The following is a 57,671-nucleotide window of genomic DNA, read 5'->3' on the forward strand; positions in this document are numbered from 1 at the left end:
TTCGTTGCAGCGTCCATCGTTCAATCCTCGCAATGTCAAATCCAGGGCCGTCACGGTCAGGCGTGCAGTGCCTTTTGATGTGCGTGGGCAAGGTCCGCGAGGCTGGCGTACTCACAACGCTTGCCGTCCATTGCCTGCGGTGAGTGATTCCAGGGCTGGCTGTGACCTCGACGCAACGTACATACCGGGAAATCCACCCGCAGGTTCCACGGGTCATCGGTTTCGGTACTGCGTACGGGTAACAGTTCCGATCGCTCCAGTCCCAGGCCGTTGAGTGCGATTTCCAGACTGGTGTGCCAATCCTGGCTGCTGGGTTCGATAATCGCGTCAAACGCAACGGGTAACCGGCTGGTCAATGAGTGCGCATCGGTGCCGTGGGGCGGGGCAATCAGTATCAAACGGTAAAACTTGCTCAGGTACTGCAAGGCACCTGGAGCATCTTCAAATATGGGCCATTGGGACGATGAGCTACTGAATGCCACACTTTCATCCCAGCCCGGGATGATATGCAATTGATGCGCCAGACGCTGATACAACTCCCCGTGAAATGCCCTGGGACTGACCTGTGATCCAGTGCTGGCAAGCTCATCGGCCATCTGTCGATAAGCACTCAATAATTGCTCGTCGCTGGTGACCGGTTTTTGTTGCACTGCCAGCGGTCGCAGGCCTTCAAGAATGCCCCGTTCCCGATCAACCAGGGTGCCGAAGGAAAATCCCAATGCCCTGTACTGGGTGACTTTCATCATTAGCTCCTGAGTGAAGCGTTTAGGCTCCGTCATGAATAAAGCCGATGCCCGACGCTGTACGCAGGTCGGGCTCGATATTGCGACGCAGAAGGGGCGTGCCGCATGCGATTTCAGCAGGCAGCCGTCAGCGCTTTTTCTAGCATCATCAGGGCTTCAGCGATCTGCTCCGGGGTGGTTACCAGCGGAGCGAGGAAGCGCAACACGTTGCGGTGTACGCCGCACTTGATCACCAGCAGCCCGGCGTTGCGCGCCTCATCGATGACCTTCTGCGCCAATGCCGCATCGGGTCGGTTTTTGCCATCTGCGGCGATCATCTCGATTGCCAGCATGAAGCCCAGGCCTCGCACTTCGCCGATCCGCGGGAAGCGTGCTTGCAACGCCAGAAGGCCCTCGCGCAACTGCGCCGCCAGTTTCTCACCCTGGCCCAGCAGATCCTGCTCCTCGAATACGTCCATCACCGCCAGCGCCGCAGCACAAGCCACCGCGTTGCCGCCATAAGTGCCGCCCAGACCGCCCGGTGTCGGTGCGTCCATGATCTCGGCGCGCCCGACGACGGCGGACAATGGCATGCCACCTGCCAGACTCTTGGCGACTGTCACCAAGTCCGGCTGGATGTCGGCGTGCTGAAAGCCGAACATCGTGCCGGTGCGACCAAAACCGGTCTGGATTTCATCGAGGATCAGCACAATCCCGTGCTGAGTGCAGCGTTCACGCAGGGCTTGCAGAAAAGCTTTCGGCGCCGGGAGGAAACCGCCATCACCCTGCACCGGTTCGATGATGATTGCGGCCACCCGATCGGGCGCAACGTCGGTGGCGAACAGTTCATCGAGCTCGGCCAGCGCGTCGTCGCTGCTGATCCCGCGATACGCGTTGGGGTAGGTCGCGTGGTAGATCTCGGCCGGGAACGGACCGAAGTTCTGCTTGTACGGCTGGCTCATGCCGGTCAGTGTCACGCCCAGCAGGGTGCGCCCGTGGAAGCCGCCGCGAAATGAAATCACGCCGGTGCGATTGGTGTGACCGCGCGCGATCTTGATTGCGTTTTCCACCGCTTCGGCGCCGGACGTGAACAGCACACTTTTATAGTGCTCATCGCCGCCGATCATTTTGTTGAGGCGCGCTGCGACCTCGATGTAGTTCTGGTAAGCCGCCACCTGAAAGCTGGCGTGGGAGATTTCGCCCACTTGCCGGCGCACCGCTTCCACCACACGCGGGTGACAGTGGCCAACGTTCAGTACGCCGATGCCACCGACGAAATCCAGGTAACGCTTGCCGTCCACATCCCACAACTGCGCGCCCTCGGCACGCGCGGCCACCACCGGATGGGCCGTGGCGATACCGCGCGGGACATGTTGGTCGCGCAGGGCGAGCAGGCGCTGGTTTTCAGTCAATGCAGAATTCATCTCGATCTCCGTAACGCCAGGCTGGCGGCTTATGTGATCAGGATAAGGATTGGCTGGAACCACAAGCGCTGAAGTTGCAGACGTCAGCGCTGTGATCGACTGTTTTGCGGGGGAGGGACGAAATAATCGACTGCGGCGGGTGTTTGCTCTGCGGGAGCCCGTGCAAGCTCTCGGTCATCAATCAAGAAGCATGACGTTGATTTCAATAGCTCCGCCAACCTGCTTCTGCCCGCAGGGCGTAGGAGTCCGGCTTGCCGACGATGGGGTGCGCAGCGGCCCCAAACCTACTCATCGGCATGGCAGACACACCGCGTACACAGTTGTTACTGCCGGTTCCCGGCAGATCGCCGACGAGTCAGGTTCCTACGGCCTGCGGCCAGAATCATCAGCGCCAGAGATATCCGCGTTTCTCCGCCAAGTTGCTTCTGCCCGCAGGGCGTAGGCGTCCGGCTTGCCGACGATGGGTTGCGCAGCGACCCCAAAACCTGACCCCTCGGCATGGCAGACACACCGCGTACACACCTGTTACTGCCGGTTCCCGGCAGATCGCCGACAAGTCAGGCTCCTACGGCCTGCGGCCAGAATCACCAGCGCCAGAGACATCCGCGTTTCTCCGCCAACCTGCTTCTGCCCGCAGGGCGTAGGAGTCCGGCTTGCCGACGATGGGTTGCGCAGCGACCCCAAACCTGACCCCTCGGCATGGCAGACACACCGCGTACACAGTTGTTACTGCCGGTTCCCGGCAGATCGCCGACAAGTCAGGCTCCTACGGCCTCCGGCCAGAATCATCAGCGCCGAAGATATCCGCTCAGGCTCCTACGGCCTGCTGCCAGAATCATCAGCGCCAGAGATATCCGCGTTTCTCCGCCAAGTTGCTTCTGCCCGCAGGGCGTAGGCGTCCGGCTTGCCGACGATGGGTTGCGCAGCGACCCCAAACCTGACCCCTCGGCATGGCAGACACACCGCGTACACAGTTGTTACTGCCGGTTCCCGGCAGATCGCCGACAAGTCAGGCTCCTACGGCCTCCGGCCAGAATCACCAGCGCCAGAGATATCCGAGTTTCTCCGCCAATCTGCTTTTGCCCGCAGGGCGTAGGCGTCCGGCTTGCCGACGATGGGGTGCGCAGCGGCCCCAAAACCTGACCCCTCTGTATGCCAGACACACCGCGTGCTCAGAATTTGCTGCCGGTTCCCGGCAGATCGCCGACAAGTCAGGCTCCTACGGCCTGCGGCCAGAATCACCAGCGCCAGAGATATCCGCGTTTCTCCGCCAAGTTGCTTCTGCCCGCAGGGCGTAGGCGTCCGGCTTGCCGACGATGGGTTGCGCAGCGACCCCAAACCTGACCCCTCGGCATGGCAGACACACCGCGTACACAGTTGTTACTGCCGGTTCCCGGCAGATCGCCGACAAGTCAGGCTCCTACGGCCTCCGGCCAGAATCATCAGCGCCGAAGATATCCGCTCAGGCTCCTACGGCCTGCGGCCAGAATCACCAGCGCCAGAGATATCCGAGTTTGAGGCGCGTAAGCGCAGTGTCTGGACGACGGGGATCTCTTACAAAACCGGTTGATCGTTGAGCTGCATGGGAGTGATCACAACAATCGCATCAAGCACTGGCTCGCGGCACGACGATGGTGTCTTCCGGGTGCAGGCGCATCATCATCGGCGAGCCGATCGGTGGCAGGCTCAGGTTGCCTTCATGGTGGCTGGGCTGGCGCAGGCTGACGGTCGGGCCACCTTCAAGATCGACGAACACTTTCAGGCTTTCACCCTGGAACACGATGTCCGACACCCGCCCGCGCAGGCGATTCCATTCAGGTCCGGAGGTCTCGTTATCGATCAGCAATTTCTCTGATTGCAGCGCCAGGAATACATCGCCCGACGGCGGCACCGGACGTGTAGTGCGCAGCGCGGTGCTGCCGAGGGTCAGGCCGCTTTCGCTGCGCTGCAAGGGCACCAGTGTGCTTTCGCCGATGAAGCTGGCGACGAAATCATCGGAGGGGTGATCGTGCAGCCGACGTGGCGTGTCCACTTGCACCAGCTGCCCGCCGCGCATGATCGCAATCCGGTCACTCATGGTCAGGGCTTCGCGCTGGTCGTGGGTCACGTAAATCATGGTGGCGCCCAGACGCTTGTGCAGCGCGCGCAACTCGATCTGCATGGTTTCACGCAGTTGCTTGTCCAGGGCGGACAAGGGCTCGTCCATCAGAATCAGCTTGGGTTCGAAGACAATCGCCCGGGCCAGCGCGACACGCTGGCGCTGGCCACCGGACAACGCGGCAATCGAGCGATTCTCGTAGCCGGTCAGTTCAACGGTGGCCAACGCCTGCTTGACCCGGTCGCGACTTTTGGCGGCATTTTCTCCGCGAGCGCGTAGCGGGAATGCCACGTTTTCACCGACCGTCATGTGCGGGAACAGCGCGTAATTCTGAAACACTACACCGATTTCACGCTTGTGCGGCGGCATCAGGGTGACGTCACGCTCGCCGAAATAAATGCTTCCCGAACTGACCCGGATGAAGCCGCCCAGAATGCTCAATAACGTGGTTTTGCCGGAGCCGGAGGGACCGAGCAGCGACATGAATTCCCCCGCTTCAACCTTCAGGCTCACATTGGTCAAGGCGTTCAGACTGCCGTACTGCTTGCACACCTGATTGACGCTGACTGATTCAAAACCTTCAGTGAAATTCATGAAGCGTCCTCCTTTGCAGAACGGGGGATTGCCCGAAGTGTCTGCATCCATCTGAACACAGCCGATGGCCGTGTTCGTGCCGTTTTGGGCCGCCAGGAAAACACGATGTGCTGCCCGGCGGTGGCGGTGCCACAGACTCTGCGCGTTCCTTGGTCGGGACTGTTCTTAGCCGAGACCGCCGATGTGCCATGCCTTGATTTCGAGGAATTCGTCCAGGCCGTATTTTGAGCCTTCGCGGCCAGTGCCCGATTGCTTCATGCCGCCGAACGGCGCCACTTCCATCGAGATGATGCCGGTGTTGAGGCCGACCATGCCGAACTCCAGACGCTCGCCGACACGCCAGGCGCGGCGCATGTCCTGGGTGAAGTAATAAGCGCCCAAGCCATAGGGCGTCGCGTTGGCCAGAGCCAGCGCCTGGGCTTCATCCTTGAACCGGAACAGTGGGGCAACCGGGCCGAAGGTTTCTTCGCTCGCCAGCAGCATGTCGGCGTTGGCATCGCGCAGCACCGTAGGCTGCACGTATAGACCGTTGCCTTCAGGCGCGCCGCCGATCACCACGCTGGCACCTTTTTCCAGGGCGTCGCCGATGTGTCGCGCGACTTTGTCCACCGCCGCTGCATTGATCAAGGGGCCGATGGTCACACCTTCTTGCAGGCCATCCCCGACCTTCAGTCCGGCAACCGCCGCGCTCAAGCGCTCGGCAAACCGCTCGTAAATACCGTCCTGCACCAGGATGCGGTTGGCGCACACGCAGGTCTGTCCGGCGTTGCGAAATTTGCTTTGCATGACGCCGGCAATCGCCAGGTCCAGATCGGCGTCGTCGAACACGATGAATGGGGCGTTGCCGCCCAGCTCAAGGCTCAGGCGTTTGATGGTCGAGGCGCACTGGCTCATCAGCAGTTGGCCGACGCGGGTGGAGCCGGTGAAGGACAGCTTGCGCACGGCCGGATTGCTGGTCATTTCGCCACCCACGCCAGCGGGCAGGCCCGTGAGGACGTTGAACACTCCTGCGGGAATACCGGCGCGTTCCGCGAGCACGGCCAGGGCCAGGGCTGACAGCGGGGTCATTTCCGAAGGCTTGACCAACACCGGGCAACCCGCCGCCAGCGCGGGGGCGCATTTGCGGGTGATCATGGCGTTGGGGAAATTCCACGGTGTGATGGCCGCTACCACGCCAATCGGTTGTTTGAGCACCAGAATGCGTCGGTCGGCTGCGGGGGAGGGGATGGTGTCGCCGTAGATACGACGGGCTTCTTCGGCGAACCATTTGACGAAGCTGGCGCCGTAGGCAATCTCGCCCCTTGATTCACTCAGCGGCTTGCCCTGTTCGGCGGTCATGATCAGCGCCAGGTCTTCCTGGTTTTCCATAATCAGGCCGAACCACACTTCCAGCAGTCGCGCGCGCTCGGCTGCCGGGACTTCCCGCCACGTGATGAAACACGCCTCGGCCGCTGCAATGGCGCGGCGTGTTTCGGCCGCCTGCAGCGCTGGCACCCGGGCAATCACGCTGCCGTCTGCCGGATTGGTGACGTCCAGGGTCGCGCCATCATCGGCGTCGATCCAGACGCCGTTGACATAGGCGCGCTCGACGAAAAGAGAGGGGTCACGCAGTGTGGTTTTCAACATGATCAGGGGGCCTTGAGAGTTCTGACGATGGATCAATTGTAAAAACCTGCGCCTTGCCATCGATGCCGAGATGAGCGGTTGGACGGGTGATAGATGCTGAATTGCAGCGGATGGCGGCAGGCTGTGCTGGGCTCGTGCAGGTGCAGGTGCAGGTGCAGGTGCAGGGATCAGGAGCGCGCCGGCCCATGAACAATCTGTCAGGCGACGGGATTGTGTTGGCAATACCCAAGCCTTCGCGGGCAAGCGCGCTCCTACAAAGATCGTGTTCCAGCGATCAACCCTGCTTGTTACGCCCGGCGATCACCACCAGCAGCAGGGACGCCAATATCAGGATCGAACTGATCGCAGCAATCGTCGGGTCGATTTCGTCGCGCAGTGCGGTGAACATGCGTTTGGTCAGGGTCTGGTTGTCGCCACCGGAAATGAACAGCGCCACCACCGTTTCATCCAGCGAGGTGATGAACGCGAACAACGTTGCCGACACCAGGCTTGGCTTGATTTGCGGCAGGGTCACGGCCATGAATGCCCTAAAGCGATTCATGCCCAGGCTGCGCGCGACCATTTCCTGAGACATGTCAAAGTTACGCAGCCCCGCCAGCAGGGCGATGATCACGTAGGGCAGCGCCAGCATGATGTGCGCCAGGATCAGGCCAGTCATGGTGCTGATCAGGCCGACACGGGCGTAGACGAAAAACACCCCCGCCGCGATGAGGATTATCGGCACCATCATTGGCAGCAGCAGAATGATTTGCAGCGTGCGCACGACCTTCAGGCTGGAGCTGTTGATCGCATAGGCCGCCGCCATGCCGATGGGCAGGCTGACCAGTGTGGTCACAAACGCTGTGATCAGGCTGACCCGCGCCGCCGACATCCATTCGGCGCTGTTAAAGAAGGCTTCGTACCAGCGCAAGGAAAACTCCTTGGGCGGGAACTGCAGGAAGCGCGCTTCGGAGAATGACATCGGGACCACGATCAGCACCGGCAAAATCAGGTACAGCAGAATCGCCGCTACCACCAGGGTGAACAGCAGGTGCGAGACGCGTACCTGGCGCAGGTTGGCAAGCAGTTTCATTCAGCGTGCTCCCAGGATGCGTTCGATAGGGATGAACTTGTTGATGCCCCAGAAAATCAGGAACACCACCAGCAGCAACACCAGACCTACTGCGCTCGCGGCGCCCCAGGCGTGGTACAGCTCAACGTTGCGTTGCACCAGCATCGACACCAGGATCGTGCGTCCGCCTCCCAGCAGTTCCGGGGTAATGAAAAAGCCCAGGCAGATCACGAAAACCAGAATGGAACCGGCCATGATCCCCGGCGCGGCCATCGGCAGGAACACCCGGCGAAAGGTATAGAACGGCTTGGCGCCGAGGCTTTCGGAGGCCTGCATCAAATCCTGCGGAATCTTCTTCATCACCGAGTACAACGGCAGCACCATGAACGGCAGCATCACGTGCAAGGTGCCGATCACGGTGCCGGTGGTGTTGTGCATCAGGTTTAGCGGTTGGTCGATGATCCCCAGATCAATCAGCGTCTGGTTGACCAGGCCCCGGCGTTGCAGCAACACCAGCCAGGCGTAGGAGCGCACCAGCACGCTGGTCCAGAAGGGGATGATGACGCAGATCAGGATCAGGTTCGCCCAGAAGCCGTGCAGACGCGAAGCGGCGTAGGCAATCGGGAACCCCATGAAAATCGACAGCACCGTGACGATGAAGCTGATCTTGAAGGTCAGGACGAAGGTGTCCCAATAAATGCGTTCCTGAAAGATGCGGGTGTAGTTGGCAAAGGAAAAGCCTTCTTCGGTCTGCACCGACTGAAACGCCAGCCAGCACATCGGAAGGATCAGCAGCACAACCACCATGATCAGCGCCGGGGTGAGCAGCAACAGCATCGAGGTGTTTTCTTTGCGCTCTTCACGGGCCAGCGCGTGGCTGTTGGTCAGTGGCGACTGATGCGGGGCGTTGCCGGATTCAGGCAGGGCTTTGGTCAGGTATGCATTGGGCATGTTCTGCCCCCGTCACTGCTGCGGGCTGGAAGTTGCCCAGCCACTGATGACGCCGTGGGTCTTGCCGAAACCAACTCCCAGGCTCGCAAAATGAAAAGCGCGTGGTGTGCGTGTTGTCATGTGAGGACTCCCGAAGATGGGGCAGGTTCTGCAAACGAGCTTGGCAAGCGGCTCTTTGGCGGCCTATGGGTCCTAATGTAGCGAGATGTCGAAAAATGAAGCGGTCGTAAATGCACCGCCGGGAAGTGGTTTATTGCGTAATCGGCCCGGCTGACGGCATGTCCTGCGTTGGGGCCCCAGGGCCGGACCTGACCGGCTTATCGCGCAGCGTCTGTGGGAGGGAGCCAGTTCGCGAGGCGGTGTTTCTGCACCTTCGAGTTATCTCGGCTCGCAAACGAGTTGGCTCCTACAGGGTTGAGAACCTATTTTTTCTGCACGAATGCCAGCCAGCGCTCTTCCGCTTTCACGCCATCTTGAGAAGCCCACCATTTGGCTGACAGCAAGGCCTGGCGTGAGATGTTCTCCGGCGCTGATGGCAGTTTGGAGACCCGCTCCTGGGGAATGATGCCGGTCTTGAACGCTTCAGGGTTAAGCGGGCCATAATCGATGGCCAGCGGTAACGCGGCTTGCAGCTTCGCGTCGATGGCTTCGTTGACGAACTTCATCGCGGCGACCTTGTGGGGCGAGCCTTTGAGCACGCAGAGCGAATTGGTTTCCAGCACGCCCTGGTTATAGTCGAACGCTACCGGGGCACCGTCTGCCTGCACTGCCGTGATGCGTCCGTTCCAGGCCTGGATCATGTCCACTTCGCCGTCGCTGATCAGCTGCGCCGATTGCCCGCCCGAGGTCCACCAGGTCGCGATGTGCGGTTTGATCTGCTCAAGTTTTCTGAAGGCCCGGTCTACATCCAGCGGATACAGCTTGTCGGCTGGCACGCCATCAGCCATCAAAGCGATTTCAAGGGTCGGGCGCGGCAGATTGCGCAGCGCGCGCTGACCGGGGAATTTGTCGGTGTCCCAGAAGTCCGCCCAAGTCTTGGGCGCTGGCTTGTTCTTGAAGGCATCGGTGCGATACGCCAGCACGGTGGAGTAGCTGATGTAGCCCACGCTGTAGTCGTCCTTGAGATCGGCAGGTAATTGCGCCGCGTTTGGAATCAGCGACAATTCGAGCTTCTCGAACAGGCCTTCCTGCTCCCCGCGAATGCAGTCGCCGGTCGGCAGATCGACAACGTCCCAGCTGACTTTGCCGCTTTCCACCTGAGTTTTGATGATCGGGTATGCCTTGGGCGAGCTGTCCTGTTTGAGCGTCAGCCCAAGCTTTTTTGCAGCTGGTTCCAGGATCGCCTTGCTTTGGGCCTCCTGATACGCCCCGCCCTGAGAGACGAAGGTAATGTCTTCAGCGAAGGCAAGCGTGCTGCAACCGGTCAACAGGGCCAGGCTCGTCAATTGGAAGGTGCGGATGGCATTCATAAAGGGGACTCCCGTGGGTTGGCAGCTTTCAAGAATGGAGCCCGGGCTTTGCGTCGCAGCCATGGGACCGCCTCTGGAGAGTCAATGTACGTGCAACGGACTGGACGAAGCGGTCACAAATCGCTCTGGCGAAAGCGCTTTATGGGGAAAATGGCAACCATCGCGGCATGTCCTGCGTTCAACGAGCTATAAAAAGCTGTCCGCGACATGGATTTTCGCTTCCCTCCTGAACCCCGACTGAACGACTTTCTCGATCAAACAAGAAAACCTTTGGATACCTGAACTTATCTTCCTTTTCTCCCTCTCATGCCGGTAGCCATTGATCGCGGCGGCCTGATAAGCTCGCGGCTTTACTCGTTTGCCCTATTGGCGCATGAACAAGGAATTAGCATGAAACAGCATCGGTTGGCAGCGGCGATAGCCCTGGTCGGTCTGGTACTCGCAGGTTGCGACAAACAAGCCAGCACCGTCGAGCTGAAAACTCCGGCGCAAAAAGCCTCCTACGGTATCGGTCTGAACATGGGCAAAAGCCTGGCTCAGGAAGGTATGGACGATCTGGATTCCAAAGCGGTAGCGCTGGGTATCGAAGACGCCGTTGGCAAGAAAGAACAGAAACTCAAAGACGACGAACTGGTAGCAGCGTTCGGCGATCTGCAAAAACGTGCTGAAGAGCGCATGGCCAAGATGAGCGAAGAGTCGGCAGCCGCCGGCAAGAAGTTCCTCGAAGAAAACGCCAAGCGTAAGGAAGTCACTACCACTGCTTCCGGTCTGCAATACGAAATCATCAAGAAAGCCGACGGCCCTCAGCCTAAGCCTACCGACGTTGTGACCGTTCACTACGAAGGCAAGCTGACTGACGGCAAAGTCTTCGACAGCTCGGTAGAGCGCGGCAGCCCGATTGATCTGCCGGTAAGCGGCGTGATCCCGGGTTGGGTCGAAGGCCTGCAACTGATGCACGTAGGCGAGAAGGTCAAGCTCTACATTCCTAGCGATCTGGCTTACGGCGCTCAGAGCCCAAGCCCGATGATCCCGGCCAACTCGGTGCTGGTATTCGATCTGGAACTGCTGGCGATCAAAGATCCGGCAGCCGTCGCCAATGAAGCCGCAGCAGGCGCTGCAGCAACAGACGACGAAGAGCAAGAAGAGACTGCACCGGCTAAACCTGCCGCCAAGAAGTAATCGATTCATCGATCAGGTCTTGAACAAGATGCCCCGTTTTACGGGGCATTTTTGTATCTGCGATAAACAGAACGAACCCAGCCTTTCGCACACAGTCCCAATATCGTTGACCGACGTGCGGAGCGCGGGGATTGTCCGACGATCCAACGATCGTCTCGTTTCAGGCTCTGGCTAGTCTCGGGATAGGCCTAAGTCAATGATTTTTTGCGTTTAATTATGTGAGTAAAAAACGCGCGATCTAAGTTAAAGCCCAGTAGAACGGGGGTTTCAGCGCGGAAAAACGCCTCTGTTCACAAGGTTATCCACAACTTGTGTGGATAACATTTTGGTGTGCATGGCAGCCGTATACCGGCATGGCATTTTTTTCAATAGCTCGTTTATAGGCACCTGGAGTGAGCATGAAAGCACCCTGGAATTTAATCCGTTACCTGCCGATGGCTCGACGCCTGATGGCAGCGGGCCGTTTGCCGACGTTGCTGTTTGCTGTCGCCCGCAAGGGTGCGGGCGAGGCGAATCGGTTGGGTAAGCTCAAGGATGACCTCAAACTGCTGCAAGCATTGTGTCTGGCGTACTGGCGCGGTGAGTACCGCGCGATCAGCCCCAAAGCGATTCTGTCGATAGTGGCGGGGCTGATGTACTTCCTCAGCCCGCTTGATGCCATTCCGGACTGGATTCCGGGGCTGGGCATGCTCGACGATATCGCCGTGCTGGCTTGGGTCATGAAAAGTCTGAATGTCGAGCTTGATGCATTCAGGGCCTGGCGCGCCAAGCAAAGCCCGGAGAAATTGGCAGTCGTTGAGCGTTTGCCTGCCAATCCAAAGTTGCTGGAGCAGGAAAAATCCACGGATTGAGGAAGTGTTGGGATTAACGCGTCCATGTGAGAGCGGACCTGTCCGCTAAGGGGCCACGGGGCGCACGGATCTCTGGTGTCTGGCTGATTGCATTCGCGGACAGGTCCGCTCCCACGAGAATTGAAATAGCAGGAATATATGGTTTGCATCCGCTGTTAAGATGCGGCCATAGAAAAGAAAAAGCCTACGTGCAATAAGTTGCTGTCCTACAGGGGGTTTTATGGATCTTCAGGTCATATCTCGTGATGGAGAGCCAGAATACGCAGTGCTGCCATGGGCGCAGTATCAGTCGCTACTTAGGGCTGCCGGCCTTTCGAGCGCTGAAGGAGACGCGGCTGTTACGCCATCCGCTGCTGGTGCTGCACCCGCCGAAGAGGATTTGCCCGGGCTGGACCAATTGGGGCCACTGCGGCAGGCCAAGGGCCTTGAAGTTGCGCAACTGGCTCGCACTGTCGGTATCAGCCCCTCCTACCTTGAGCTGATCGAGAACGGCACGCGCATTCCGGACGCTGCCATTCGCCGCAGCCTGGCGTGGGAATTGGGTGTCCCGGGCTGGCGAGGTGTGTCATGAGCGTGAGGATTAGCCGTCAGCACTGGGAAGGGCTGCTGGCTGAACTGGATCTCGCACGGCGCCAGCGTCATTTGGTCACTTATCGTGCGCTGCTAGAGCGCTTGCAATTGCCGACCCCGGCGATGCTGACTCTTACCGCCGCCCTCGAACACCTCGCCGCCATGGACGCCAAATCCGAACAACCGCTGCGCAGTTCTCTGGTTATCAGCCAGGGCGCGAGCCGCCTGCCGCGCACCGGTTTTTTCGAGTGTGCCGAGCGGCTGGGGCGGTTTTCCGGGCCATCCGACGGCGTTGCTGCAGCGTCGTGGCATGCGTCGGAAGTGGTTCGGGTGTTTGAGTTCGAGTACTCGCAGGACGAGTAACCCCCGCCATCCTGTAGGAGCGGGCTTGCTTGCGATTGCGTTGGGCCAGTGTGCAAATGCTTCATAGACAACAAGCTTTCGCGGGCAAGCGCGCTCCTACACGGGCATTGCCGCGTCAGCTGTATCAATCACATGAATACTCGCCCCCAGCACGTCCTTAGCGTGATGTTTGGCCTGTGACGCCAGTTCTGCCAATTGGCTAGCGTCCAGCACCTTGCAGGCCTGCGGATGCAGATGCACCACCCCAATCGACAGCGACAGCAGCGCAAATTCCTGGCGTTGGCCCTGCCGGTTGAGCGCCACAAAACAGCCCGCCTGCAGATGCTCGGCGCGGTAGAAACGACGGCATTGATTCTGGAAATCTTCCAGCAGCAGGTTCAGGCGTTTGCGCCAGTCTTCCGAGCCCAGCACCATCAGAAAGTCATCCCCGCCGATGTGCCCGACGAAGTCGCGGCTGGGGTCAATGCGGTCGTTCAGGCATTGCGCCAGACACAACAACACTTCGTCGCCACGCCCGTAGCCGTAGATGTCATTAAAGGGCTTGAAGCTGTCGATATCGACGTAGCAGATCATCGACTCACGCCCTTGCTGCAATAGCCGTGTCAGGCATTGCTGGATCGGCACGTTGCCCGGCAACAACGTGAGCGGGTTGGCGTGACGGGCCTGTTGAATCTTCAGTTCGGTGATCAATTTCAGCACATCTATTACCCGGCCCAGGCCCAGGTAAGTGCCGTTCTGCATGATGATGAAATCTTCCTCGATCCGCTGCCGTGCCCGGCTGGTGATCAGGCGACTGACCTGTTGCAGTGATTGCGTGAGCTCCACCGCGAGAAAATCATCGCTCATCAGCCGGCTGATCGGTTTGCGCGCGTAGATCTCAGTGGCGAAGGGTTGCAGCAGCACGTCTGACAGGGAATGCCGATGGACGATGCCAACGGGTTGATTCTGCTCGTCGAGCACCGCCAGCGAATTCAGGTTGGCTTGTTTGCGAAAGGCTTCCAGCACGCTGGCCGTGGGCGTGGATTGCAAAACGGCGGGTTGCTCGTTGAGCAGTGCCCCCAGATCACTGCCTTCCTCGCTCAAGTTTGCGGCGTTGGCGTCGGTCTTAGGCAGCATCGCGCGGGCATCGCGGGGAGGCTGTTCGTGAGGACGGCAGAGCAAATAGCCCTGAACCAGATCGATGCCCATATCGATCAGCACCTCCAGTTCTTCGCGCAGCTCGATTCCTTCTGCAATCACCAGCGCTCGTGAGGCCTTGGCCATTTGCAGCATGGAGCCTACGAACTCGCGCTTCACCGCGTCCTGGTGAATGCCGTCGATGAAGTGCCGATCGATCTTGACGTAATCGGGGCGCAGCTCCGACCACAAGCGCAGGCTCGAATAACCGGCACCGAGGTCATCCAGCGCGATGGAAAACCCCATATCGCGGTAATGATGCAGCGCGGTATACAGCAGAGCGAAGTCGTCGGTGGGCGTCTGCTCGGTCAGTTCGATGACCACCTGGCTGGGCGGGATGCCGTGACTGGCCAGCAGCTCTAGCGTGCGGCCCGGCGGGTGCGAGGCTTCCAGCAGCGATTCGGGAGATATATTGAGGAACAACTTGCCTTCAAGCTTGAGCTGACTGAAGCGCCGACACGCCGATTCGCGACAGGCCAATTCCAGTTCACTCAAACGACCGGCCTGCCGCGCGACCGCAAACAAGCTGATGGGGGAGTGCAACGAACTGTTGGAAGGGCCGCGCGTCAAGGCTTCGTAGCCCAGGATGCGTCGTTCAGACAGCGACACAATCGGTTGAAACAGGCTGTGCAAGTCGCCATGAGCCAGAATCGAACTCAGTGCGCTCAGCTGTTCAGTGACGGTCATGGCAATCTCGGGGCAAGAAAAAGGGGCTCGACGCGATAGCGCAGAGCCCCGTATTTCACGACAGCTTCATGACTGTTTGATGACGAATGGTGTTACATCGCCAGCAAATTCATGAAGCCTCACCTGATCACTCAGGCCTACCGTATTACTTCTTTGCCACGCTACCGCTCAGACCCAGATAATCGATGAGAATACGCCCGGTTTCTGACAGGTAAGCGTCGTCTTCGGGTTTGGTTTTGTCATCGTCGACCGGCAGTGCGTCTTCGTCTTCTTTCTTCAGCTCTTTGAGCGGGTCTTCACCCTTGGCCTTGCGGCGGATGTTTTCCATGCTCAATTGCTGATTTTCGATGTCGGTGTGCTCGCTGCGACGCACGCTCTCATTAAGGCTGACGGTTTTTTCGGCCATCAGCTTTTTCGCCAGCGCGAGCTTGTCTTCGATGAACACAAACTCGGCGTCTTTGGCCGAGCGCACGTCATGGCGCGACTGCAACTGCGCCAGGAACGGTTTGAACGGGTCAACCGCAGGCTTGATCGCAGGCTTGATCGTGTCGTAGGTCATTGCCTCCGGCAGCGCGCTTTCGCCGATTTCCTTGGTGTCGATAATGGACGGATACGCGATATCAGGCAGCACGCCCTGATGCTGGGTGCTTTGGCCCGAAACGCGGTAGAACTTGGCCAGGGTCAGCTTCAGTTCGCCGTGGTTCAGCGGCTGAATGGTTTGCACCGTGCCCTTGCCGAAGGTCTGGCCGCCGATAATCAACGCGCGGTGGTAGTCCTGCATGGCGCCAGCGAAAATCTCCGAAGCCGAGGCAGAAAGACGGTTCACCAGCAAGGCCATCGGGCCCTTGTAGAAGGCGCCAGGGTTCTCGTCTTCGAGCACGTCCACTTTGCCGTCTGCGTTACGCACCAGCACGGTCGGGCCTTTGTCGATGAACAGGCTGGTCAGCTCGGTAGCTTCCTGCAACGAGCCGCCGCCGTTGTTGCGCAGGTCGATGACCACGCCGTCGACCTTGTCGCCTTGCAGTTCGGTCAGAAGCTTCTTGACGTCACGGGTGGTGGATTTGTATTCCGGATCGCCAGCACGGTAGGCCTTGAAGTCCAGGTAGAAGGCTGGAATTTCAATTACGCCCAGCTTGTAGTCTTTGCCGTCCTGGTTGAGGTGCAGAATCGACTTCTTGGCCGCCTGCTCTTCAAGTTTCACCGCTTCACGGGTGATCGAAACGATCTTACTGGTCTGATCGTTCGGGCCGTTGCTGGCCGGAATCACTTCCAGACGCACGACGGAGCCCTTCGGACCGCGAATCAGTTTGACCACTTCATCCAGACGCCAGCCGATCACGTCGACCATCTCTTTGTCGCCTTGGGCGACGCCGACGATCTTGTCGGCCGGAGCGACCTGCTTGGTCTTGGCCGCAGGACCCGCTGGCACAAGGCGCACGATCTTGACGTTGTCGTTATCGCTCTGCAACACGGCGCCAATGCCTTCCAGCGACAGGCTCATGTTGATGTCGAAGTTTTCCGCGCTGTCAGGTGACAGGTAATTGGTGTGCGGATCGTAGGACATGGCGAAGTTGTTTTCATACGCCTGGAAAATATCTTCGCTACGGGTCTGGGCCAGACGCGACAATTGATTCTTGTAGCGTTTGGTCAGGGTTTCCTGAATCTTCGCAGGCTCTTTGCCGGCGATCTTCAGGCGCAGAACTTCGTCCTTGACGCGCTTGCGCCACAGGTCGTCCAGTTCCGCTTCGTTTTTCGGCCAGGCTGCGTCTTTGCGATCGACCAGCAAGGTTTCCTTGGTGGTCAGATCGATCTTGTCGACGCCCTTGTCCAGTTCGGCCAAGGCAAAATCCAGACGCGACTTGATGCGGTCCAGATAACGCTTGTAGATAGTAAAGCCGGGCTGCAGGTCGCCGCTTTTCAGGAAATCGTCGAACTGCGTACGCCACTTGTCGAATTCAGCAATATCGCTGGCCAGAAAGTAGCTGCGGGCAGGGTCGAGCAATTTCAGGTAGCTCTGGTAGATGATCTCAGAGCGTTTGTCATCCAGCGGCGGCTTGCTGTAGTGGTGCCGCTTGAGCAGTTCCACTACGTTGAGGCTGGCTATCACCTCGTCCCGATCGGGTTGAAGATTATCCCAGCTGTTGGCAGCAAAGGTGTTGGCGGACATTGGCAAAACACTGAGGCCAATGAGCAATGCAAGTGTGCTGGGCAAAAATTGCTTCATGCTGATTCGACGCGGGGACAATTGATAACGCATATTAGGCCGTCTTTAAGGTCGCCGGTTCAGTCTCAGGCTCCGTGACGTGTTCACACAGCCTGATGCGAAACCCGGTCGCATAATGCAAAAAGCCCGAATGCCTATTAAGAGCACATCGGACTCAGTCGAGAACTCACTATGGAGGCACCGTGAAAGCATTGCAAGGCGTTGAAGGCCAAGTGGAATGGGTCGAACAGCCCTCACCGACGCTCGATGTCGGTCAAGTACGTATCAAGGTCGCTGCGGCCGGACTCAATCGCGCCGATTTGTTGCAGCGTGCCGGTATGTATCCACCGCCGCCGGGCGTCACTGAAACCCTCGGCATGGAATGTTCCGGCGTCATTGCCGAAGTCGGGCCGGGCACGTCCTGGCAGGTGGGGGACCGCGTCTGCGCGCTGTTGGCGGGCGGGGCGATGGCCGAGGAAGCAGTCGTCGATGCGCGTCATGTTTTGCCCGTTCCCGAAGGCATCTCGCTGCATGAAGCGGCGGGTATTCCGGAGGTCTACGCCACCGCCTGGCTGAATTTGTTTCAACTGGCAGGGCTAAAGCCCGGCGAAAAAGTTTTGCTGCACGCCGGTGCAAGTGGAGTTGGTTCAGCCGCCATTCAGCTTTGCAAAGCCTTTGGCAACCCTTGCTGGGTCAGCGTGGGTTCTGCCGAGCGTCTGGCGTACTGCGAGGCGTTGGGGGCTCAGGGTGGGGTAATCCGCACCGAGAGCCTGGACAGCCTGAATGACTTTGCCCCGTTCAATGTCATTCTCGATCCGGTGGGCGCCAACTACGCCGCGCTGAATTTGAAAGTGCTGGGTGTAGACGGGCGGTTGGTGTTGATCGGTCTGATGGGCGGGCGCAAGGCCGAGTTGGACATGGCCCTGGTGCTGGGCAAGCGGATTCACATCCTGGGCTCGACCTTGCGCAGCCGCGACGATCAGTTCAAGGCTGATTTGCTAAGCGATCTGGGGCAGCACGTCTGGCCGTTGTTCACCGAAGGTCGCCTCAAACCGCAGCTGGCTCGTAGTTTCGCGGCAAGCGATGCCGAAGCAGCATTTGCCGAGCTTGCGACCAATCAGGTGTCGGGCAAGGTGGTACTCGTGATCGACGAAAGCTTGGCGTAACACCTTCGTTGATTGTAGGAGCGCGCTTGCCCGCGATTACGGTGCGTCAGTCACCTGATGAGTGGCAGATGGATTGCAATCGCGGGCAAGCGCGCTCCTACAGGCAGTAGTAGCGGTATGTCAGGCCCGCCGCTTCGCGAACAAGTTCGCTCCTACAGGGCTAGGGGCTACTTCCAGTGATGAATCGGCCAGCCGGCTTTTTCGGCGTGTTCGCGCAGGGTTGCGTCGGGGTTTACCGCGTGGGGGAAATCGACCTTCAGCAGCAGCGGTAAATCGTTGCGCGAGTCGGAATAGAAACTCGCGCCTTCCAGGTTTTCCCCTTCCTGATCCAGCCATTCCATCAAACGGGTGATCTTGCCTTCGCGGTAGGTCAACACGCCGGTGGTCTGGCCGCTGTAAACGCCATGGGCAAGGTCCAGATCGATCGCCAGCACTTCATCGACACCGATACGCTCGGCGATTGCTTTGACCAGATGCACGCCTGAGGCCGAGATCACCAGAATCCGGTCGCCCGCCGCGCGGTGCTGAGCGATGGTTTTGGTGGCGTCGCTGAAGATGATCGGCTCAATGAAGTCCTCGACCCACGGCCCCACCAGAAACTCCACTTCCTCTGGCGTGCGACCGATCATCGGCTCCAGGCTGAAGGCCATGTAGTCCTCCATCGCCAGCTCGCCGTTGCTGTAGGCCTCCATCAACTCGTGATCACGCTTGATGAAGGACTCAGGATCGACCCAGCCCAGCCGCGCCATTTGCTCGCTCCATAGACTGGCGCAGTCGCCGTGAATCAGCGTCTCGTCCAGGTCGAAAATTGCTAAAGCCATTGCTGCTGTCCTCTTAAATCATTTTGTACGCAGATCAACTGTAGGAGCGCGCTTGCCCGCGATTGCGGTGTGCCAGTCAATGAATGTGGAGCTGACATACCGCAATCGCGGGCAAGCGCGCTCCTACACAACCATTGCACGCCAGCCCCTGTAGGAGCGAACTTGTTCGCGAGGCGGCCTGTCTGGCACACCGTATCAATCTCTCGCCAACAAGTTGGCTCCTACAGGTTATGCGGGCGCTTCTATGCCACTTCGCACAACGCCGACGCTTCGATGTTCAGGGTGACGCGCTGGCCGTTGGCGTGCAAGTCGCTGGCGGAGCGGTTGAGCACATCCACCACCAGATCCACGCCCCGCGCTTGTACGCGATAACGAATCACGTTGCCCAATAGACTGTGGCTGCGGATCTCGCCTTCCAGCTCCCCGGTGAGACTCAACTGAATAGCTTCCGGACGAATCGCCACGCGACTGTTGATCGGACGTTGCATCAGGCGGCTGGCGGCGTCGGGCTCCAGCAGGTTGTAGTTGCCGATGAAACCTGCAGCGAACGCATCGACCGGCGCGGTGTACAGCGTTTCAGCGTCGCCGCTCTGGACGATCCGGCCCTGGTTCATCAGGAAGATCCGGTCGGACATGGTCAGGGCTTCTTCCTGATCGTGGGTCACGAAAATCGTGGTCAGGCCCAATTCCTGTTGAATCGCCCGAATTTGCTCACGCAAGTGTTTGCGAATCCGTGCATCCAGCGCCGACAGCGGCTCATCGAGCAACAGCAGGCGAGGGCGCGTCACCAGCGAACGCGCCAACGCCACGCGCTGGCATTGCCCGCCAGACATCTGATGGGGATAGCGCTTGGCGTACTCGCCCAACTCCACCAGCTTCAAGACCTCGGCCACCCGCTGTTTGCTTTCATCGGCACTGACCTTTTGCATGCGCAGGCCAAACGCGACGTTCTGCTCCACGTTCATGTTTGGGAACAATGCGTAGCTCTGGAACACCATGCCGATGCCGCGTTTTTGCGGCGCGACAGGGACCAGGTCCTTGCCGTCCAGAAAGATGCGCCCGCTGGTGACCGACGTCAGCCCGGCAATACAGCGCAGCAACGTGGATTTGCCGCAGCCGGAAGGGCCGAGCAGGGTCACGAACTCGCCCTTTTTGATCTCGCAATTGATGTCAGAAAAGACTGCCGTGCTGGCGTAATTCTTTTGCAGGTTTTCAACACTGACGAAGCTCATATCAGTCTTTGTCCTTGTTCAGTCGGTTGGCAGCCCAGGTCAGCAGCAGCACGAAGAGGAAATAAGAGATCACCAGCGCGCTGTTGAAGTGGCCGCTGCTGTTGCGCATGTTGTTCAGGTACACCTGCAGGGTCTCGTAACGGGTGCCCACCAGCAGGTTGGCGAACACGAATTCGCCGAACAGGAAGGAAAACGACAGCAACAGGGCAATCATCAAACCTTTGCGCAGGTTCGGCAGCACCACCAGCACGGCGGCCTGAAAGGTACTGGCACCGAGCAGTTGCGCCGCGTCCATCAGGTCCACCAGATTGATCGCCTGCAGGTTATTGGTGATCGCCCGATACATGAACGGCAGCGCTACGGTGAAATAGCAGCCGATCAGAATCCACGGTGTACCGACCATGGCCATCGGCCCGGAACCATAGAGCTGCAACAGCCCTACCGACGACACCACCGGCGGCACCGCGAAGGGCAGCAGGATCAGGATGTTCATCACGCTGTCGAGTTTCGGGAAGTGGTAATGCACCACGAACAGCAGCGGCAGTACCAGCACCACCGAGAGAATCAAAGCACCGACGCAGACCAACAACGACTGCGCGAAGGCCATCAGGAAACGCGGGTCGCTCCACAGCGCGATGTACCACTTGAACGTCAGGCCGCTGGGCAGAATCGTCGCTGACCAACTGGTGGCGATCGAATACACGAACGTGCCGAGTAGCGGCGCCAGGAGAATCAAAAACAGGATGTACACCACGATGCGGTGGTAGAGCCCGGCCGGGCCGCGTTCAGCGCGAGACATGGTAGCTCCTCTTCAACAGCCATTGGTGGACGATGGTCACCAGGGTCATCAGGCCTACCAGAATCATCGCCAGGGCGCTTGCCATGTTCGGGTCCAGGGTGATGTCGCCGGCCACCATCGCTGCGATACGAATGGGCAGCACGTTGAAGTTGCCGGTGGTCAGCGCGTAGACGGTGGCGTAGGCGCCGAGGGCGTTGGCCAGCAGAATCACGAACGTGCCGAGCAGCGCAGGGGTTAGCACCGGAATACCGATGTGCCGCCAGAAATCCCAGCTGCTGGCGCCGAGCAGGGACGCCGATTCGCGCCAGTCTTCACGCAGCGCATCAAATGCTGGATACAGCAGGAGCACGCCGAGGGGAATCTGGAAATAGGTATAGAGAATGATCAGGCCAGTCTTCGAATACAGATTGAAGTCATCAATGATCCCGGCCTGCTTGAGGATCAGTGTCAGCGCGCCATTGAAGCCCAGCAGAATGATGAACGCGAAGGCCAGCGGGACACCAGAAAAGTTGCTGGTCATGTTGGCGAACGCGCTGACGAAATCCCGCAGCCGTGACGGTACTTTGCGCAACGAGTAACTGCCAAGGATCGCAATGATGATGCCGATCACACTCGACCAGAAACTGATTTCCAGGCTGTACTGAATCGCCTGGCGATAGAAGCGCGAGTCGAAGGCCTTGATGAAGTTTTCAATGCCCCAGCCAGCGTCGGAATGGAGGCTGTTGATCGCCACCCACATCAACGGCGCGATCTGGAAAATGATAAAGAAGATGGCAAATGGCAGCAGACATAACAGGCCCAGCCATTTGCCTCGGCTTTGTGAATTCACTTGAGTATCTCCCTGCAGACTGGCTTGTCGTGGGGCACGCCGAGCAGTTCGCAGACGGTGCCGCAAAGTTCGGTTTGTTTGGGCTGCGCGTCAGGGTTAAGGCTGAAGGCGTCGCCGATCACGAACAGTGGTACTTCGCGCTCTTCCGGCAAAATGCCGTTGTGCGAGCGGTCGTTGTTCATGCCGTGATCAGCCGTCACCAACACTTGATAACCGGCGTCGAGCCAGCGCTGCAGGTACTCGGCCAGAATGATATCGGCGGTGCGTGCGCTGTTGCGGTATTGGGGCGTGTCGAGGCCGTGCTTGTGCCCGGCGTCGTCGATGTTCATGGGGTGAACGAACAGGAAATCTGGTTCATGGCGCACGCGCAGATGCTCGGCGTCATCGAACAAGTGTGAGTCGGGGTAGTGATCGACGTAATAGAAGTGGCCGTGCTGAATCGGCAGTTCTGGTGCGTCGGTGTGGCGGTCGCGCGCGGCGATGAACGGTGAGCGGTTATAGAGCTCGCTGACCCAGTGATAGGCCGCAGCGGCGGTGGTCAGTCCCGCGTCGGTGGCGTAATGAAACACGCTGCGCTGATTGGACAGACGCGACACCTGGTTATGCACAATGCCGCTGTCGATGGGAGCAACGCCGGTCAGGATGCATTCGTATAGCGGACGAGACAGGGACGGCAGCTCGCATTCCAGCCGATACAGCGCGGCGCGGCCTGCGTTGCTGTACGCCAGCAAATGGCCCATCGCATGGCGGGCGACGCTGTAACTCAGACCGTCCAGCAGGATGAGGATGACGTTGTGTTTCATGTGCCGCTCCGGGGAAATCGAATTCAAGGGTGAAGCAACACTGGGCCTTGATCTGGTTTTGATTCTGGCCGGAGGCCGTAGGAGTCCGGCTTGCCGACGATGGGGCCGGGGTCGCGTCCGACCGAAGCAGTCCCAGAACCAGACGCCTCGGTGCAACAGGCACACCGCATATTCAGGTTTGGCTGCCGGTACCCGGCAGATCGTCGGCAAGCCAGACTCCTACGCCCTTCGGGCAGAAGCAGGAATGAAGTTGGCGCCTCGTCCTTGAAGCGCCAGCGGGGCATCACTGCATTTCGACGATGACCTGCTCATTCCACTGCTGTGGCAGGGCTTTCGAGGTTTTTTCCCAGGCGGCCGGGTCTTTGATCGGAGTCACGCCTTTGTACTGCTCGTTAGGCAGCAGTTGCTTTTGCACGTCTTCTGGCAGTTTCAGGTGCTCGGCACGAATCGGACGAGCGTTGCCGCGCGCCAGGTTGGTCTGGCCTGCATCACTGAAGATGTATTCACGGGCCAGCTTGGCGGCGTTCGGGTGCTTGGCGTATTTGTTGATGATGGTGGTGTAGCCCGAGATCACCGAACCATCGGACGGAATCAACACCACGTAGTCATCCGGATTGGTCATCTTGGCCTTGTAGCTCAAGCCGTTGAAGTCCCAGACGATACCGACTTCCACTTCGCCTTTTTCCATGGTCTGGATGGTCGGGTTGTTGATGCCCAGACGTTTTTGCTTGGCAAGTTCGGTGAACAGTTGCAGGCCTGGGGCGATATTGGATTCGTCGCCTTTCATGGCGATCGCAGCGGCCAGCACGCCGTTGGCCGCCTGGGCTGCGGTGCTCACGTCGCCGATGGTGACTTTGTATTTGCCGGACTTGAGGTCGGTCCATTTGGTTGGGACGTCGGAGCCGTGCAGCAGCTTCTTGTTGACGATGAAAGCGATGGTGCCGGTGTAGGCCAATGCCCAGTGACCATCTTTGTCTTTCGCCCAGTCCGGAACCTGATCCCAGGTGGTGGGTTTGTAGGGTTGGGTCACGCCTTTGGCTGTAGCAATCGGGCCAAAGGCTGCGCCGACGTCGCCGATGTCGGCACTGGCGTTGTCTTTTTCCGCATCGAACTTGGCCACTTCCTGAGCCGAGCTCATGTCGGTGTCCATGTGCTTGAGGCCATACTTGGTGGACAGGTCCGACCAGGTACCCTTCCAGTTCGCCCAGTCGTCGGGCATGCCCACACTGTTGACCGCGCCTTCAGTCTTGGCAGCGGCTTCCAGCGTTTTCAGGTCAGCGTCTGCGGCCATGGCCGATGTGCTCAGCGCGATGGCCGAACCCAGGAGTGATGCCAGCAAAAGGTGTTTCATTCGAAGCTCCTTGTGCACTTCTCGACGAATTCTTAGAAGTGTTCGTTGCGGATGGGTTGGTCTAGGTCAGCAATACCTGAGCCAAGTTAGGCCTGTTCAATGACACTTTCGTGTCTGGACCGACTTTTGCTGGGGTAAACACGGGCTTCGGGTACAGCTGTCGGCTAAGCGTAGACCATGGCCAAGTAATTGATATGAAAAGGCTATATGCATTGCTTGCAGCGGGATTTCGCCCGCGCTTCGCTGGCCTGTCACTGAACAGTCATCTACGCTCCCTAGGCTTTGCAGCACATAAATGGGCCGTTGCGTTGTAGACCTTGCCCCTAAATAGCGCTGGTCTAGTCCAGATAGGTAACGAAATGCGCGAAGACGTGCCACGAGCCGTGACGACCATTTGCAACGCTTTGCAAGAGCAGATCGAGCACGGTCTTTTGCCGCCCGGTAGCAAGTTGCCCGCCGAGCGCAAACTCAGTGAAGTATTCGGCACTACCCGCATTACCCTGCGCGAGGCGTTGGTGCAGCTTGAGGCCCAAGGGCTGATTTATCGGGAAGAGCGGCGTGGCTGGTTCATTTCACCGCCACGTCTGGCCTACGATCTGATGCGTCGCAGCCACTTTCACGCGATGGTCCTGGCTCAGGGCCGGGTGCCGGAGACTCAAGTGATTTCTGCGCGGTTACAGCCCGCTTCAGCCACGGTGTGTGAGTTGCTGCGACTGCCGGCCTTATCCAGCGTGATCCAGATCTGTCGCGCACGGCGCATCGACCAACGACTGGTGCTGTACGTCGAGCACTATCTCAATCCTGAGTATTTCCCGCTGATCCTCGACTTCGATCTCAATCAATCACTGACCGAGTTGTACGCCAGCCATTACGACATTCGCTACGGCCAGGTGCGTTTTGAAATGGTCCCGACTGCGCTGCCCATCGATGCGGCGGCGGCATTGAAAGTCTCGATCGGCAGCCCCGGCCTGCGCATCGCCCGGGTCAATCACGACCAACAGGGCCGGCTGATCGACTGCGATCTTGAGTATTGGCGCCATGACGCGATCCATGTGAGTGCGGTGGTAGGGGATGTTTGAGAACGGGCTCCACGATTTTGGTCGTATCCTCACTTCTGATGGGCACACCATCCTGGACGCACCCCATCCGCCCGTTGTCATTCACTGCACCTGATTTCATTAAAGCCCGACGCCACGTCATTGAAATGTACAGGGATGTACATCAAAAGATCAGGGGCGTACAGTCCGCTCACTTATCCAAAGACAAAGGCGACGCGTGATGTCGGTATCAGGCAAGGAACGGGGTAAATCCCAGGATTCTGGCTGGCGTGGCTCACCAGAAGGATGGCTCGACGCCGCTTACGAGGCGTTGAAGGAGTCCGGCGTCGATGCGGTTCGCGTGATGCCGCTGGCCAAACGTTTGAATCTGTCCAGAACCAGCTTTTATTGGTTTTTTCAGGACCGCGAGCAGCTATTGGCGGCGCTCCTGGCCCGCTGGAAGGACAAGAACAGCGGCGGTATGGTCAAGCAATGCGAAAGCTATGCGGAAAACATCACTGAGGCCATCCTCAACGTTTTCGAGTGCTGGCTTAACACCGAACTTTTCGATTCGCAGTTCGAATTCGCCGTGCGCAGTTGGGCTTTGCAATCGGAGGAAGTGTCTGTGGAAATCGCGGCAGCGGACCAGGCACGCATCAACGCGTTATCGGCCATGTTCAGGCGCTTTGGCTACGATCCCGACGGCGCCGACACCCGGGCCCGCACCATCTACCTTACGCAGATCGGCTATATCTCCATGAAGACCAGTGAAGACATCACTGAGCGCTTCCGCCGTATCCCGCATTACGTCAGCATCTTTACCGGTAAGGCCCCTAAAAAGCGCGAGCTTGATCGCTTCTTCGGTAAATTCGGTTTCGCCGAGAAGCAGCCGGGGGAGTTTGTCGCGCTGGTGGGCACGTTCGAGGAGTCGTCGGGTGCGAGCTGACACCAAGGGTGTCATCGGCATCATCGGTGGCACCGGCTGGCTGGGTGGCGCACTTGCCGAGGCGATGCTGGATGGCGCGTTCATCACACCTGATCGACTGTTGCTGTCCAACCGCTCCGGCAGTCATCCACTCGCTGAAACAGGGGCCCGCCTGCTGGCCGATAACCAGGCGCTGGTGGACGCCAGTGCCACCGTGATCATCGCGGTGCGCCCCGAGCAATTCAAAGCGCTCACTATTGATGCCTCGGGTAAGCGCGTCATCTCGCTGATGGCGGGTGTTTCTTCCTGGGCGATCATTGAGGCGACTGGCGCTGCGACCGTCGTCCGGGCAATGGCCAATGCAGCGGTCGAGATAAGACGCTCCTTCACGCCTTGGCATTGCACGAGTGAACTGACGCCCTCCGAGGTTGAGTTCATCCAAGGCCTGCTTGAGTGCGTCGGCACGGCGAGCCGAGTGCCAAGCGAACATTGCATCGATTACCTGAGCGCGATGTCCGGCACCGGTCCTGCGTTTCCTGCGTTGTTGATGACCGCGCTCATCCATCAGGCCATCGACGCTGGCGTTCCCGAGGACGTTGCCCGGCAGGCGGCGCACGGCGTGGTGGTGTCGGCCAGCCAGTTGCTGGCCCGGCATGACCCGCAGGCGATGATCGATTCGCTGGTGGCGTACAAAGGCGTGACCGCCGCTGCGTTGCAGAGCCTGATGGATGCCGGCTTTGAAGACATGTTGGGCCGAGCGTTAGAGTCAGGTGTCACGGTGGCGCGCAATGGCTTGTAGCGCTGAGCATGACGACCGTCTTTCCTCGACACGACTTCGAACCTCACGCTTTTTGATCTGCCACTGCGGCGTACCGGTCCAACGTCGAATCTGGCGCTTTTGATTCTGCCCGAAGGGCGTAGGCGCCTTGCTTGCAGGCGATGGGGCGCAAAGCGGCCCTAGATTCACCTTATCCACTGCATGCGCCGCATTCACTGCCGGTACCCGGCAGATCGTCAGCAAGCTGGACTCCTACGGCCTCCGGGCAGAATCAGAAGCCATGCACGACCCTACGGCCTCCGGCCAGAATCAGAAGCCATGCACGTCCTCACTGCCCTCGGCCAACGCCTTATCGGCTCACGCGAACCGCTTCTGCCCGGAGGGCGTAGGAGCCTTGCTTGCAGGCGATGGGGCGCGAAGCGGCCCTAGATTCACCTGATCCACCGCATGCGCCGGATTTACTGCCGGTACCCGGCAGATCGTCAGCAAGCTGGACTCCTACGGCCTCCGGCCAGAATCAGAAGCCATGCACGTCCTCACTGCCCTCGGCCAACGCCTTATCGGCTCACGCGAACCGCTTCTGCCCGAAGGGCGTAGGCGCCTTGCTTGCAGGCGATGGGCTGCGCAGCAGCCCTGTGTGAGACAACGCCGTCGGCACCGATTTTTCAGAGGTCTTTGACGAGGCGCAACGCGTCGTAAATGGCGGCGTGGGTGTTGCGCGCGGCCACTGCGTCCCCGATGCGAAACAGCTGGAAGCGGCCTTCCGGATGGGTCACCAGATTCTGCGCTTTGCCGGCGATCAAGTCGTGTTGCTCGACCGCGCCGCCGTTGCTCGACAGTGGACGCAGCTCGAAATACAACTCATCCATCGGCAGCGTGCCGTGGTTGATCACCACCTGATCGACGACGCGCTCCTTATTCACCTTGCCGTAATCACTGCCAAACACCGCGACGAGTTTGCCGTCGCGCCTTTTTACCGATTCGACGCGATAGGTCACGGTGAACACCACATCCAGGTCTTGCAGGCTACGCATGTAAGGCACCAGATTCATGGCCATGACTTCGGGTGAGAAGGCCCGGTCCGGGGTGACGATTTCCAGGCAGGCACCGCTTTTAGCGATGACTTCAGCCGCCTGGAGCGCAGCATGATCCCCCGCGTCGTCGAAGATCAGCACATTCTTGCCGGGCTTTGCATCGCCGGAAATAATGTCCCACGCCGACACGACCCACTCGTTGCCTTCTTTGAGCACCTCGGTGTCCGGCAGGCCGCCGGTCGCGACAATCACCACATCCGGCTCATGGTCCAGCACCGTCTGCGCCTCGGCCCAAGTGTTGAAGTGGAACTTCACGCCCATTCGTTCGCATTGCGCCATGCGCCAGTCGATGATGCTGATCATTTCCCGGCGACGCTCACTCAATGCGGTGAGCCGTATCTGTCCTCCCGGTTGATCTGCAGCTTCCAGCACCGTGACGTCATGCCCGCGTTCTGCGGCGACCCGTGCCGCTTCCAGCCCGCCTGGGCCCGCGCCAACCACAACGACCTTGCGTGGGGTGACGGCCTTCGGGATCTCGTGGGGCATCGTGGTTTCACGCCCGGTTGCCGCATTGTGAATGCAGTAGGCCGCGCCACCCTGGTAGATCCGGTCCAGGCAATAGTTGGCGCCCACACAGGGCCGAATCTCCTCTTCGCGCTTCTCGATGATCTTGCGCACGATGTGTGGATCGGTCATGTGCGCACGGGTCATCCCCACCATGTCGACTTTGCCGGAAGCGATGGCATGACGAGCGGTGGCAACGTCGGGGATCTTCGCGGCGTGGAACGTCGGGAAGCCCGTGGCGGCACGGATTTCACCCGCGAAATCCAGGTGCGGTGAGTTGCGCATGCCCTGGATCGGGATCACGTCGGTCAGGCCAGCGTCGGTGTCGATGTGCCCTTTGACGACGTTGAGGAAGTCAACCAGCCCACTGTCTTTGAGCCTGTGCGAGATGGCCATCCCTTCTTGAGCGCCAAATCCGCCTGGCAGATCCTCATCGCCGGTGTAGCGCACGCCAAGCAGGAAGTCTTCCCCGCATTGCTTGCGAATCCCGCGCAGGATATCGAAGGTGAAACGCAGGCGATTGTCCAGGGAGCCGCCGTATTCGTCGTCCAGGTCATTTGTCAGCGGTGACCAGAACTGATCCATCAAATGCCCGTAAGCCTGAAGCTCCAGGCCGTCCATGCCGGCAGCTTTCATCCGTTCGGCGGCATCGACGTAATCTTTGATGATGCGCTGGATATCCCATGCCTCCAGCTTCTTGGGAAACGAGCGGTGGGACGCCTCACGGCGGTGTGAGGGCGAGACCACAGGCAGCCAGTCCGCCTTGTCCCAGCGAGTACGACGGCCCAGATGCGTCAGCTGGATCATGACGGCCGCACCGTGTTCGTGGCATTCATCGGTCAGGTCCTTGAGCCAGCCGACCACCTCGTCCTTGTACGCCAGCACGTTGTTGAAAACGGGCGGACTGTCGCGAGACACGGCTGCCGAGCCTGCGGTCATCGTCAGTGCGACCCCTGCCTTGGCCCGCTCCACGTGATAGGCCCGATAAAGGTCCTTGGGCATCCCGTCGACCGGGTACGCCGGTTCATGCGACGTGGTCATGATGCGGTTTCGCAGGGTCAGGTTTTTGATGGTGTAGGGCTGTAGCAGCGGGTCGCTGGACATTATGGCGCGCTCCTGGGAGGGAACATCAGGCTGGTTTGACGCGAAATTATGCGAAATGTACATAGGTGTCAATCATGTATGACGCCTGTGTACATTTCTCTTGCGCCCCCACGAGTTGTGTGGATACCATCCCCTGAACAGCCGGCCCAGACCGGCGCGATTACCGCTTTCACTGCCACACCCGGAACCTCCATACACGAAAGGGGAATGCACAATGGTTGCTTGCTCACTGCATAAGAAAAAACGTATTGGCTGGTTGGCAGGGGTCGCCCTGGCCACCGTGACGCTCATCACCCACGCCGCGGAGCAGCCGCCGGTGCGCATAGGTTGGGTCAACTGGTCGGACACCGAGATCGCAGTGAAGCTGGCCAATCTCGTTCTGGAAGATCAACTCAAGCAGCCGGTCAAGCTGGTCATGGCCGACATCGGTATTCAGTTCCAGGCCATGGCCAACGGCAATATCGATCTGATCCCGATGGTCTGGCTGCCGGGCACGCACAAAGCGTTCTATGACAAGTACAAGGACAAGCTCGAAGACCTGGGCGTGTTGTATGAAGGGCGCATTGGCATGGCGGTCCCGGACAGTGTTCCGGTAAGCGAGGTATCCAGCCTTGCGGACCTGAACAAACCGGAAATCCGAGAGAAGTTCGACGGCAAGATCCTGACGTCCGAGGTCGGCAACGGCCAGTACAAACTGACCGAGAAAGCCATCAACGATAAAAAGATCGTGGGTTACAAGATGGTCGCCTCTTCAGAAAGCGGAATGCTCAGCGAGCTGGACCGCAATCTCAAACGTGGCAAGTGGTCGCTGGTCAATGCCTGGAGTCCGCACTGGATGTTCTCCAAGTACCCGCTGCGCTATCTCGATGACCCCGAGCACCTGTTTGGCGGCACAGAGCAGATTCACGCGGTCGCTCGCAAAGGATTCAGTGCACAGTACCCGCAAGTGGCACAGTTCTTCGCCCACTACTCGATCCCCAAAGCGGATCTTGAAAGCATGATGATGCGGGCTCGCGAAAGCTCTGCGGACAAAGTGGTCGCCGAGTACTACGCCACCAACAAACCGCGCTTTGCGGCAATGTTCGACAACGTTAAAACGGCTTCGACGACGCCTTGATCCTTCTGCGCGCCGGTCTTGCGCCCGGTGTGCCTGGCCTGGCTTGATGCTGCGGGCTGCAGGAGTGGGTTTGCTGGTGATTGCACTGTTTCAGACATCAGCGGATGTCAGGCACAGAGTATTTGCGAGCAAGCTCACTCCTGCAGGTTGTTGAGTCGATCAGGAAACCGATTCGCCTTTTTGCCCGCGAACCCCGCTAATGCTACCGCCACTGGTGCTGACCTGAACATTCAGGCGCGGTGTCGCCAGATCCATACCGGCCTCATCCAGGTAGCGCTTGAGTGATAGGTTGAACGCCCGGGACACTTCCCATTGCTTGATCGGCGCTGTCTTGAAACGCGCACGAAGAATGGCGTTGCCTGACTCGAAACTTTCAACCCCCTGAATCTCCAGCGGCGACCAGATATTACGGCGTTGCAGCGGGTCGGCGCGCATCTTCTGACCGACATCGCGAATCATCTTCAACGCGTCGTCGATATTCATATTCGATGGGATGGCGATGCGGAAGATCGCGTAGCCGAACTCTCGTGAGTAGTTCTGAATACTTTTGATCTCGCTGAACGGAATCGTGTGCACGATGCCGTCGATATCGCGCAGGCGCACAGTGCGAATGGTCAGCCCTTCGACGGTGCCCAGATGACCGGCGACGTCCACATAGTCGTCGATGGCCAGCGAGTCCTCGATGATGATGAACAACCCTGTGATCAAGTCCGCTACCAGCGACTGCGCACCAAAGCCGATCGCCAGACCGATCACACCGGCACCGGCCAGCAGCGGCGTCACATTCATGCCCATGTTCGCCAGGGCGACGATCAGCGCAATGATCAAAATCGTCACGAACAGCACGTTGCGGATCAGCGGCATCATCGTCTGCGCGCGTGCATTGGCCAGACCTTTGCGCGAGCGGGTGAGGGCGTGGTGAATCGCGGTGTCACTGATGATCCAGATCAGCCACGCAAACATCAGTGTCGCCATCAGCCCGATGAGTTTGACGCTGATATCGTGGCCTTCGCCGTCGGCAAAGCGGATCAACGATAGGCCCCAGACCCGCAGCCCCAATTCGATGAACACCAGCCAGACCAGCAGATGCACGACGATGTAAAAGAAGTTTTTCAGCCGGTCCGAATACAGCGCGTGGCGTTTGTGGCCGTGGGTGGGGCGCTGCGAATGGCGCCGCACCAGGCCGTTGATCACCATGCTCAACACCAGCAATACCGTGCAGATCAAGGCCTGACGCAACGCGGTGCTGGTGTCGCCTGCCGAGAAGAACGTCGCGAACAGCGAGACGCCCACCAGCACCAGTGCGGGCAGGTACCAGAAGCTGCCGATCACTTCGATGCTGTCACTCAGGGCGCGGCGTTTCAGCCGGCGCGACAATGGCTGGTTACGAATCAGATGGGCGATGGGGCGGCGGAAACGAATGACGAATAACCCGCTCGACACAGCGGCCATGACATTGGCCAGGGTCGCAGCGGTGTGCGCCAGGTGCACGCCGAGACTGGCGACCAGGCGCGGATCGCTGAGCGCCTCGCCGAAGGCTGCGAAACTGCCGATCCACCACAGCGGCCGAAACGCCTGGTGACGCAGGATGTACAGCGCTTGGTGGCGATGAGGGCCGTCGAGCAACGAAAACGCTATCACGCAGATAGCCGAAAAAAGCGTACCCACCACCAGCGCGTAAGCCAGCACCATCGCCAGATCCCGACCCAGCGAAGGAGGCAGCGAATAGCTGAGATAGATCGTGAAAATCAGCGCTACCAGCCAAGGGCCAAGTTTGCGCAAGGCAAAGCGCAGCATGTCCCAGGGGCGTGGGTGTTGCGGCAGCTCTTCGGACAGGCCGAAACGCAGGCGCACTTTATGACCCAGCCAGATAAGCGCCGCGGCCGAGAGGCTCCACAACGCCAACACCACGGCAAAACTTGCGATGATCGGCCACCACTGGTTGGCGGGCAGCATCAGGGCAACCAGTTCGTCTTGCGCCAATTCGACTTCATCTGCCCATCGGCTGAGCGGGCTGTCGTCGCCGGTAAACTGCTTTTCAAGCTCTGCAAATGAACTGCCGATCAAACCCAGTACGCCTTGTTCGGCAGTCGGTTGAGCTTTTTTGGTGGCATCGCGCAGTTTTTTCAGGTCGACCAGCAACTGAGTGCGCTGCTGGTCGTTTTCAAGTGAGGTGATGACTTCGTCCAGCGATTGGCCCAGCGGCTCTTGTGCCTGGGGTTGGGTGGGCTGCCCGCCGCCCAGCAGACTTGGCAAGCCTGCGGCCTGAGTCAGCGCAAGGGGAAACATCGCCAGCAAGGCAATCAGTAAAAGGCGGGACAGGACAAGCAGGCGGGCGGGAGCAATCACCGGGCAATCAACCTTAAATCGACAAACGTCCGACGCTACCAGACGAGAAAGGCCGGGCGCTCGAGACTGAGGCGTCAGAGTTTACGAGTGACATACAGCCTTGGCGAGCGTCATTTTGCGGGCTGGCCAGCGGTTGAGCGAGGTACGGCATGTCAGGTCAGTTTTGCAAGAATCTTGATCATGGCCGTGCCGAGCATCAGCACCATGCCCAGCGTGATCGAGGCGACCCCGCTGCTGTATTCGCGATAGCTGAAGCCGACACACAACAACAGCATTCCCAATACGACCGGAATCAGCAGAGTGAGGTATTCGTCCATGACAGCATGCTCTTTGTAAGAGGCGGTGCTGTCAGTTTAGGTCGGATTTTGCATCTGCGGCGGTGCTTCCGTAGGAGCCAACTTGTTGGCGAGGCTGACAACGCGGCGCATCAGGCACGCTGCCTCGCGAACAAGTTCGCTCCTACAGGGATTACGTTGGCCCTTACGGCAACTCGACACACGCATAAAACGCGGTCAGCACCTTCACCAGATGCGACAGATCCTGGCTGCCTGCCAGCTCACGAATCGAGTGCATGGCAAACGTCGGCAGGCCAATGTCGACCGTGCGTACACCCAGATGGCTGGCAGTGATCGGGCCGATGGTCGAGCCACAGCCCATGTCGCTGCGCACCACGAAACTCTGCACCGGGACTTCTTCGGCCATGCACAGATGGCGGAAGAACCCGGCGGTTTCGCTGTTGGTGGCGTAACGCTGGTTGCTGTTGACCTTGATCACGGGACCGGCGTTGAGCTTGGGGCCGTGATTGCCGTCGTGCTTGTCGGCGTAGTTGGGGTGCACGCCATGGGCGTTGTCTGCCGAAACCAGCAGTGATTTCTGGATGGTGCGTACGTAGTCGTCACCTTCGGGCAGCAGACGCTGAAGGATTTGTTCCAACATCGGGCCATCAGCGCCACACGCCGAGGACGAGCCAACTTCTTCGTGGTCAGTACAGACCAGCAGACAGGTTTCTTCGGTGTCGGCATTGAGCAACGCTTGCAGCCCGGCGAAGCACGACAGCAGGTTGTCCAGGCGCGCGCCAGCAATGAAATCGCCGTTCAGACCCACAACCGCAGCGCTTTGGGTGTCGTAAAAGCTCAGCTCGTAATCGAGCACGACGTCTGCGTTCAAGCCATGTTCGCGGGCCAGTTGATCGGTCAGCAGGGCGCGGAAATCAGCACGCTCGTCGCCTGCCACCTGCGCCAGAATCGGCGGCAGTTCGGTCTGCGGGTTGATCGCCCAGCCTTCGTTGGCCGTGCGATTGAGGTGAATTGCCAGGTTCGGGATCACCGCGATGGGCAGTTTGAAATCGATCAGCTGGCTTTCGACCTTGCCATCACGGCGGAAGGTGACGCGCCCGGCCAGTGACAGGTCGCGGTCGAACCAGGGGGCGAGCAGGGCGCCGCCGTAGACTTCGACCCCCAGCTGCCAGAAACCCTGGCGTTGCAGTTCCGGTTGCGGCTTGACCCGCAGGCATGGGCTGTCGGTGTGGGCGCCGACCAGACGAATGCCGCCGCTCAGGGCTGAAAGACGGCCCAGTTTGAAGGCGACAATGGAGGAGTCGTTACGGGTGACGTAATAGCGGCCGCCGGCTTCAGTGGTCCAGGTTTCACGCTCGTCCAGACGCTGGAAACCTGCGCCTTCGAGGCGTTGTACAAGACTGGCGGTGGCATGAAAGGGGGTGGGAGAGGCCTTGAGGAAATCGATCAGGCCTTGGTTCAACTCTTCGCGCATAAGTTACTCCAGACAGCAATGGGCGCGAGTTTACAGGCCAATGCCGGTTGGAGCGAGTGGGGTGAAGGAGGATGGAGGTCGATCACGCGGTCCCTGTAGGAGCAATCGGAGGTTACGACGGTCGCGATGCGGTGGGTTTGGTGTACTGCGATTGTGTGTATATCCGGCAGCGGCAGCGGTTCACGCAGTCCCCTTGTAGGAGCTGACGACCAGCGGGAGGCTGCGATGCGGTGGATCGGGTGTACCGGGATGGTGTGTATATCCGTTATTTGTGTGGCTGTGGTTATGGTTCCGCCCTTACGGCGGGTCACTTTCGAGAAGCGCGAAAGTAACCAAAGCGCTCTTGCGCCCGGTTTGGCCCTCCTTCGTCGGGTTCCCTCACTCCGGCGACGCTCCGTGGGCACGCCGCCATCGGCCATCCATGGCCGGGGGCGGCTAACGCGGCATCCATGCCGCGCTGCCCACTCCGCGTCGCCTGCGTTCGGCCTGCACCCAAGTCGCGTTTTGCGGTGTCTGGACTGGCGTGGATTAAGATCAAAGGCGAAGCGAAGCGCGCCTCGCGCTTGTCGCCCTTCGTTTTTCGTTTTTCGTTTTTTCCCCTGTCGTGCCGAGATTTTGTGAGCGCTACAAAGTGCGACTTTGGAAGGCCGAGCGCAGGCGTTGCGTAGGGGACAGCGCGGCATGGATGCCGCGCTAGCCGCCCCCGGCCATGGATGGCCGATGGCGGCGTGTCCCCGGAGCAATGCCGGAGCGAGGGAACCCGACGAAGGAGGGCCGGACACGGGAGCGAAAGCGCTTTGGTTACTTTCGCGCTTTTCGAAAGTGACCCGCCGTAAGGGCGGAACCAATATAAGCGGCACCCACGATAACGGATATCCACACAATCTAAGGCGTGTCAGCTACACCGCATCGCAGCCTCGCGTTGCTCGTCAGCTCCTACAGGGGACCGCGTCACCCGCAGCGGCGGAACCGATATAAGCGGCACCCACGATAACGGATATACACACGATCCCGGTACAACAGACACACCGCATCGCAGCCTCGCGTTGCTCGTCAGCTCCTACAGGGGACCGCGTAACGACGACCGGTTAAAACGGCGCTGGGCACTCGAATCGAAGGCGCTCGCCTGAAACCGGATGGGTAAAGCTCAACATCGCCGCATGCAGACACAACCGCGGATACGCCGCCAGCGCCTCGGGATGCGCATACAAACCATCGCCCAACAATGGGTGACCGATTGAAAGCATATGCACTCGCAACTGATGCGAGCGCCCGGTAATCGGCGTCAGCTCCACCCGGCAATGGGTGTCGTATCGCTCCAGCACTTTCCAGAACGTCAGCGCATGCTTGCCGAACTCATGATCTACCACATGCCGCGGTTTGGTCGGTGGGTCGTAGCGCAAAGGCAGATCAATGCTGCCGCTGTCCAGCACCGGTTGCCCCCAACACAGCGCGGTGTAGGCCTTTTCAGTTTCGCGATCATGAAACTGCCGCGACAGCTCGCGATGGGTGTCCGGATCGCGAGCCAACAAAATAATGCCCGAGGTTTCCCAATCCAGCCGATGAACGATCCGCGCTTCGGGGTAGCCGTTTTCCTGCAGACGGGTAATCAGACAGTCCTTGTTATCGTCGGCACGACCAGGAACAGACAGCAGCAGCGTAGGTTTATCGACGACCAGAACGGCTTCGTCCTGATGAATGATGCGGATGTTCGACAACGGCATGTAACGGCCTCAAAGCGTGAACGCTAGAAACGCCAACGGCGGTACCCGGCGCGACTCTGAACCGAGTCACGCTGGATACCGCCGCGGGCCACCGCCGGATCAACGATCTGGCAGGGTGATGTTGAGCTCAAGAATCGAACAGCTGCCTTGGTTTTCCAGGGCGACGTGTACTTGATCGTTCTCGATGTTGACGTATTTACGGATCACTTCAACCAGCTCTTTTTGCAGAGCGGGCAGGTAATCCGGCGTGCTGCGTTGGCCGCGTTCGTGCGCCACGATGATCTGTAGACGCTCTTTCGCGACCGACGCGGTACTTACCTTTTTGCTGGCACGAAAGAAGTCAAAAATATTCATTAATTACCCCCGAACAGGCGTTCGAAAAATCCTTTTTTCTGTACGTCCAGGAAACGATGCTCTTTTTCCTTGCCCAGCAAGCGATCAACTGCATCGCTGTAGGCCTGGCCTGCGTCGCTTTGATCATCGAGGATCACTGGTACGCCCTGGTTGGAAGCCTTGAGCACCGCCTGGGATTCCGGAATCACGCCCAGCAATGTTACCGCGAGGATTTCCTTGACGTCTTCGACGCCCAGCATCTCGCCTTTGCTCACACGCTCAGGGTTGTAGCGAGTCAGCAGCAGGTGTTCTTTGATCGGGTCTTCGCCACGCTCGGCGCGACGGGATTTGCTGGCCAGCAGGCCCAACATGCGGTCGGAGTCACGCACCGACGACACTTCAGGGTTGGTTACAACGATGGCTTCGTCGGCGAAGTACATCGCCAGGTGAGCGCCCGTTTCGATACCGGCCGGGGAGTCGCAGACGACGTACTCGAAGGTTTCCTTGAGTTCCATCAGGACTTTTTCGACGCCTTCTTTGGTCAGCGCGTCTTTGTCGCGGGTCTGGCTGGCAGCCAGTACATACAGGCCTTCGATCTTTTTGTCTTTGATCAGTGCCTGTTGCAGATTCGCTTCGCCGTTGACTACGTTAACGAAGTCATACACGACGCGGCGTTCACAACCCATGATCAGGTCGAGGTTACGCAGACCGACGTCGAAGTCGACGATGACTGTTTTGTGGCCGCGCAGTGCGAGACCGGTACCGATGGCGGCGCTGGTGGTGGTCTTGCCCACACCACCCTTGCCGGATGTAACCACGAGAATCTTGGCCAAGGTGTATCACCCCTAGAGGAAAAGGAACCATGTGTTCCTGAAGAGCCCCTCATGACGCAGCGTTAGTCGAGCAAGAGTGCAGACGTGAGCTTTTATTTGGCCCAAGTTTCGAGAAAATAAACGAATTTCCTCGATTTCCTTCCCTTTGCAGCGTTTTCGCGACGAATCAGAGTGGCTTTGAAAATGGCGCAGTATCCGTTAAAGACGGGTGATGTTCAACACGTCGCCGGACAGACTGACCTGTACCCCGGCACCCCACAGAGGATCTCTGCGCAGGTCTTCGGAAACCTTGTATTGGCCGGCGATGGAAACCAGTTCAGCGACCATCTGCTGGCAGAAAATCCGTGCTTTGGTGTCGCCTTTGATGCCTGCCAATGCCCGGCCCCGCATAGGGCCATAGACATGGATGTTGCCGTCGGCGAGAAGTTCCGCACCCGGGCTCACCGACGAAATCACCACCAAGTCTGAGCCTTGGGCGTAAATCTGCTGCCCGCCACGTACAGGGGCGGTAATGATTTTGGTCGGTTTGATCAACGGCTCAGGCGGCTTTTCGATGATGACCGGTTTTTTCTTTACTTCGCTTTCGATTTCAAGTGGTCGTTCACGGGCACCTGACGGCGGCAGTACGGGCAAGTCGATGGCGATGGCAGCCGCGATGTCTTCGATGCGGTTGGCGCGAATGGCCAGCGTGCGCAGACCATGCTGGCGACACACGCGCATCAGCGCCGGAAGATCAATCGCGCCTTCGTTGGCCGGCAGCTTGTCCAGCGCCAGCACCAATGGCGTGTTGCTGAAGAAGTTTGGCGCTTGGGCGACCTTTGCCGCCAACTGGCGGTCCAGCGCTTCAAGATTGTTGCGCGCCAGCTCCAGCACAGTGATGGCAAGCATGCTGCCCTTGAGCTGGAATACGTGATCCTGGTCTTGCGATTCGATTTGGCTCATGTCGGCATAAAGCGGCTTGTCGCTAAAAGTGCCGAGACTTATAACGAGAACGCCCGCGAGTCGCAAGCGAGCCACTATCCTTCTTGCGCAACCCGTCAGCCATAACGATGTAGAATGCCCGCCTTTGTCCTGACGGAAGCTGTAATGAATCGCCCGCGTTTTCGAGCTTATTTCCTTCACCCGCGCTTCTGGCCACTATGGCTGGGGCTGGGCCTGCTCTGGCTGACCGTGCAATTACCGTTTCGTGTTCTGCTGGTTTTAGGCCGTGGAATCGGCGCGCTGATGTACCGCTTTGCGACCGACCGTCGAGTGATTGCCGCGCGTAACCTTGAGCTGTGTTTTCCGAACCTGACGAAGGCTGAGCGCAAACGCCTGCTGAAGGAAAATTTTGCTTCCACCGGCATCGCGTTTTTCGAGATGGCCATGAGCTGGTGGTGGTCTCGGGAGCGATTGGCGCGCCTGGCGCACATCGAAGGCACCGAGCACCTCAAGCAGGCGCATGCGAACGGGCAGGGCGTGATTCTCATGGCGCTGCACTTCACCACCTTAGAAATCGGCGCCGCGTTGCTGGGTCAGCAACACACCATCGACGGCATGTACCGCGAACACCGAAATCCGCTTTTTGACTTCATCCAGCGTCGAGGCCGCGAGCGGCACAACCTCGATTCGCTGGCGGTGGAGCGCGAAGACGTGCGCGGGATGCTCAAATTGCTGCGCGCCGGTCGCGGCATCTGGTACGCGCCAGATCAGGACTACGGCGCCAAGCAAAGTGTGTTCGTGCCGCTGTTCGGCATTCAAGCGGCCACAGTGACCGCCACCAGCAAGTTCGCCAAACTGGGCCGCGCATTGGTGGTGCCGTTCACTCAAGAGCGTCTGGCCGATGGCAGTGGTTATCGGCTGGTGATTCATCCACCGATGCAGGATTTCCCCGGCGAAAGTGATGAAGTCGATTGCCTGCGCATCAATCAGTGGGTCGAAAAGGCTGTGACGGCGTGCCCGGAGCAGTATCTATGGGCGCACCGTCGTTTCAAAAGCAGGCCACCGGGCGAGCCGAAGCTTTACCCGAAGCGCGGCTGAGGAAGCTCTGTAGGAGCGAATTTATTCGCGAGGCGTTTTGCCTGATACACCAGATTCCTGCCTCGCCAACAAGTTGGCTCCTACAGGAGCGTGGAAATCAGGCGGTCAGCCGATCATCCCGAAAATCGCGCAGCGCCTGTTCGATTTCTTCGCGGGTGTTCATTACAAACGGACCGTACTGCACGATCGGCTCGCCCAGCGGCTTACCGGCGATCAGCAAGACCCGCGCGCCTGATTCGCTGCGCAACTGCACTTCGCCACTTTCTGACAACCGCGCCATTCGTTTCGTCCCGAGTTTCTGCGGCTGGCCGGCCACTTCCAGCTCGCCTTCGTACACGTACAGCAGCACTCGATGCCCGTCAGGCACTTTCGGGGTGATGGCGCTGCCTGCTGGCATGTGGAAGTCGAAGTATTGAGGTTCGGTGTCCGGACGCTGCACGGCGCCTGCTTGCTGAACCTGTCCGTCGTCGAATTGCCCGGCGATGACCACCACCCCGACGCCCCCTTGTGTGGTGAGACGTGGAATGCGCTCCGGCTGGATATCGTCGTAACCCGGATCGCTCAGTTTGGTTTTGCCCGGCAGGTTCAGCCACAGCTGGAAGCCGCGCATGGTGCCTTCTTCCTGCTCCGGCATTTCGCTGTGGATCACGCCGCGTGCCGCGGTCATCCACTGCACGCCACCGCCTTGCAGCAAACCGACGTTACCCATGTGGTCTTCGTGGCGCATGCGGCCTTCGAGCATGTAGGTCACGGTTTCAAAACCGCGATGGGGGTGTGCCGGGAAGCCTGCGATGTAGTCCTCGGGCTTGTCGGAACCGAACTCGTCGAGCATCAGAAACGGATCGAACTGCTCGACGCCAGGCCCGCCAAACACGCGGGTCAGCTGCACGCCAGCGCCATCGGATGTAGCCTGGCCGGTCTGGATTGACAGCACTTTGCGTAGTTGAGTCATGGAAAGGCAACTCCTGAACAGGGTTTCAATGGTGTCTATGCTATGCCTGTTCAGGCGATCAATGGGTGGGTTTTTTGCGGGGGATTGATCGGGCAATTCGATGTTGTTTTCAACGACGCTTTCGCGGACAGGCCCGCTCCCACATGAATCGTGCAATCCCGTGGGAGCGGACCTGTCCGCGAAGAGGCCGTCACAATCAATGAATATTCATGCTTAAAAAAACGGCCAACTGGATCGCTCCAGTGGCCGTTTTTTTGAAGCGATTCCCTTACTCGGAAATCTGCAACTTGCGTGCTTCGGTGTAGACGTAACGCACTTTCTCGTACTCAAACGGCGAGTTCATCTGGCCGTAGCGGAAGCTGGTGGTGTAGCGGCGATCGATCGCGCGCAGCAGGTAGATTTCCGGATGGTCTTCGCTGACCTGCGAGACGTTCAGGAAATTGATCTGCGATTCGGCCGTAAAGTCGAACACCAGGCCTCCTGTGTCACGGAAGTTCGAAGGCCCAAGGATCGGCAGCACGAAGTACGGACCGGCTGGCACGCCATAGAAGCCCAGCGTCTGACCGAAGTCTTCGCTCTGACGTGGCAGGCCCATCATGGTCGCGGGGTCCCACAGGCCGGCGATGCCGATGGTGGTATTCACCAACAGACGACCGGTGGTTTCCATCGAGCGCTTGCCTTTGAACTGCAGCAGGCTGTTCACCAGATTGGGAATGTCACCCAGGTTGCTGAAGAAATTGCTGACGCCGGTGCGCAGGAAGCTTGGGGTGATGTACTTGTAACCGTCTACGACCGGCAGAAATACCCACTCATCGAAGCGATAGTTGAAGTGATAAACCCGACGGTTCCAGGATTCCAGCGGGTCGTACACGTTCAACGCGTTGAGCGTGGCGCGTTCGAATTCCCGTTGATCCAGGCCCGGGTTGAATTTCAACGACTTCAACGGCTCGGTAAAACCATCGGGGGTGTCGTTGCGACTGACCGGCGTCGCCTTAGAAACGATCGGCGCGTCGGCCGCGTGAACCATGCCTGCACACAGCAGGGTAGCGAGGAGAAGCAGACGTTTAGCCACGGAAAAACTCCAGCATGGCGTCGGAGTTGACGCGGTAGTTCAGGTTGCCGCAATGACCGCCGTACGGATAAACGGTCAGGCGATCGCCAAAGGTCTTGCGCAGGAAACCGAGGTCGCCAGGGCCGAGGATCACGTCATCGGCGTTGTGCATGACCGCAATCTTCTTGCTGGTGCTCAGGTAATCCTTCAGGGCGTAAAGGCTCACCTGATCGACCAGTTGCAGCAGGCTGCCACCGTCGGTGCGGGCGCGCCACATCGGGATCACTTGTTCGGTCACGTAGCAGTCGAAGTCGCATTGCAGCGCGCGTTTGAGGAACGGCGTCAGGCTGGTGCCTTCGGTGATCGGGGTCTTGGGCGGTGTAATCAGCCCGCGACGGTTGATCAGGTCCGAAGTAAACGCAATGTCAGCTGCCGAGAAGCGGAACGAGGTGCCGATCAGCATCGCCATCTGCTCGTTGGACAAATGCTGCTTGGACTGTTGGAAGTCGTACAGCAGCGCGTCGTTGAGGTCGATGTAGCCTTTCTGGCGGAAGTAACGGGTCAGCTTGGCCAGTACCAGTTCGTAGAACGTAGTGCTGTTATTGATGCCCTTGACGTCGGTCTGGACCATTTTGTCGAGGTTGCTGATCGAGGTGTACAGGTTGACCGGCGGGTTGATCAGCAGCACTTTCTTGAAATTGAAGCTGCGGCGGGTTTCGTCCAGGTGGCTGACGAAGGCCGCATCCAGCGCGCCCAGGCTATAACCGGTCAGGTAATAGTCGGTGATCTGCAATTTGCTCTGCTGTGCGCGGACGGCCTGCATCACGCGATACAGGTCTTCGGCGTCTTCCTTGGTCACGCCTGGAGTTGCGAAACGCGAGGCGGCGCTCATGAAGTCGTAGCTGGTCGGCGAAGACAACTGCACGACGTGGTAGCCCGCGCCGTAATAGAGCTGCTTCAGGAATTCATTGAGCGTGCTGTTGTAAGGAGCGCCGGTGCCTGCGATCAAAAAGATCAGCGGGGCAGCGTGGTCTTGTTTCGCCAGGCGGTAGCGCAGTTTTTTCACGGCCCAGAAGTTATCCGGCAGTGTGAACTCGCGTTCCGGGCGCAGGGTGAGGCTGTAATCGTCCTGATCAATGTCTGCGTCATCTGGCACTTTGCTGCGCAGATCAGGCGGGGTCGTGGCGATAGTCGCTTCGAACGGGTTGGTCAAAGGAAAGCCATAACTGGACGGGTCGACATCGACCGCCATCACGGACGCACTCAAAAAGAGGCCGCCCATCACGGCGGCGAAGCGTAGAAAACGAAGCATGACTAAATCCCTTGGGAAAGAAGTGCTGTTGGAATACCGCAGGCTATGACACGGGTGTAGTGCCAAAGTGCCGCTCTGGCAAGACAGATATATGAAGCAATCGGGACAATACACGTTCTGATGCTTTTGGCGTGCACCCTTGTGCTCTAAAACTTATCCGATTCTGCATTTTCCCGGCTCAATATATGCTGTCGGCTGCTTTCCATCTTTCTGGAGTTATCTGTGTCTCGTCGTCTGCCGCTCGTTTTACTGTTTGTTGCCTTGGCTGCCTGGCTGGCTATCAGTTATGGACTGCGCTATGGGTTGATGGAAGACGTGCAATGGGTAGGGGTTTGTAGCGAAGAAGCGCTGAAATGGGAATGTCAGGTGCGCGCCAACCTGGGGCTGCTGATTCACTTTCAGGTGTTTGGGTGGGCCGCGTTGATTGCATCGGTGGTGGCGTTCGTGATTCCCCGTCTGCCGGGGCGTGTGCTGGCTTTTATCGCGCTGCTGCTGGGGATACTGGCGCTGGTGCTGTACACGGCGAGTCTGGCGGTGTTCGCGGTGGTGATTGCGGGGCTGCGGCTGGTGCGGGAATAAAGTTGCTTCTGCCCGGAGGGCGTAGGAGCGTAGCTTGCTCGCGATCTGTCGCGAAGCGGCAGCAAAACCTGCGAATGCAATATGGGAGATGAAAACAGGTAGTTAAGGTTTTAGGGTCGCTTCGCAACCCATCGTCGGCAAGCCGGACTCCTACGCCCTTCGGGCAGAAGCACCCCCAAACCCCAGACAGCATAAAGGGGAGCCGAGGCTCCCCTTTAAATCGTTGCACGTGCTCTTTTTTTATTGTTTTAGGGCGGCCTGTTATTGTTTTTGGCGACCAGTCCCTTTACTGCTTCTTCAGTGATCCCCATACGGGATACAAGAGCAAACGTATTTTTTTGAGCGCTGACTTACTTTTGATCAATCGATCCAACCAGTTCGGGACGCTACCTGAAGGTAGTTTTATTGTTCTCTGTCCGGTTGCGGGGTCAACCCCCGGTAAAGCACATCCACTCCAAAAAAATCTGTTAGCTGCGTCTCTGTGCCGTTGTTCTTGTTATGTCAGAGCCGATTCATCTTATTTTTATTGGGTTGCCGCTTTTTATTCTTGTTATGCAGAAGATATAGCAGGGTGCGTGCCAACTTTTTCAAAACCTTTTAAATCAAGCAGTTGGCGATATCGCAAAAATTCTCAGCGGGTCGAAGACGGTTTTTTGTTTCCGTGTTACCCGCTCCCGCGGTCTCACACCGCAAAGCGGTAACACAATGTATCCGCCGTTACGCACATGCGGTTACACAGGCGTGAATTCGGCACGCGCCGTCGCCGAGACTGGCACCGCTGCGGTGACCTGCAAACTGCGCCAGAGCGCCAGAGTCATCAGCACGCTAACCAAGGCCCAGCCCCAGGCCTGCGGGTTGGCCATGCCTTCGCGTATCAGCTGCGGGACGATGCCCAGCGCGATGATGCAGGCCAGCAGCGTAATCTCGCGGCGCGGTGCGGCAACCGGGCGCCACAGGTAGACCAACGCTGGCAGTAACAGGGTGGCGGTCGGGAAGCTGCGATAGCGCGGATCGAAAACCATGGCCAGCATCATCACCGCCGCTGCGAAACCCGCCGCGCACAGCCACCAGCCAGCGCGCGCTTCAAGCCAGTTGTAGGCCTTGCGTCGCCAGCCGCTGCGCGCAGACAAACACAGCGCAGCGTGTGCCATGGCCACCACATTAAGCGCGACCAGTAAAACCGCCCATATGTACTCGCCAGCAAAACGGCTGGTCACACGCGCCAACTCACCCCAGGTCCCGATGCAGCACGCCCCGATCGCGGCCATTAAAGGAAGGAGCAACGCACTGCGCGGTCGATCGACCCGTCCGGCGAAAAGCAGCGTCAGCACCATGATGACGCCGCTGACCGCCAGCCAGAACGGCCAGTACGGCAGATTAGACACGGAACCGGCCAGCACGCCTTTGTCCTGGCGATCGGCATCGAACAGGCCCCAGTAGCCGCCCACTGCGCCTTCCGCCGAACGTTTCCAAGGTTGGTCGAAAGCTTCAATCAAGTTGTAGTGCCAGCCGTGTTGTTCAGCCATGGCGACAAAGCTGCGGATGAACTTGGCTTCGTTGACGCGGCTTGGCAGGGCGGTTTCGCGCTGACGGCCTTCGCTGGGCCAGCCTGTTTCGCCGATCAGAATGTCCTTGCCCGCGAAACGGGTGCCGAACGTTTGCCGTATCTGCGCGACATGGGCCAGGGCGTCGTCGATACCTTTGGGGTCATCCTCCCAATACGGCAACAGATGGATCGTCAGGAAATCTACGGCCGGCGCGACTTCCGGGTATTGCAGCCAGTATTCCCAGACGTCGGCGTAGGTCACGGGCTGCTTCACTTGCGCTTTTACCTGACGGATCAGTGTCGCCAGTTGAGCGCCTGTGAGCTCTTTGCGTAACAGCGCTTCGTTACCGACGATCACCGCGGTGACAACATCCGGGTTGGCGTTGGCCTGCTCGATCAGCGCGCTGACTTCCTTGGCGGTGTCGACCGGGTTGCTATTGACCCAAGCGCCGAGCATTACCTTCAAGCCGTGCTTGCGCGCCAGGGCCGGTATCGCTTCCAGCCCGGTCATTGAATAGGTGCGGATGCATTCAAAACGCGTGGCGAGCAGAGCGAGGTCTGCGTCCATGCGCTCGGGCCGCAGCTTGAACGGTTGATCGAACGGGGATTGATCTTTATCGAATGGGGTATAGGACGCGCATTGCAGCTTGTGCGTCGGCGTCGCTGCGTCCGGCAAAACCACCGGTTTGCCCCAGGCATACCAATAACCGCACAAGGCGAGAAGGGCGATCAGACAGGCAAGCAGATAGAGGGCGACAGGTGAGCGGAAGGTGGCAGGCATGATCGGGCCGAAGTGGTGCAGGAAGCGGCATATTAGCACTGGCCACATCGTGCTGTAGGAGCGCGCTTGCCCGCGAAGAATCTTCCAGACGAAGGAAATCTGTCGTCAGAACCGATGTTTTCGCGGGCAAGCGCGCTCCTACAGATGGCCCGCCTTCGTTTCCCATGCAATTTCCGTTCGGCCTCAGGCTGTTTTACGACCTGATTGTCGTTGATGGCTCAGTGATGTCGTTTCCCGATGGATGAGTGTCGCTGACAGGAAAGGCAGTGGGCCGGTGCAGGTTGATGATCAAGGCGTCAGCGCGATGAAGTTCATCGCACGGGCAAGCAGTTGAAGCGTTGAAGGCGCGTGACGCGCCAGAAGTGGGCGCAAGTCGCAGCCAAAAAAGAACGTTAACGACGCCCGACTTTCGGGTTCAGAACTACCGGGGAAGTAATGATGAAGATGCGCAAAATCCTGGGTGCGGGTGCCGTTCTGGCCCTTGCCATCAGTTCCACGCTGGCCCTTGCTGACACAAAACCGGAGCTGAGTATCGGCTACGTTGACGGCTGGTCCGACAGTGTCGCGACCACTAACGTCGCTGCTGAAGTGATCAAGGAAAAACTGGGTTATCCCGTCAAGCTGCAAGCAGTCGCCGCCGGGATCATGTGGCAAGGCGTTGCCACCGGCAAACTGGACATGATTCTTTCGGCGTGGTTGCCCGTCACCCACGGCGAATACTGGGCCAAGAACAAAGACAAGGTGGTCGACTACGGTCCGAACTTCAAGGACGCAAAAATCGGTCTGATCGTGCCTGAGTACGTGAAAGCCAATTCTCTGGAAGACCTCAAGACCGACGAGTCCTTCAAGAAGAAGATCGTCGGGATCGATGCCGGTTCAGGCGTGATGATCAAGACCGATCAGGCAATCAAGGATTACGGTCTGGACGGTTACAAGCTTCAGGCAAGTTCTGGCGCTGGCATGATTGCCGAGCTGACCCGCGCTTATAACAAGAAAGAATCCATCGCCGTCACCGGTTGGGTGCCGCACTGGATGTTTGCCAAGTGGAAACTGAAATTCCTTGAAGATCCAAAAGGCGTTTACGGTGCCGCTGAAACCGTGGACAGCATTGGTAGCCAGGAGCTCGCCAAGAAAGCCCCTGACGTCGTGGACTTCCTGAAGAAGTTCCAGTGGAGTTCCAAGGATGAAATCGGCGAAGTTATGCTCGCCATCCAGGACGGCGCCAAGCCTGAAGCCGCTGCAAAGGCCTGGATTGCGAAAAACCCGGATCGCGTCAAAGCGTGGACCGGTAAGTAAGCTGCTTTAAGCACCCGCTCTACCCAAACCGCCCCGTCTCACGACCGGGCGGTTTTTTTTTGCCGGCGCAAATCCCGTAGGAGCGCGCTTGCCCGCCATAGCAGTGTGTCGGGCGACGATGATGTACCAGATACGACGGATTCGCGGGTAAGCGCGCTCCTGCAACGATTACTTCAATAAATGCGTAAGTCTGGATCTACGACTAATGTCGTTCTAATACTAAGGTCGTCTGGAGTGCGGCCCAGAGCGGACTAAAGTGCAATACGTGACATCTCATCTGTGCTGCGAGGACAAAAACAATGAACGACAGCATTTACCTCTCGATTCAAAACAGCCCGCGTTTCAAGGAGCTGGTGTCGAAGCGAGAAAAGTTCGCCTGGATTCTCTCGGCGATCATGCTTGGGCTTTACGCCGCATTCATCCTTTTGATTGCGTATGGGCCTCATATATTGGGCGCAAAACTCAGCCCTACATCGACTATCACCTGGGGCATGCCGATCGGCGTGGGATTGATCCTTTCCGCGTTCATCCTGACAGCCATCTATGTGCGCCGTGCCAACGGTGAATTCGATGACCTGAACAACGCGATCCTGAAGGAGGCACAGCAATGATCCGGCGCCTATCCGCGGCCCTTGGCCTTGCTGCTTTCGCGCCGACCCTTTGGGCGGCAGAGGCGCTCACGGGCGCTGTGCAGAAACAACCGCTGAACATCTCGGCAATCATCATGTTCGTTGTGTTCGTCGCCTTCACCCTGTGTATCACGTACTGGGCATCGAAGAAGAACAAGACCGCATCGGACTACTACTCGGCAGGCGGCAAGATCACTGGTTTCCAGAACGGTCTGGCCATCGCCGGTGACTACATGTCGGCGGCGTCCTTCCTGGGTATTTCCGCGCTGGTCTACACCTCCGGCTACGACGGCCTGATCTACTCCATCGGCTTTTTGGTCGGCTGGCCGATCATTCTGTTCCTGATTGCCGAGCGCCTGCGTAACCTGGGCAAGTATACCTTCGCTGACGTGGCGTCCTATCGCCTCAAGCAGAAGGAAATCCGTACCTTGTCCGCCTGCGGCTCGCTGGTGGTGGTGGCGTTCTACCTGATTGCGCAAATGGTCGGGGCCGGCAAACTGATTCAGTTGCTGTTCGGTCTGGACTACGCAGTCGCCGTCGTACTCGTCGGTATCCTGATGTGCCTGTATGTGTTGTTCGGCGGCATGCTGGCCACCACATGGGTACAAATCATCAAGGCGGTGATGCTGCTGTCCGGCGCGTCGTTCATGGCGCTGATGGTCATGAAGCACGTCAACTTCGACTTCAACACACTGTTCTCCGAAGCGATCAAGGTTCACCCAAAAGGTGAAGCGATCATGAGCCCTGGCGGTCTGGTGAAAGATCCGATCTCTGCCTTCTCGCTGGGTCTGGCTCTGATGTTCGGTACTGCTGGCCTGCCGCACATCCTGATGCGCTTCTTCACCGTGAGTGATGCAAAAGAAGCTCGCAAGTCGGTGCTCTACGCCACTGGCTTCATCGGCTACTTCTACATCCTGACCTTCATCATCGGTTTCGGCGCGATCTTGCTGGTCAGCACTAACCCTGCGTTCAAAGACGCGGCGGGCGCATTGCTCGGCGGCAATAACATGGCAGCGGTTCACTTGGCCGATGCGGTCGGTGGCAGTCTGTTCCTGGGCTTCATCTCGGCGGTCGCGTTCGCGACCATCCTGGCGGTAGTTGCCGGTCTGACTCTGGCCGGTGCATCGGCGGTGTCCCATGACCTGTATGCCAGCGTCATCAAGAAAGGCAAAGCCAACGAGAAAGACGAAATCCGCGTGTCGAAATACACCACCGTTGCCTTGGCTGTCGTGGCGATCCTTCTGGGCATCGCTTTTGAAAGTCAGAACATCGCGTTCATGGTCGGCCTGGCGTTCTCCATCGCGGCGAGCTGCAACTTCCCTGTGTTGTTGCTCTCGATGTACTGGAAAAACCTGACCACCCGCGGCGCCATGATCGGCGGCTGGATGGGCTTGATCAGCGCTGTTGTGCTGATGATCCTTGGCCCAACCATCTGGGTGCAGATTCTGCATCACGAGAAGGCGATCTTCCCGTACGAGTACCCGGCGCTGTTCTCCATCGCTATCGCATTTATCGGTATCTGGTTCTTCTCGATCACCGACAAGTCGAAAGCGGCCGAGGGCGAACGTGCCTTGTTCTTCCCGCAGTTCGTTCGCTCGCAAACCGGCCTGGGTGCCAGTGGTGCGGTGTCGCATTGATGTGAAGTAACACGCAAGACAAAACGCCCCGACCTTAAGTCGGGGCGTTTTTGTTTGTGAGTCCCTGTAGGAGCGAACTTGTTCGCGAGACGGCTGGCATGACGCACCGCGTCGTCTGGCTCGCCAACAAGTTGGCTCCTACAGAGGCGGTGGCGTGCCTGACACACCGATAGGGATGGGAGAACGTTTGCTCAGCTCTCGATAAACACCTTCAACGGCGGCTCGTGCATCAAGAAGTTCTGGTGCGAAATGTTCCAGGCGTAGGCGCCCGCGAGGGTGAACACCAGCAGATCACCTATGGCCAACTGCGCCACCGGTTGTTGGCGGGCCAGCACGTCTTTGGGCGTACATAACTGCCCAACCAGCGTGACCCGTTGATCGCTGATCTGCGCCGCACTGGTGCCGCGCACCACGGTGAACGGATGATCGTGGCCTTGCGCGGCGGGTGTGCGGAAATGATGCGTCCCCCCGCGCCCGATCGCGAAGAACTCACCGTGGCTGCTCTTGATGTCCAGCACCTGCATAACGTAATAGCCACACGCCGCGCTGATAAACCGCCCGATCTCGAAGCGCACGCGGGTTGCACCCATCCCGTATTCGTCGATCAGTTCGTCGAGACCCTGACAAAACCTCGGCCAATCGAAAGACTGCGTCACGTCCTGATAGTGGATGCCCATCCCCCCGCCGACATTCAGCACCGGCAGATGCAGGTCGTGATCAGCGCACAGGTGGCGGAAGGTCAGGAAGTAGCTGCGAATCAACTCAAGGTGCGCCTCGACATCCAGCTGATGAGACAGCAAATGAAAGTGCAGCCCCTTGAGCTCCAGGGACGGTTCTTCGCGCAGGACCTTCAGCGCGCTGGCCAGGCCGTCTTCATCCAGGCCGAACGGCGTGGGTTTGCCGCCCATCACCAGCCGGCTTTGCGGCACCTGCGCCAGCTTGAGATTGAGCCGCAGCATCACTGGCGCCCGCACCCCGCGTTCGCTGGCAATACGGGCCAGGCTTCGCAGTTCGTTCACGCTTTCTACATGGAAAGCCGAAATCCGATATGCCATGGCGACCTCAAGCTCGTGGTCGAGTTTGCCGGGGCCACCGAAGATCAGTGGCTGGTCCGGGCATTGATCGTGCAGCCACTTGAGTTCACCGCCGGATGCGGCTTCGAAACCGTCGACCCACGGCGCCAGGGTTTTCAGCACCGGGGCTTCCGGGTTGGCCTTGGCGGCGTAGAACAATTCGCAGTTTGCAGGCAGCACCTGACGCATCGATTTGATGTGCTGCTCAAGGGCGGGCAGGTCGTAGAGGTAGGCGCAAAGTGGCGTTTGCTGCTGCGCTTTGAGTTGTTCGAGGCGTTGCGTGACCGAGGCAGGCAGGTTCATGCGTGCACCCTCGCTGCAGGGACCACCAACGGGCTGGGCAGGGAGGTATAACCGGCGTCGCGGTCGGCGCGTTTCATCAGTCGCGTCATGAAGTTTTCCTTGCTCGGAAACGGTGCGCCAGCGCATAGCTCACGCAGTTCTGACGGTTGGCCGAGACGGATAGCTTGCGCCTGCAACAGCACAGCAATGCGCGCCCATAGCTGTCGTTCCAGCGAGGCGCTGCCGTTGGCCAGATGGAAGATGGCCTCGCCCAGATTGTTCACCAATGCGCAGTAGCCCACTCGCTGCCAAGCCTTGTCAGCGCTGTAGTACACCGAGCGACGGGTGCGTTCATCCAGCGCGATCAAGCGTGTGGCGGGCCAGATTTCCGGGACCAGCTTGGTGCCCTCCAGATCCCGAATCCAGACGTGGGTGGGTAGCCCGTCTTCAGCGAAACCGATCACCGTGTTCTGCAAATGCGGCTCCAGCACCACGCCCTGGCGGAACAGGCAATACAGCACGCCGCCGAGCATTTGAGCGGCGTAAGCGTCCAGCCAGTTCAGCGTGGCCTGCTCGATACTCAGCTCCGCGTTGTCTGCGTAACGCTGGACGTGTCGACCGCACACGCTTTGGCCCTGCTGATCCCAGGTGAACAATGCCATGGCGACCTGCGGCTGATATCGCTCGCGGTCGGCGACGGACAGGTTTGCCCGATACACGATGCCGAAACACTCGGTCACTTCCCGCGCCTCGTCCAGCGTACCGAGCGCGCTGAGGTCCAGGCTGGTGGCGCTGGGTTCGGCCATTAATCTGAAGCCCGGTTGTTGGGTTTCAAGCTCGGTCATGATCGGCGCGAGCAGACGGGTGAGGGCCACCGCGCTGTCCAGTTCATACCAGGCGTTTTTGCGTACGCAATTGGTCAGCCGCACGTGCATGGAGAATTTCATGAAATACGCAAGCTGCGGGTGGTACAGCGTGCGCACCGAAGACGTGGGATACATCGGCTGGCCCAACGAACCGAGGTACTCGATCAGCCCTTGTTCCTGCGCGCGGCGCACCAGTGGATCAGCGAGCACGCGAGCAACCTCCCACGGGTGGCACGGATAAGCATCATCGCGTCCTGAAAGCTGACGCAAGGCCGCGCGAGGATCTTCGCCCTGATGACGAATCACCGTCGGATCGACCTTGAACCAGTGCAACTGAAAACGCGCACCGACCTCCGGCGAGCAGGCCAGCAGATCTTCCTGGGAAATGCCCTCCCGCGATTTGGGCGTCGGATGCAGGGCATGCCCCCACAATTGATGTTGCTCGGAGGACAGCAGGCTGTCGGTGGATTCGTTAGCCGAACGAGCATGGCGCAAAAAAGTCCGGGTGATGTGCAGGCTGTTGGCGACTTGGTCCAGCATTTCACCTACGCGCTCGGCGCCGCTCAGTGGCGTGCACAACAGACGTGCCAGTTCTTGCGCATCCAGTGGGCGCCAGCTCTGATTGTTGCCTTTGAAATAAGGCGCGCTGATGTAGTGGCAGCGGCCCAGCAGACTGGCGCGGTCGATGCGCACCACCAGCCGACCGCCCGGCAGCCGAATACTCATGCAGCGACCGTGGGCTTGTCGCAGGCTCATCGGCAGGTCTGGCGTCTGATCGTCCAGGCTGGCTTCGTTGCGGGGCAGTGCGTACTCGCGCAGGTAACAATTGAGCAGGCATTCGATGGCGTGGCGCTGGGCTTCGCCATCCAGTGCGTGGTCTTGCAGTGACAGGGCATTGAGCGTGAGTGTCATGCTGGAATCTCCCGGGCAGTGATCAACAGAGGGCGCGCCAGCAGCAGGGCTGCCGTGGCTGCAAGGCACGCAACGAGGAAAGGTGAGGCGATGCCGCAGGTCTGGCTGACCAGCGCGGCGCTGACACCGGCAGCGGTGCCAGCCCATTTGCCGCTGGAGTCGAACCAGCCGAACATCCGGCCGGAACTGCCACGGCGACTGCGTTGGCTCAGGCAGCGGTGCAGCCCGACAAAGCCCAGCAACATGCCCGCGCCGCTGAGCAGGCGCAGAACGAACAGCGAGTCGGCCTGGGCACCCCAGAACTGCAGCCCGTTACTGATCGCCAGCAGCGCAAGCCCCGGCAGCAGCAGGTTGCCCTGATGCTTTTGAACCCAGGGCAGTGCGAGCAGATAAACCAGATGCGGCAGGCTGTAGAGCAGGCCAATCAGCGTGTCGTTGGCGATACCCAGGTGTTCGCCGAAGGGCACGAAGTAGGGGAAGGTCACGACCATCGAAAAGCTGAACAGAAACTGCACCGCCAAGAGCCGCGGCATGTCCTGGGGAAGCTCGCCGAGGGCTGCGGCTTTCTTGCCATTCAGGGCGTGTTTCGGCGTGTCATCCGGTAGCGCCAGAATCAACACGAAGGCCAGGAGCGGCAGCCACGCCAGGTAGCTGTACAAGCTCAAGCCCAGGCCATGTGAGGTCAGCAGACCGAGCAAAATCGGTCCGCTGATCATTGCCAATCGCGCCGAATACTGTGTCCAGTTAAGGGCGCGAGACAGATCACCGTCCTTGAGCTGGGTTGACAGATAGGCGTTGGACGCCGCCATCGCACCGCCGAACGTGCCCTGAATGATCAACGCCACAATGAACACTGTCAGATTGGGGCTGAACCCTGCCAGCAGGAAACCTGCGAACAGACCCGCGTGAGCACGCAGCAACGACAAACGACAACCGTTACGATCCGCCCACCTACCCCAGATCGGCGCGGCCAGTGCGGTACACAAGGTCGGCAGCACAAACAGCACGCCGATGGCCCAGCCAGGTGTGCCAGGCGCCAGATCGGCCAGGATGCGCGGCAGGTAAATGGGGATACCCAGCGCCGTGAACGCCGACAGGTAATGCCCCAGCAAAACGCTGGTGATCAGACGCCGCTGCATGGTGCGTCCTCCAGCAGAAAGTTCGCCGCGCTGTAGCCGTAGAACTTATTGATATCGCTGGCACCGGAATGCACTTTGCTGAACAGGCTGCCAGCGCTGAGCAAGTATTTGACGGGCAGTTTCGGGGTGTCCAGCAACCAACGACGAGCATCGTCGCAGTCGATGCCTGCGGCTTCCAGTTGCAGGAGGCAACTGTTGAATCGCTGGCGCAGCGTGCGGTACAGATCGGTTTTCGACGCCAGACCGGCAGCGGCGATCGCCTCCAGAATCGCCACGATGTTCAGCTGCAAGGTGATCGTGCAGAACATCTCGGCCAGCGGCTGGCTGCTGTCCACGCGAATGCGCTCGTCGTGCAACGCCATCGGCAAATCGGCGAGATCGGGGCAGGCCTGAGCGAAACGCTGCGGCCACAGGCGGGCCGCATCGTTGTCCTTCATCAACAAGCGCATAGGCTGGCCTTGCTCGAACATCAATACGGCGTTCTGCTGATTGGCCTCCAGCGCAATGCCGTAGCGCAGCCACAGCCGAAGATGAGTCTGCAGCAGCACATCAAGATAGTCGTCGAGCCAGCTTTGCAGTGACGCCCCATAGAAGTGCTCCACCAGTTGCTCCACGAGCAAGCGGCCATCGGCGAGCGGGCTGGCCAGCGCTGCGACGGGCACCAGCGTGATGTTCTCCAGACTGGCCGGGTAGCGCCGTACGATGTACGCCAAGTGACGACTGTCTGCGGCATGCCCGCCGTGTTTTTCATCGACGTGCACGTAGCGTTTGCCCAACTCCGGGTCGCGCTCTGCCAGGGTTTGAAGGGTGGTCTGGAACCAGTGCCCGTCATACAGCGTGCTCGGTTTGATCAGCCGCAAATTGCGCGCGCCCAACGTGCTGACCAGCAATGGCAGCTTGATGTGCCACTGCGGGTGATCGCTGCAAACCACCGTGCGCACTGACAGTGTCGGCTCCACAAGCATGGCGGTGTGTGGCGCCTTCAGCGTGCCGTCGGGTAGCCCGTATTGCGCAAGAGCGCTCCAGGTCAGTGGGTGTACGGGCATTAATGAGTGGCTGGTTTGCAGCGTCGGCAACAAGCCTACGTCTTCGAACTCCGGCCAGTGCGATGGCTGCGGGTTGGTCAGGGTCAGGGCGTGCTTGGGAATCGCCAGCCAGTTGAGTTCGAAACGGGGCGCAAACTCTGGTGCGTAGCTTTTAAGCGCTATGGCGTCGAAGCCGCTTTTCGCCCGCGCCGTCGGGTAGAAAGGATGATCGAGATAACTCGCCAATTGATCGATTTTCAGCAACCGTTGCGACCAGTGCGCAAGGTTCGGCACATCGGCCAGCGCCGCGCAGTGTTCACGATACGCTTGGTTGCACAGGGTCCGGTGTTCGGTGGCGCAGTCGGCTTCTTTCCGGTACGCCGCGAACAGGCCCAGGCTTTCTTCGTCCAGGCCATGGCTCAGGTGCTCCAGCCAAAGGCGATAACCTCGCTCGACTTGAGCTTGGCCTTCTAGCGATACCTTGATCCAGGTGTCACCGGTGCCGGTCCAGTCTTGCAGCGGATACGCCTTGGTCACGGGCAACCACAACTCATCGACGCCCAAATGGGTAATGCGCAGCCAGTGAGCGGGCGGCCGACCGGGTGACAACGGCTTCAGGTGCTCGGGCAGCGGGCAGAGCTGTCCTTTGCTGATGATCCCCCGGATGTCTTCGCGCAGGCAGCAATCGATGATGCGCCGGGTAATGAACGCCTGATCGGCGTGCTCTGGATGCGGGCTCATGCGACAACCCATTTCAGGTCGTTGAGGGTCTCATTCAGTTGGGTTTCCAGGCTTGCGTCATCCGGCGCGATCAGGCGCAGCACGCCGACGTAATCCTTGTTGGAGTGGCTGATGGTGACGGTGTCGCCGGCGTTGTGCAGCGCGCGGTAGTCCCACCAGTGGCCGTCACGTTCCAGATTGAAGCTGGCGCTGGCCTGATCCAGACGTCCAGAGCGATCGGCGACCAGGTAATGAACCGCTGCTTTTGCCTGTGCCGGTTGCGCGTCCATCAGGGGCTCGCCCAGGTGCAGCGCGATGATTCGGTCGAACCAGCCTTGTGGCAGCAGCCGATCAAGCAGGAACTCACGACCGTCGCCAATGCTGCGATAGTTGATCTCCACCAGCATCGGGCCATCGGCCGTCAGAATGAATTCGCTGTGGCAGACGCCGAAGTTGATGCCGAACGCGGCCACCTGGGCCAGGGCGGCGGCCCGATGGGCGCGGCTGAGCTGGCCGTTCCAGCGCGCGGCCAGTTCGACGAAATAGGGCGGCGGCGAGAGTGTCACGTCAAACCCGCCGAGGGCTTGAAAACTTCGCCCGTCGCCCAGGGTTTCCAGGGTGAACAACGAACCTTCCATGTACGCCTCAAGCAGCAGCGCCCGACCCGGTTGTTGCTCCCAGAACTGCTCGCAGAAAGCCTTCAGCTCGGCAGAGTTGTAGCAGAGCCGCACGTCCAGGCTGGCAACGCCTTCACGGGGTTTGGCCACCACCGGCCAAGGCGCATCAGTGGGCAGTTGGGCGTTGGCTGTCAGCACTTGAAACCAAGGGCCGGGTAAGCCCAGGCGTTGCATGCGCTCACGCATTGCCGCCTTGTTCTTTGCCGCGTGGCACAACTGCCAGTCTTTGCCCGCGCATTCAAACGCCTGAGCCACGATCGCCGTCGCGGTCTGCAGGTGGTCGCTGTTGGAAAACACTGCAGCGGGTTGCACGCCCAGGCCATTGAGCGTCTCGATCACGGCCAGCGGATTGAACACATCGCACTCGATCACCTGTAGGTCCTGCGGTGTGATTGCCGAGGTTGAGAGCAGGCGCCGATGTTCCTGGGCATGATCGGTAATGATCAGGACCTTCAAACCGCGCCTGAGCGCAGCGGGCAGAAACCCTTCAGTAATTGCGGGGTGAGCGACGTGGGCGAGAATGACGAATGGACGTTGCATGGCAGTTTCCCGGGGGCAGCAGTTGCCCGTCCCTGAGGATCGGGCAACTGGTTTACAGGAGCGCAAATGCGCGATTTAGAAGCGGTAGTTGACGCCTAAGGTGAGCGAGCGCTCTGGCGCGGGTTGACGACCCCAAGGGCTGGTGTCGATGCCGCGGAAGTAGTACTCGCGATTGAACAGGTTGCTGATGCCGGCCGACGCGGTCAGGACGCTCTTGTCTGCCAGTTTGAATTCACGGGCAACGGCGGTGTTCCAGACCCAATACGCGGGCAGTCTGCCCACGCTGGCGGTGGCGTCTTCATCGCCGGAGTTGGCGGCATCGGTATAGGCACTGCTGACGTACAGGCCATCGAGGTTGTAGGTCCAGTGCTCGGCAAAGCGATAACGGCCGTCAACCGTGAACTGGTTGCGCGAGGAGTACGGCACCTCGTTGTCCTTGAACGTGCCTTTGCGTTGCTTGGCATCGAGGTAGGCGTAACTGGCGTGCAACTCCAGGTCCTGCAGGGCTTGCGGGGTCCAGAAGATCTCGGTTTCAAAACCCTGATGACGGGTGCTGCCGATGTTGTCGAAGCGATCGGTCGTGGCGTTGTAGACGATCTGGTCATCGAAATCGATGCGGTACAGATCGAAGTCCACACGCAGGCCGTCCCATGGGGTATAGCGCACGCCCGTCTCGTAGTTCCACGCAAGCTCGGCACCGACATCGCCTTCCTTGACGATCTGCGTGACTTGCGGCGGGCGCAGAGACTTTTGCGCGTTGGCGTAGACATACCAGGCGTCGGTCGCCTGATAGCCCACGGTCAGGCCCGGCAGCCACTCTTCGGATTTGTTCTCGCGATTGAATCCGGTGATGCCGTCGCTGTAGTCCATGCGCGCGTTTTCGTATCGCACGCCGGGCGTGATGGTCAGGCGATGGTCCATCAGGCTGATGGCGTTGCTGAGGTATAACGCGCGGGCGTCGTCGTCGAACTTCCAGTCTCGGAAGGGCGTGGTGTTACCGGTGGCCAGGCTCTGGCGATTGACCTTGTAGTCGATGTCTTCGCTGACATAGCGAGCGCCCAGCAGCCAGGTCTGCCCGACGGTATCGCCGTCGACGGTGGCA

At 59.3% G+C, this 57,671-nt stretch carries 48 protein-coding genes (2 of these 48 cut by a window edge); 14 read left to right on the forward strand and 34 right to left on the reverse strand.

Annotated elements, in window-relative coordinates:
- The 8 genes from ACWKV9_RS22935 to ACWKV9_RS22970 all read right to left on the reverse strand — a co-directional run.
- Positions 1 to 17, reverse strand: partial view of an Lrp/AsnC family transcriptional regulator gene (locus ACWKV9_RS22935; protein WP_020289696.1) — the beginning only. The gene continues 475 nt to the left of window position 1, outside the view; 17 of the gene's 492 nt are visible here — the first part of the coding sequence; the start codon lies at positions 15 to 17; the stop codon falls past the left edge of the window.
- Between the two features lie 39 nt (positions 18 to 56).
- The gene (locus ACWKV9_RS22940; RefSeq protein WP_483838393.1) at positions 57 to 743 is read right to left on the reverse strand and encodes an HAD family hydrolase; all 687 of its coding nucleotides are present in this window, start codon (positions 741 to 743) and stop codon (positions 57 to 59) included.
- A 113-nt stretch (positions 744 to 856) separates the two neighbouring features.
- Positions 857 to 2,146 (reverse strand): 4-aminobutyrate--2-oxoglutarate transaminase, encoded by a 1,290-nt coding sequence (gene gabT / locus ACWKV9_RS22945; RefSeq protein WP_483838394.1) that lies wholly within the window; start codon positions 2,144 to 2,146, stop codon positions 857 to 859.
- 1,606 nt (positions 2,147 to 3,752) lie between these two features.
- Entirely contained in the window at positions 3,753 to 4,838 is a 1,086-nt protein-coding gene (locus tag ACWKV9_RS22950; protein ID WP_483838395.1) for an ABC transporter ATP-binding protein, read from the reverse strand.
- A 165-nt stretch (positions 4,839 to 5,003) separates the two neighbouring features.
- A complete protein-coding gene (locus ACWKV9_RS22955) occupies positions 5,004 to 6,464 on the reverse strand; it encodes an NAD-dependent succinate-semialdehyde dehydrogenase (RefSeq protein WP_483838396.1) in 1,461 nt (486 codons plus the stop codon).
- A 274-nt stretch (positions 6,465 to 6,738) separates the two neighbouring features.
- On the reverse strand, positions 6,739 to 7,536 hold the full coding sequence (locus ACWKV9_RS22960) for an ABC transporter permease (RefSeq protein WP_483838397.1): 798 nt from the start codon (positions 7,534 to 7,536) through the stop codon (positions 6,739 to 6,741).
- Complete coding sequence (locus ACWKV9_RS22965; RefSeq protein WP_483838398.1) at positions 7,537 to 8,466, reverse strand: ABC transporter permease; 930 nt, start codon at positions 8,464 to 8,466, stop codon at positions 7,537 to 7,539.
- A gap of 422 nt (positions 8,467 to 8,888) precedes the next feature.
- Positions 8,889 to 9,935 (reverse strand): ABC transporter substrate-binding protein, encoded by a 1,047-nt coding sequence (locus ACWKV9_RS22970; protein WP_483838399.1) that lies wholly within the window; start codon positions 9,933 to 9,935, stop codon positions 8,889 to 8,891.
- Positions 9,936 to 10,325: 390 nt separating this feature from the next.
- On the opposite strand from ACWKV9_RS22970, the gene bamJ reads away from it, so the two are divergent.
- The 4 genes from bamJ (at position 10,326) to ACWKV9_RS22990 (ending at position 12,898) form a co-directional block, all read left to right on the forward strand.
- Positions 10,326 to 11,114, forward strand: a complete 789-nt coding sequence (gene bamJ, locus ACWKV9_RS22975) for a BamJ family beta-barrel-assembly machinery protein (protein ID WP_483838400.1) — start codon at positions 10,326 to 10,328, stop codon at positions 11,112 to 11,114.
- 398 nt (positions 11,115 to 11,512) lie between these two features.
- A complete protein-coding gene (locus tag ACWKV9_RS22980; protein WP_483838401.1) occupies positions 11,513 to 11,965 on the forward strand; it encodes a YkvA family protein in 453 nt (150 codons plus the stop codon).
- Between the two features lie 220 nt (positions 11,966 to 12,185).
- Positions 12,186 to 12,536, forward strand: coding sequence for a helix-turn-helix domain-containing protein (locus ACWKV9_RS22985; RefSeq protein WP_483838402.1), 351 nt, complete (start codon positions 12,186 to 12,188; stop codon positions 12,534 to 12,536).
- Positions 12,533 to 12,898, forward strand: a complete 366-nt coding sequence (locus ACWKV9_RS22990) for a hypothetical protein (RefSeq protein ID WP_483838403.1) — start codon at positions 12,533 to 12,535, stop codon at positions 12,896 to 12,898. Before ACWKV9_RS22985 ends, ACWKV9_RS22990 begins: the two co-directional genes overlap by 4 nt.
- 96 nt (positions 12,899 to 12,994) lie before the next feature.
- Here the strand turns inward: ACWKV9_RS22990 and ACWKV9_RS22995 are convergent, their stop codons facing one another.
- The gene (locus tag ACWKV9_RS22995) at positions 12,995 to 14,761 is read right to left on the reverse strand and encodes a bifunctional diguanylate cyclase/phosphodiesterase (RefSeq protein WP_483838404.1); all 1,767 of its coding nucleotides are present in this window, start codon (positions 14,759 to 14,761) and stop codon (positions 12,995 to 12,997) included.
- A gap of 145 nt (positions 14,762 to 14,906) precedes the next feature.
- Positions 14,907 to 16,985 (reverse strand): carboxy terminal-processing peptidase, encoded by a 2,079-nt coding sequence (locus ACWKV9_RS23000; protein ID WP_483838405.1) that lies wholly within the window; start codon positions 16,983 to 16,985, stop codon positions 14,907 to 14,909.
- 182 nt (positions 16,986 to 17,167) lie between these two features.
- Between ACWKV9_RS23000 and ACWKV9_RS23005 the strand changes: the two genes are divergently transcribed.
- Positions 17,168 to 18,130, forward strand: coding sequence for an NAD(P)H-quinone oxidoreductase (locus ACWKV9_RS23005; RefSeq protein WP_483838406.1), 963 nt, complete (start codon positions 17,168 to 17,170; stop codon positions 18,128 to 18,130).
- Positions 18,131 to 18,297: 167 nt separating this feature from the next.
- Here ACWKV9_RS23005 and ACWKV9_RS23010 read toward each other — a convergent pair whose 3' ends face one another.
- The 6 genes from ACWKV9_RS23010 to ACWKV9_RS23035 form a co-directional block, all read right to left on the reverse strand.
- On the reverse strand, positions 18,298 to 18,951 hold the full coding sequence (locus tag ACWKV9_RS23010; protein WP_483838407.1) for an HAD family hydrolase: 654 nt from the start codon (positions 18,949 to 18,951) through the stop codon (positions 18,298 to 18,300).
- Between the two features lie 242 nt (positions 18,952 to 19,193).
- Positions 19,194 to 20,183 (reverse strand): ABC transporter ATP-binding protein, encoded by a 990-nt coding sequence (locus ACWKV9_RS23015; RefSeq protein WP_483838408.1) that lies wholly within the window; start codon positions 20,181 to 20,183, stop codon positions 19,194 to 19,196.
- Position 20,184: 1 nt separating this feature from the next.
- Positions 20,185 to 20,982 (reverse strand): ABC transporter permease, encoded by a 798-nt coding sequence (locus tag ACWKV9_RS23020; RefSeq protein ID WP_483838409.1) that lies wholly within the window; start codon positions 20,980 to 20,982, stop codon positions 20,185 to 20,187.
- Complete coding sequence (locus ACWKV9_RS23025; protein ID WP_483838410.1) at positions 20,969 to 21,811, reverse strand: ABC transporter permease; 843 nt, start codon at positions 21,809 to 21,811, stop codon at positions 20,969 to 20,971. Before ACWKV9_RS23025 ends, ACWKV9_RS23020 begins: the two co-directional genes overlap by 14 nt.
- Entirely contained in the window at positions 21,808 to 22,614 is an 807-nt protein-coding gene (locus ACWKV9_RS23030; RefSeq protein WP_483838411.1) for an alkaline phosphatase family protein, read from the reverse strand. Before ACWKV9_RS23030 ends, ACWKV9_RS23025 begins: the two co-directional genes overlap by 4 nt.
- 283 nt (positions 22,615 to 22,897) lie before the next feature.
- The gene (locus ACWKV9_RS23035; RefSeq protein WP_483838412.1) at positions 22,898 to 23,965 is read right to left on the reverse strand and encodes an ABC transporter substrate-binding protein; all 1,068 of its coding nucleotides are present in this window, start codon (positions 23,963 to 23,965) and stop codon (positions 22,898 to 22,900) included.
- 359 nt (positions 23,966 to 24,324) lie between these two features.
- On the opposite strand from ACWKV9_RS23035, the gene ACWKV9_RS23040 reads away from it, so the two are divergent.
- The 3 genes from ACWKV9_RS23040 to ACWKV9_RS23050 all read left to right on the forward strand — a co-directional run bounded on the left by ACWKV9_RS23040 (position 24,325) and on the right by ACWKV9_RS23050 (position 26,726).
- Positions 24,325 to 25,044 (forward strand): UTRA domain-containing protein, encoded by a 720-nt coding sequence (locus tag ACWKV9_RS23040; protein ID WP_483838413.1) that lies wholly within the window; start codon positions 24,325 to 24,327, stop codon positions 25,042 to 25,044.
- Between the two features lie 199 nt (positions 25,045 to 25,243).
- Positions 25,244 to 25,948, forward strand: coding sequence for a TetR/AcrR family transcriptional regulator (locus ACWKV9_RS23045; protein ID WP_483838414.1), 705 nt, complete (start codon positions 25,244 to 25,246; stop codon positions 25,946 to 25,948).
- A complete protein-coding gene (locus tag ACWKV9_RS23050) occupies positions 25,938 to 26,726 on the forward strand; it encodes a pyrroline-5-carboxylate reductase family protein (RefSeq protein ID WP_483838415.1) in 789 nt (262 codons plus the stop codon). Before ACWKV9_RS23045 ends, ACWKV9_RS23050 begins: the two co-directional genes overlap by 11 nt.
- Positions 26,727 to 27,370: 644 nt before the next feature.
- On the opposite strand, the gene ACWKV9_RS23055 is transcribed toward ACWKV9_RS23050, so the two are convergent.
- On the reverse strand, positions 27,371 to 29,407 hold the full coding sequence (locus ACWKV9_RS23055) for an oxidoreductase (RefSeq protein WP_483838416.1): 2,037 nt from the start codon (positions 29,405 to 29,407) through the stop codon (positions 27,371 to 27,373).
- Between the two features lie 214 nt (positions 29,408 to 29,621).
- Between ACWKV9_RS23055 and ACWKV9_RS23060 the strand changes: the two genes are divergently transcribed.
- The gene (locus ACWKV9_RS23060) at positions 29,622 to 30,524 is read left to right on the forward strand and encodes a glycine betaine ABC transporter substrate-binding protein (protein WP_483838417.1); all 903 of its coding nucleotides are present in this window, start codon (positions 29,622 to 29,624) and stop codon (positions 30,522 to 30,524) included.
- 159 nt (positions 30,525 to 30,683) lie between these two features.
- On the opposite strand, the gene ACWKV9_RS23065 is transcribed toward ACWKV9_RS23060, so the two are convergent.
- The 7 genes from ACWKV9_RS23065 to minC all read right to left on the reverse strand — a co-directional run bounded on the left by ACWKV9_RS23065 (position 30,684) and on the right by minC (position 38,475).
- Positions 30,684 to 32,813 carry a mechanosensitive ion channel family protein gene (locus ACWKV9_RS23065; RefSeq protein ID WP_483838457.1) on the reverse strand — a complete coding sequence of 710 codons (2,130 nt, stop codon included), beginning with the start codon at positions 32,811 to 32,813 and terminating at the stop codon, positions 30,684 to 30,686.
- A 212-nt stretch (positions 32,814 to 33,025) separates the two neighbouring features.
- Entirely contained in the window at positions 33,026 to 33,190 is a 165-nt protein-coding gene (locus ACWKV9_RS23070; RefSeq protein WP_483838418.1) for a hypothetical protein, read from the reverse strand.
- A 163-nt stretch (positions 33,191 to 33,353) separates the two neighbouring features.
- Positions 33,354 to 34,643, reverse strand: a complete 1,290-nt coding sequence (locus tag ACWKV9_RS23075; protein ID WP_483838419.1) for a M18 family aminopeptidase — start codon at positions 34,641 to 34,643, stop codon at positions 33,354 to 33,356.
- A gap of 1,088 nt (positions 34,644 to 35,731) precedes the next feature.
- Positions 35,732 to 36,367, reverse strand: a complete 636-nt coding sequence (locus ACWKV9_RS23080) for an RluA family pseudouridine synthase (RefSeq protein WP_483838420.1) — start codon at positions 36,365 to 36,367, stop codon at positions 35,732 to 35,734.
- A gap of 99 nt (positions 36,368 to 36,466) precedes the next feature.
- Positions 36,467 to 36,721: a cell division topological specificity factor MinE gene (minE, locus tag ACWKV9_RS23085; protein ID WP_483838421.1), complete on the reverse strand. Its 255-nt coding sequence runs from the start codon at positions 36,719 to 36,721 to the stop codon at positions 36,467 to 36,469.
- Positions 36,721 to 37,533, reverse strand: a complete 813-nt coding sequence (gene minD / locus ACWKV9_RS23090; protein WP_237254080.1) for a septum site-determining protein MinD — start codon at positions 37,531 to 37,533, stop codon at positions 36,721 to 36,723. Before minD ends, minE begins: the two co-directional genes overlap by 1 nt.
- Before the next feature lie 198 nt (positions 37,534 to 37,731).
- A complete protein-coding gene (minC, locus tag ACWKV9_RS23095; protein ID WP_483838422.1) occupies positions 37,732 to 38,475 on the reverse strand; it encodes a septum site-determining protein MinC in 744 nt (247 codons plus the stop codon).
- A gap of 144 nt (positions 38,476 to 38,619) precedes the next feature.
- Here minC and ACWKV9_RS23100 point away from each other — a divergent pair, with 144 nt between their 5' ends.
- Positions 38,620 to 39,552, forward strand: a complete 933-nt coding sequence (locus ACWKV9_RS23100; protein WP_483838423.1) for a lipid A biosynthesis lauroyl acyltransferase — start codon at positions 38,620 to 38,622, stop codon at positions 39,550 to 39,552.
- 97 nt (positions 39,553 to 39,649) lie between these two features.
- Here the strand turns inward: ACWKV9_RS23100 and ACWKV9_RS23105 are convergent, their stop codons facing one another.
- The 3 genes from ACWKV9_RS23105 to ACWKV9_RS23115 form a co-directional block, all read right to left on the reverse strand.
- Entirely contained in the window at positions 39,650 to 40,504 is an 855-nt protein-coding gene (locus ACWKV9_RS23105) for a pirin family protein (RefSeq protein ID WP_483838424.1), read from the reverse strand.
- Positions 40,505 to 40,772: 268 nt separating this feature from the next.
- Positions 40,773 to 41,576: an MlaA family lipoprotein gene (locus tag ACWKV9_RS23110; RefSeq protein ID WP_483838425.1), complete on the reverse strand. Its 804-nt coding sequence runs from the start codon at positions 41,574 to 41,576 to the stop codon at positions 40,773 to 40,775.
- A complete protein-coding gene (locus ACWKV9_RS23115; protein ID WP_483838426.1) occupies positions 41,569 to 42,867 on the reverse strand; it encodes a serine/threonine protein kinase in 1,299 nt (432 codons plus the stop codon). The genes ACWKV9_RS23110 and ACWKV9_RS23115 overlap by 8 nt, the downstream gene beginning before the upstream one ends.
- A 222-nt stretch (positions 42,868 to 43,089) precedes the next feature.
- Between ACWKV9_RS23115 and ACWKV9_RS23120 the strand changes: the two genes are divergently transcribed.
- The gene (locus ACWKV9_RS23120) at positions 43,090 to 43,446 is read left to right on the forward strand and encodes a hypothetical protein (protein WP_483838427.1); all 357 of its coding nucleotides are present in this window, start codon (positions 43,090 to 43,092) and stop codon (positions 43,444 to 43,446) included.
- Between the two features lie 731 nt (positions 43,447 to 44,177).
- Here the strand turns inward: ACWKV9_RS23120 and ACWKV9_RS23125 are convergent.
- The gene (locus ACWKV9_RS23125) at positions 44,178 to 45,773 is read right to left on the reverse strand and encodes a glycoside hydrolase family 17 protein (protein WP_483838428.1); all 1,596 of its coding nucleotides are present in this window, start codon (positions 45,771 to 45,773) and stop codon (positions 44,178 to 44,180) included.
- A 438-nt stretch (positions 45,774 to 46,211) separates the two neighbouring features.
- On the opposite strand from ACWKV9_RS23125, the gene ACWKV9_RS23130 reads away from it, so the two are divergent.
- The 3 genes from ACWKV9_RS23130 (at position 46,212) to ACWKV9_RS23140 (ending at position 49,335) form a co-directional block, all read left to right on the forward strand.
- Entirely contained in the window at positions 46,212 to 47,069 is an 858-nt protein-coding gene (locus ACWKV9_RS23130; RefSeq protein ID WP_483838429.1) for a glycine betaine ABC transporter substrate-binding protein, read from the forward strand.
- A 299-nt stretch (positions 47,070 to 47,368) separates the two neighbouring features.
- Positions 47,369 to 47,680, forward strand: a complete 312-nt coding sequence (locus ACWKV9_RS23135) for a DUF485 domain-containing protein (RefSeq protein ID WP_483838430.1) — start codon at positions 47,369 to 47,371, stop codon at positions 47,678 to 47,680.
- Positions 47,677 to 49,335, forward strand: a complete 1,659-nt coding sequence (locus tag ACWKV9_RS23140) for a cation acetate symporter (protein ID WP_483838431.1) — start codon at positions 47,677 to 47,679, stop codon at positions 49,333 to 49,335. Before ACWKV9_RS23135 ends, ACWKV9_RS23140 begins: the two co-directional genes overlap by 4 nt.
- 191 nt (positions 49,336 to 49,526) lie before the next feature.
- Here ACWKV9_RS23140 and ACWKV9_RS23145 read toward each other — a convergent pair whose 3' ends face one another.
- The 6 genes from ACWKV9_RS23145 to ACWKV9_RS23170 all read right to left on the reverse strand — a co-directional run.
- Entirely contained in the window at positions 49,527 to 50,711 is a 1,185-nt protein-coding gene (locus ACWKV9_RS23145) for a type III PLP-dependent enzyme (RefSeq protein ID WP_483838432.1), read from the reverse strand.
- Positions 50,708 to 52,468 (reverse strand): IucA/IucC family protein, encoded by a 1,761-nt coding sequence (locus ACWKV9_RS23150; RefSeq protein WP_483838433.1) that lies wholly within the window; start codon positions 52,466 to 52,468, stop codon positions 50,708 to 50,710. Before ACWKV9_RS23150 ends, ACWKV9_RS23145 begins: the two co-directional genes overlap by 4 nt.
- Positions 52,465 to 53,607, reverse strand: a complete 1,143-nt coding sequence (locus ACWKV9_RS23155) for an MFS transporter (RefSeq protein WP_483838434.1) — start codon at positions 53,605 to 53,607, stop codon at positions 52,465 to 52,467. Before ACWKV9_RS23155 ends, ACWKV9_RS23150 begins: the two co-directional genes overlap by 4 nt.
- On the reverse strand, positions 53,592 to 55,373 hold the full coding sequence (locus tag ACWKV9_RS23160; RefSeq protein ID WP_483838435.1) for an IucA/IucC family protein: 1,782 nt from the start codon (positions 55,371 to 55,373) through the stop codon (positions 53,592 to 53,594). Before ACWKV9_RS23160 ends, ACWKV9_RS23155 begins: the two co-directional genes overlap by 16 nt.
- A complete protein-coding gene (locus ACWKV9_RS23165) occupies positions 55,370 to 56,569 on the reverse strand; it encodes an ATP-grasp domain-containing protein (protein WP_483838436.1) in 1,200 nt (399 codons plus the stop codon). The genes ACWKV9_RS23160 and ACWKV9_RS23165 overlap by 4 nt, the downstream gene beginning before the upstream one ends.
- A gap of 75 nt (positions 56,570 to 56,644) precedes the next feature.
- Positions 56,645 to 57,671 carry the 3' portion of a TonB-dependent receptor family protein gene (locus tag ACWKV9_RS23170; protein ID WP_483838437.1) on the reverse strand. The gene runs 1,013 nt beyond the window's last position, so the window shows 1,027 of its 2,040 coding nt (coding positions 1,014-2,040); its start codon lies off the right edge, out of view; its stop codon occupies positions 56,645 to 56,647.

The organism is Pseudomonas corni, from assembly GCF_057128765.1.

Bases quoted from the DNA above. Each gene is read 5' to 3' on its own strand.
- ACWKV9_RS23080 (WP_483838420.1), bottom strand. From the start codon at position 36,367: ATGCCGTTGTCGAACATCCGCATCATTCATCAGGACGAAGCCGTTCTG.
- gabT (WP_483838394.1), bottom strand. From the start codon at position 2,146: ATGAATTCTGCATTGACTGAAAACCAGCGCCTGCTCGCCCTGCGCGAC.
- ACWKV9_RS23165 (WP_483838436.1), bottom strand. From the start codon at position 56,569: ATGCAACGTCCATTCGTCATTCTCGCCCACGTCGCTCACCCCGCAATT.
- ACWKV9_RS23075 (WP_483838419.1), bottom strand. From the start codon at position 34,643: ATGCGCGAAGAGTTGAACCAAGGCCTGATCGATTTCCTCAAGGCCTCT.
- ACWKV9_RS23150 (WP_483838433.1), bottom strand. From the start codon at position 52,468: ATGACACTCACGCTCAATGCCCTGTCACTGCAAGACCACGCACTGGAT.
- ACWKV9_RS23135 (WP_483838430.1), top strand. From the start codon at position 47,369: ATGAACGACAGCATTTACCTCTCGATTCAAAACAGCCCGCGTTTCAAG.
- ACWKV9_RS22955 (WP_483838396.1), bottom strand. From the start codon at position 6,464: ATGTTGAAAACCACACTGCGTGACCCCTCTCTTTTCGTCGAGCGCGCC.
- ACWKV9_RS23065 (WP_483838457.1), bottom strand. From the start codon at position 32,813: ATGTTTCCCCTTGCGCTGACTCAGGCCGCAGGCTTGCCAAGTCTGCTG.
- ACWKV9_RS23055 (WP_483838416.1), bottom strand. From the start codon at position 29,407: ATGTCCAGCGACCCGCTGCTACAGCCCTACACCATCAAAAACCTGACC.
- ACWKV9_RS22970 (WP_483838399.1), bottom strand. From the start codon at position 9,935: ATGAATGCCATCCGCACCTTCCAATTGACGAGCCTGGCCCTGTTGACC.
- ACWKV9_RS23045 (WP_483838414.1), top strand. From the start codon at position 25,244: ATGTCGGTATCAGGCAAGGAACGGGGTAAATCCCAGGATTCTGGCTGG.
- ACWKV9_RS22960 (WP_483838397.1), bottom strand. From the start codon at position 7,536: ATGAAACTGCTTGCCAACCTGCGCCAGGTACGCGTCTCGCACCTGCTG.
- ACWKV9_RS23060 (WP_483838417.1), top strand. From the start codon at position 29,622: ATGGTTGCTTGCTCACTGCATAAGAAAAAACGTATTGGCTGGTTGGCA.
- ACWKV9_RS22965 (WP_483838398.1), bottom strand. From the start codon at position 8,466: ATGCCCAATGCATACCTGACCAAAGCCCTGCCTGAATCCGGCAACGCC.
- ACWKV9_RS23030 (WP_483838411.1), bottom strand. From the start codon at position 22,614: ATGAAACACAACGTCATCCTCATCCTGCTGGACGGTCTGAGTTACAGC.
- minC (WP_483838422.1), bottom strand. From the start codon at position 38,475: ATGAGCCAAATCGAATCGCAAGACCAGGATCACGTATTCCAGCTCAAG.
- ACWKV9_RS22940 (WP_483838393.1), bottom strand. From the start codon at position 743: ATGAAAGTCACCCAGTACAGGGCATTGGGATTTTCCTTCGGCACCCTG.
- bamJ (WP_483838400.1), top strand. From the start codon at position 10,326: ATGAAACAGCATCGGTTGGCAGCGGCGATAGCCCTGGTCGGTCTGGTA.
- ACWKV9_RS23155 (WP_483838434.1), bottom strand. From the start codon at position 53,607: ATGCAGCGGCGTCTGATCACCAGCGTTTTGCTGGGGCATTACCTGTCG.
- ACWKV9_RS23010 (WP_483838407.1), bottom strand. From the start codon at position 18,951: ATGGCTTTAGCAATTTTCGACCTGGACGAGACGCTGATTCACGGCGAC.
- ACWKV9_RS23000 (WP_483838405.1), bottom strand. From the start codon at position 16,985: ATGAAGCAATTTTTGCCCAGCACACTTGCATTGCTCATTGGCCTCAGT.
- ACWKV9_RS23035 (WP_483838412.1), bottom strand. From the start codon at position 23,965: ATGAAACACCTTTTGCTGGCATCACTCCTGGGTTCGGCCATCGCGCTG.
- ACWKV9_RS23145 (WP_483838432.1), bottom strand. From the start codon at position 50,711: ATGAACCTGCCTGCCTCGGTCACGCAACGCCTCGAACAACTCAAAGCG.
- ACWKV9_RS23015 (WP_483838408.1), bottom strand. From the start codon at position 20,183: ATGAGCTTCGTCAGTGTTGAAAACCTGCAAAAGAATTACGCCAGCACG.
- ACWKV9_RS22990 (WP_483838403.1), top strand. From the start codon at position 12,533: ATGAGCGTGAGGATTAGCCGTCAGCACTGGGAAGGGCTGCTGGCTGAA.
- ACWKV9_RS22985 (WP_483838402.1), top strand. From the start codon at position 12,186: ATGGATCTTCAGGTCATATCTCGTGATGGAGAGCCAGAATACGCAGTG.
- ACWKV9_RS23100 (WP_483838423.1), top strand. From the start codon at position 38,620: ATGAATCGCCCGCGTTTTCGAGCTTATTTCCTTCACCCGCGCTTCTGG.
- ACWKV9_RS23040 (WP_483838413.1), top strand. From the start codon at position 24,325: ATGCGCGAAGACGTGCCACGAGCCGTGACGACCATTTGCAACGCTTTG.
- ACWKV9_RS23020 (WP_483838409.1), bottom strand. From the start codon at position 20,982: ATGTCTCGCGCTGAACGCGGCCCGGCCGGGCTCTACCACCGCATCGTG.
- ACWKV9_RS22980 (WP_483838401.1), top strand. From the start codon at position 11,513: ATGAAAGCACCCTGGAATTTAATCCGTTACCTGCCGATGGCTCGACGC.
- ACWKV9_RS23140 (WP_483838431.1), top strand. From the start codon at position 47,677: ATGATCCGGCGCCTATCCGCGGCCCTTGGCCTTGCTGCTTTCGCGCCG.
- ACWKV9_RS23105 (WP_483838424.1), bottom strand. From the start codon at position 40,504: ATGACTCAACTACGCAAAGTGCTGTCAATCCAGACCGGCCAGGCTACA.
- ACWKV9_RS23115 (WP_483838426.1), bottom strand. From the start codon at position 42,867: ATGCTTCGTTTTCTACGCTTCGCCGCCGTGATGGGCGGCCTCTTTTTG.
- ACWKV9_RS22950 (WP_483838395.1), bottom strand. From the start codon at position 4,838: ATGAATTTCACTGAAGGTTTTGAATCAGTCAGCGTCAATCAGGTGTGC.
- ACWKV9_RS23160 (WP_483838435.1), bottom strand. From the start codon at position 55,373: ATGAGCCCGCATCCAGAGCACGCCGATCAGGCGTTCATTACCCGGCGC.
- ACWKV9_RS23070 (WP_483838418.1), bottom strand. From the start codon at position 33,190: ATGGACGAATACCTCACTCTGCTGATTCCGGTCGTATTGGGAATGCTG.
- ACWKV9_RS22995 (WP_483838404.1), bottom strand. From the start codon at position 14,761: ATGACCGTCACTGAACAGCTGAGCGCACTGAGTTCGATTCTGGCTCAT.
- ACWKV9_RS23130 (WP_483838429.1), top strand. From the start codon at position 46,212: ATGAAGATGCGCAAAATCCTGGGTGCGGGTGCCGTTCTGGCCCTTGCC.
- minE (WP_483838421.1), bottom strand. From the start codon at position 36,721: ATGAATATTTTTGACTTCTTTCGTGCCAGCAAAAAGGTAAGTACCGCG.
- ACWKV9_RS23125 (WP_483838428.1), bottom strand. From the start codon at position 45,773: ATGCCTGCCACCTTCCGCTCACCTGTCGCCCTCTATCTGCTTGCCTGT.